The organism is Vreelandella sp. L-25, assembly GCF_056857535.1.
In genome coordinates this window covers 56505-114175 of record NZ_JBSXNH010000063.1, presented here as the reverse complement: position 1 = coordinate 114175, position 57671 = coordinate 56505, and the positions used below count along the sequence as shown (strand labels likewise).

Below are 57671 nucleotides of genomic sequence, written 5' to 3'. Positions count from 1 at the left end.
GGGAACCCGGTATGCGCGTTCTCTTGGTGGGAGCAGGGACGGGGCTGGACCTCCCCTTTTTGCCCCACGAGTTAGAAATACACCTGACCGATCTCACCCCTGCGATGGTCCGGCGCGCCAGCGCCAGGGCCGAGCACTATCAGCGTGATGTGGCTTGTCATGTCATGGACGCCACCCAACTCGTCTATCCTGATGAACACTTCGATGTCGTCATCATGCACCTGATTTTGGCGGTCATGCCTCGCCCTGAGCAGGGTTTGGCAGAGGCCTATCGCGTACTGAAACCCGGCGGACAACTGTGCGTCATGGATAAATTCCAACCCGACACCCAACCTGCCGGGTGGGGGCGCCGCACGTTGAACGTATTCACTTCGATCATTGCGACCGATATCACGCGTCAAGCCAGCCCCATGATCCAACATGCTGGCTTTCGTATTCAGCGAGACGAGCCGGTACTCATGAACGGTCTGTTTCGTGCCCTGCTCGCCGTCAAATAGCGCTGTTTTATTGCTCATCGCTTGCAAAAACCTATGCAATAAAATTAATGTGTATAGCTTACGTTGCACAACCCGTGGGGCACTGGGGTTTGCCTGCTCTCTATTCGAAAACGTCAATGATGAGGACGCGCCATGCCCAAAGCCGCCGTAAAGCGCTTTCGTCGCCTGCCAGAGGACGAACAGTCTCGCGTCATCGAAATGGCCTGGGAAGATCGCACGCCTTTTGAAGCGATCGAACGGCTATTTGGTTTAGGGGAACCCGATGTGATCGAGGTCATGCGCTACCAGATGACCCCAGGCTCATTCCGCCTATGGCGCAAGCGGGTCACGGGCCGCACTACCAAACATCAGTCGCTTCGCTCGCCCGATGTGATGAGAGGCTACTGCCCTACCCAGTACAAACGTTAACGCCACTGTCTTATTGTCCCACTCTCTCTTATCTTACTCACTAGGAAGGAACAGAGAGGCGAAGACCATTTTCAGCGCCCCAATAATGTTATATTATCACATAACATATACTATGAAAGGTCTTGGCAATGTCGTTGCTTTCTCCCTTACCCGTGACCGTGCTTTCCGGCTTTTTAGGTGCCGGCAAAACCACCGTGCTCAACCATATCCTGGCGAACCGTGAAGGCCTCCGGGTGGCGGTGATCGTCAATGACATGAGCGACGTCAATATCGATGGTGCCCTGGTACGCGGCGGCCCAGGCGAGTCAACACTCGACAGTAATGTTGCGCTCAACCGCGCAGACGAGCGCTTGGTCGAAATGAGCAATGGCTGCATCTGCTGCACCCTGCGTGAAGATCTGTTGGTCGAGGTCAGCCAACTGGCCCGTGAAGGTAAGTTTGATTACCTGGTGATCGAGTCGACCGGTATTTCTGAACCGCTGCCTGTCGCCGAAACCTTCACCTTTGAAGATGAGAGTGGTCAAAGCCTTTCCCACGTTGCCCGGCTAGACACCCTCGTGACGGTGGTGGACGGGGCTAACTTCCTCGCCCAATACCAGCAAGCGCAAAGCCTTGAAGAGGTCGGAGAGAGCCTGGGCGAAGAGGACGAACGTAACGTCGCAGACCTGTTGGTCGACCAAATTGAGTTTTGCAATGTCCTACTGATTAGCAAGACCGACCTGATCACTGAGAAAGAGCTGGACGCTTTGAAAGCGATTCTACGCTCGCTCAATCCCGACGCAGACATCGTGCCCATCACCCAAGGTGGCGTGCCGCTAGAAAAAGTGCTAAATACAGGCAAGTTCAACTTTGAACACGCGCAGCAAGCGCCCGGCTGGCTGAAAGAGCTACGTGGCGAACACATCCCCGAAACCGAAGAGTACGGTATTGGCAGCTTCGCCTACCACGCTCGCCGCCCTTTTCACCCTCAAAAGTTTCACGACCTGCTAAACGCCGAATGGTTTGGCAAAGGCCTGCTGCGCTCCAAAGGTTTCTTCTGGCTGGCCACCCGCCCTCGCTATGCGGGCCAGTGGAGCCAGGCAGGTGGCATTGCCCATCACGGCCCGGCAGGCGTGTTTTGGAAAGCCATTCCAGAAACCGACTGGCCAGAGGACCCAGAGTATCGCCAATTCATTATGGAGAAGTGGCAGGAGCCGTTTGGCGATATGCGCCAGGAGCTGGTATTTATCGGCCAAAACCTAGATGAGGCCAGAATGCGTGAAGCACTGGACAGCTGCCTGCTCAGCGAGACGAAGCTTTTGGAAGGTATGAAGGTATGGCAGCAACTGCCCGATCCATTCCCAGCCTGGGAGTGACAAAACCACGTCACACCGACACCACCCCAGCACTGGCCGGATGCGCCAACGCTTGCCAAGCGTCATAGGTGGTAAAGAACACTTGGCCGGTGAGCTCGTGGTAGAACGCCGTGTGCGTTAGGCGATCCATCACCGGCCCTTTCACCTCGGCCAAGTGGAGCATGGCACCGGCGTCTTTCAGCCGACCGTTGATCGCCTCCAGGCTCTCCAGGGCCGAAGCATCGATGACATTCACTGCCTGACAGGTGAGGACAATGTGCTTGATCGACGGCGAGCGGGCGGCCAGCGCCATGACGGTATCTTCAAGATAGCGGGCGTTGGCAAAATAGAGGCTTTCATCAATGCGCAGCATGGCGACATGCTCGTCGGTTTCTACCTGATGGCGCTTCACGTTACGGAAATGCTCGGTGCCCGGCACCCGCCCTACCACCGCACTATGGGGCTGGCTGGTGCGGTAAAGGTGTAGCCCCAGCGAGAGCACCACCCCGCTGATAATGCCCACTTCCACGCTGTGCAGAAGGGTCAGCAGCAAAGTAACGACCATCGCCACCCCATCGCTGCTGGAGTATTGCCAGGTTCGCTTTACCGCAGGCAAATCAATCAACGTCCCCACTGCCACGATAATCGTGGCGGCCAGCGTGGCGGTGGGTAAAAAGGCCAGTAAGTCGGTGAGTAGCAGCGTGGCCAACACAATCCCAAGCGCGGTAAACGCCCCCGCCAGCGGCGTTGCTGCCCCGGCTTCAAAATTGACCACCGAGCGCGAAAAACCGCCCGACACCGGCGAGCCGCCGCTAATGCCAGCGCCAAGATTCGCCATGCCGAGCGCAATCAGCTCTTGGTTGGGGTCGATACGCTGACGACGCTTGGCGGCCAGGGTCTGCGCCACGGACACCGACTCTACAAACCCTACCAAGCTGATAAGCAGCGCCGCTGGAAGCAGGCCGAGCCACAGCGATTGATCCAGACTCGGCAGCGTAATGGCAGGCAGGCCACTAGGCACAAAGCCCACCAAATCGACCCCGCGCTGCTCTAGTTGGAAGCCCCAGGCCAACAGCGTGGTCACTACCACGGCCGAAATAGGCGCGGCTTTGACCATTAACCCTGCCCAACTGGCAGGCATTCCCAGCTTGGTCAGCCAACCATTCAGGCGCTTGCGACACACCCATAGATACGCCCAAACGCCAAGGCCAATCAGCAGCGTGATGACATTCACCTGCTGCCACTGATCCAATAGCGCTCTCAGCAGTTCCACCACGTTATGGCCGGATGCTTCGACCCCAAAAATGTGCTTCAACTGGCTGATCGCGATCAAAATCCCCGAGGCGGTCACAAACCCGGAGATCACCGGATGGCTGAGAAAGTTGACTAAAAAGCCCAGCCGAAGCACGCCCATGGCGATAAGAATCAGCCCAGAGAGCGCGGCCAGCACCAGCGCCGCACCGATATACTCCGGGCTGCCCGGCGCGGCAAAACTGCTCAGCGCTGAGGCCGTCATGAGTGCTGCCACCGCCACCGGCCCTACTGCCAAACTCGCGCTGGTGCCAAAGACGGCGTACAGCACCAGCGGCAGCATGCTGGCATAGAGCCCCATTTCCGGCGGCAACCCTGCCAGCATGGCGTAGGCCAGCGCTTGCGGCACCAGCATCAGCGTGACGATCACCGCGGCAAGTACATCCCGCGTGAGCAAGCCCCGATGATACGTTCGCAGCCAGCCGATTAGCGGCACCCAGCGCTCAATGATCATGATGCAGTCTCATAATAGGTATCTGCTGATACGGGGCCTTCGTACTAGGGTTTCACGCGTCTTCGCTTTTTATTGGGCGCTTCGTTCAAGGCCATGGCGCTGATCTTCCAAGTCAACCCCTGCCGCATGGGCCGCCGCAAACAGCTCCGCCAAATCGCACTGCTCGTGCTGACGCTTGGCGTAGGCCCACAGGTGCGTGGCCCGCTTACCTGAGCGGCAAAATGCCAATAGCGGGCGCGGCAACTGCTGGAGCGCTTCAGCAAAGGCGCGAATGTCAGCTTCGCTGTACTCGCCTGGCTTCACGGCGATATGCACCCAGGCAAGCCCAAGCTGCTCGGCCTTTTCGCGGTAGCGCGCCTCGTCGGGAAAGTCCTCGCTCTCACCCTCGATGCGGTTACACACCACCGCGTGAAAACCACGGGCTTTTACCTCTTCCAACTCATCCACCGCCAGCGCTGAGGTGATCTCAACGCCTGGCTCCAATGGCTTCGTTTGCATGACCACACCTCCTATTGGTTTGGATAACATCAATCCCAGGCCGCACCTTCCAGGGCATCCAGGGGGATTTTTAGATAGCGCTTGCCGTTGGCTTCTGGTTCCGGCAAACGGCCGCCGCGAGTATTCACCTGCAGCGCGTGCAAAATCAGCTTGGGCATGGGCAGCTCGCCATCCCGCTGGTGGCGCAGGGCGATGTACGCCTCCTCGCTTTTGCCAACCAAGTGCGGGTTGTTGGCTCGCTGCTCATCGACGCTGCTCTGCCACTTTGGCTCACGGCCATCGGGCATATAGTCGTGGCCGGTGAACAGCCGCGTATTGCCCGGTAGTGCGAGAATCTGCTGGATGGAGTTCCATAGGGACTTGGCATCCCCACCGGGAAAATCGGCGCGCGCCGTCCCAAAATCAGGCTGGAAAAGGGTGTCATGCACAAAGGCGGCATCACCGATGACGTAGGTGATGGAGGCCAGCGTATGGCCAGGCGAGTGCAGCACGCGGGCGCTGAGTTCTCCAATGGCAAACGTATCGCCCTCCACAAACAGCGTGTCCCACTGGCGGCCATCGGTGGGCATCTCTGGCCAGTGATAAATCTCCTTCCACAGGGCCTGCACTTGCGTGACGTACTGGCCAATCGCCGTCGGTGCGCCAGTTTTCTCTTTTAGGTACTGGGCTGCTGAAAAGTGGTCCGCGTGGGGGTGCGTATCCAGAATCCACGCCACTGTCAGTCCCTCTTCCTCGATATATTTCAACAGCGCGTCAGCGCAAAAGGTGGCCGTTGCGCCGGATTTCTCGTCGAAATCCAGCACCGGGTCAATAATCGCGCACTGTTTGGTAGCGGGGTCGCTGACGATGTACTGAACGCTAAAGGTGCGCGGATCAAAAAAGCCCGCTACGTCGGGTGACCCCGCACCGGTGCTTTGAGATAGGGCAAAGGTCTTCATGCTTATCTCCTAGATACGTGAGTATGTATGCTTGACGCCTACGCGCCAATTATTGTTATAAAGATAGCTGATTATGAAATATAAGCAATCACCACCACAAAAATGCCGCCTCCCTGACAACAGGGGGCGGCAATCCATAAGAGTACTAGTGGCGCAATCGATACGGGCTAAAACGCCTTCTCCAACGCAAAGCGCGGCTGGGTGATCCCCTCTTTCGTCACGCTCTCCGTGAACATCGCTAGCGGGCGCACCCAGAGGCCGTAGTCGCCGTAGAGCGCGCGGTAGACCACCAGCGGCTCTTCGCTTTCGCTGTGCTGGGCGGTGCCCATCACTTCGTACAGGCTGCCTTTGTAGTGGCGGTAAATACCGGGAACGGGAGTCATTCGTTTTCCTCTTAGATGGCTTGTGCGGCGGCGGGCTGATTCGCTTTTTTGGCGAGGCGCTCCAGCACTTTGGAGGCGGCCACGAAGCCAAAGGTGCCGGTGAGAAACGTCGCGGCGCCAAAGCCTGAAGCGCAGTCCAGCCGTGTAGCCTCGTTGCTGCCGGGCTTTTGCAGGCACACTTCGCCGTCGGCACTGGGGTAGATCAACTGCTCGTCGGAGTAGACACACTCCACCGAGAAACGCCGTTTAGGGTTGCGGGAGAAGCCGTAATCCCGGCGCAATCTTGAGCGCACTTTGGAGAGCAGCGGGTCGTGCTCGGTGCGGGTCAAGTCCGCCACTTGAATGCGCGTGGGGTCGGTTTGTCCGCCCGCTGCGCCGGTGACGGTAATCGGGATTTTGCGTCGCTTGCACCAGGCGATTAGCGCCGCTTTGGCGATGACGCTATCAATGGCATCCACCACATGGTCGGCATCCTCAGGAATGCGCTCGGCTAGGTTGGTGGGCGTGACGAAAGCGGTATCCGCGATGATCTCGATCTCTGGGGCAATCAGGCGGCAGCGCTCGGCCAGCACGTCTACTTTGGGCTGACCAATCGTGCCATCCAGCGCGTGGAGTTGGCGGTTGACGTTGGAGACGCACACGTCGTCCAGATCGATCAGCGTGAGTTTGCCGATGCCCGAGCGGGCGAGCGCCTCGACCGCCCAGCTACCCACGCCGCCAACCCCGACCACCACCACATGGGCACGGCGAAATGCCTGCGCCGCACGCTGGCCGTAAAGGCGCCGAATACCGCCAAAGCGGAAGTCATAATCGCTAGAGGAAGTCGTGGATTCATTCAATGACATGGGCAGGCTCACAGTGCTTGCAGGGCAGAAGGCGTGGCAATGGGCGGCGTTCGCACGCTATCTAGCGGTAAATGCCCCTGCCAGCCAAACTGCTCGAACAGATTTTTCATCGTCTCACCCACGGCGCAGCTAAGCTGAATGCGTTTATCCAGCAGCGGGTGATCAAACGCTAAATAGGTCGCGGCCAAGAGTAGCCGTGGTGCGGCCAGCTGCTCGGCAAAAAAGCGGTTGTGGACACTTTTGCCGTGCTTGGCGTCGCCAATGATCGGGTAGCCACGGCGGGATAAGTGGCGGCGTATTTGGTGCCGTCGACCGGTCAGCGGCCGCGCTTCCACCAGCGAGTAGCGCGCCACCGGGTAGCGGTCTACCTGCACGGGTAGCTCGACGCTATCCAAGCGGCGAATATCGGTCATCGCGGGCATGGCAGGCATCTCCGCCTTGGGGCGCGTGCCGTCCTCCTCCCGTAACGGGTAATCCAACCGCTCCTGCTCTGGTGCTTTGCCGCGCACTACCGCGAGGTAGCGCTTCTCTACCTGGCGTTCGCTAAACCCTTCGCTCAGCAGGGCGGCGGCCTCGGAGGAGAGCCCAAACACCATCACGCCGGAGGTAGGCCGGTCCAGCCGGTGCACCGGGTAGACCCGCTTGCCGAGCTGGTCGCGCAGGCGCTGAAGCAGGAACTCGGTTTCCCCACGCGCCAGCGCTGAGCGGTGCACTAACAGGCCTGACGGCTTATGCACCGCTACAAGATGCTCATCCTGATAAAGGATGTTAAGTGGCTGCATGGAACTCCTTGATACATAGGCAGAGCATTTGGACATGAAACAGAAACAGGGGCGTACACAGGCGCATAAAATAGAGGTGCGGAATAGCCAAGCTATTGTCGCGGCTTGGCGCGCTCATGTCATCCGTTGCCAGCACGCTAGGCGGAGATTTCGTCGCCATTGGCAGAGTAGCGGTAGGCCAACTACTGTTAAAGAGTGCCCTTTGTGAGGGCTTCCACGGAAAAGGAAAGGAGCAATTATTATGCGCTATTCACTACCCCTTACCGGTATCGCGGCGGGTGTGCTGCTGGCCACCACGGTACAGGCCAATGAACCGCTTAATGTTGAAATACATAAGGTCAGCGCCGACGGTGTGGAGGAATCTATCGGCACAGTGGCCGTTGAGCATACCGAGCATGGCGTGCTGCTCACCCCTTCGCTCACCGGTTTAGAGCCGGGGGTTTACGGCTTTCATGTCCACCAAAATAGCAGCTGCGAACCCGCCGAAAACGACAGCGGCGAAATGACTGCCGCGCTGTCAGCTGGCGGCCACTACGACCCAGAAGAGGCGGGCGCCCACCAAGGCCCCTACGGTGACGGCCACTTGGGCGACCTACCTGTACTCACCGTCAATGGCGATGGCGAAGCCAATCTGCCGGTACTGGCTCCGCGCCTTAGCATGGAAGACATGCCGGGCCGCAGCCTGATGATTCATGCTGGTGGAGACACCTACGCTGATGAACCCCACCTGGGCGGCGGCGGCGCCCGCATGGCTTGCGGCGTTGTCTCCTCTTAACCCTCAATTTGATGGCATTTTCACTTCGGGCAGCCAAACGGTTGCCCGTTTTTCTTTGTTAATCAGCCACTAAAGTCGCAGACCACTAAAGTCGTAAAGCACTAACCGGTACGTCTCTGTACATTCACCCAGGCTAAATAAGCGCGGCTTGCTGCATGGCTGTCCGCTTGACACCCTCCCTGACCAGTTGAGTGCTTTACATGATCACGTTCATTCTCTCGATAGTGTTATTAGTCGTGGGTTACTTTACCTACGGCAAGTTTGTCGAGCGCGTGTTTGTCGCTGACCGTAAGCGTCAAACACCGGCGTTCAGTATGCGCGACGATATCGACTATGTACCGATGAATACCACGCGCAACTCGCTTATCCAGTTGCTTAACATTGCCGGTGTAGGCCCGATTTTCGGCCCTATCCTGGGTGCTCTCTATGGTCCGGTGGCGTTTGTGTGGATCGTGATTGGCTGTATTTTTGCAGGCGCGGTTCACGACTACCTAACTGGCATGATCTCCATCCGTAACCACGGCGCTCACCTGCCCCAGTTGGCGGGCAAATTCCTGGGCAAAACGATGAAGCACGTGGTGAATGGCTTTGCGATTTTACTGCTGCTATTGGTCGGCACCGTGTTCGTGACCTCTCCGGCGGCCCTGCTCGCTAACATGACATCGCTGTCGCTGACGCTTATCATCCTGGCGATTTTTGCCTACTACCTGATTGCCACGCTGCTGCCGATTGATAAAGTGATTGGGCGTATTTATCCCTACTTCGGCGCGCTGTTGCTGTTTAGCGCCGCTGGCATCGGCATTGGTTTGGTGGTAACCGGCGCGCCTATCCCGGAGCTCTCTTTCCAGAACATGCACCCGGATAATGCACCGATCTTCCCGCTGCTGTTCCTGACCATCTCCTGCGGTGCGCTTTCCGGCTTCCACGCCACACAGACGCCAATCATTTCGCGCACTACTGAAAACGAAACCAGTGGCCGCAAAATCTTCTACGGCATGATGATCGCCGAAGGCGTGATTGCCATGATTTGGGCAGCGGCAGCCATGAGCCTGTTCCAAGGTGAACAGTCGCTTTCCGATGTATTGGCAGCAGGCGGCCCTGCCGCTGTTGTGGGCGAAGTCTCTACCACCATGCTGGGCGCCGTTGGTGGCACCCTGGCCGTGCTGGGTGTCATTGTGCTGCCGATCACCTCCGGCGATACCGCCTTCCGCAGCGCTCGGATGATTATTGCCGACTATTTGAAAGTAGAGCAGAAGCCTATCGTTAAGCGCATCCTGATTGCGCTGCCGCTGTTTGTGGCGTCTTACGCGCTCACCCATATGGACTTCACGCTGCTGTGGCGCTACTTCTCCTGGGCCAACCAAACCACCGCCGTGATTGCGCTCTGGACCGGCACGATGTATCTGGTGCTATCGCGTAAGCCTTACCTGATCACTTCGATTCCGGCGGTATTTATGACCATGGCGACCTTCACCTACCTCGCCTATGCGCCGATTGGCTTTAACCTGCCGCTGCAAACCAGCTATATCGTGGCGGCACTTGGCACGCTGGTCTGCATTGCGCTGTTTATGAAGCGCGTACGCCGCCTGAGCCGCGCCACCTTTAGCGTGGATGAGCCGGTGCCAGGTGCGCTGGATCAAGACGCTACGCTGGCCACTAGCAGTCGGTAAATATCAGGTCAACACTTTGCATTGAAATGCAAAACGGGCAGCCCCAAGGGGCTGCCCGTTTTGTATTAGCTAGCGCTCGGCGCTTAATCGCCTACTGCCAAGCGGACGAAGTCTTATTCTTCGTCAGTGGCCAGTGCCATATGTTTTTGCAGATAGTTCTGGATACCCACTTGCTCGATCAGTTTTAGCTGCGTTTCGATGTGGTCGATATGACCCTCTTCATCGGCCAGCAGGTCACGCAGCAGATCGCGCGTCACGTAATCTTTCACGCTTTCGCAGTAGGTAATGGCTTCGATGTAGTCGTTGCGGCCGTCATGCTCGATCTTCAAATCACACTCGAGCATCTCTTTGACGTTTTCACCGATATGCAGCTTGCCGAGATCCTGAAGGTTAGGAATACCTTCCAAGAACAGGATGCGCTCGATCAGCTTATCGGCGTGCCGCATCTCTTCAATGGACTCATCGTACTCCCACTTAGCCAGTACTTTCAGGCCCCAGTCTTTGTACATCTTGGCATGCAGGAAGTACTGGTTGATAGCGACTAGCTCGTTGCCCAGTGCGATATTGAGATGCTGAATAACCTTCGGATCACCTTTCATGCCATCACCTTTTTTTAGCGTACAAGTCTTATCGGACAGTACTGAAGCGTACTGTTTTTCAAAGGTACCATTACATTAACTAAGGAGTATAGGCCATTAAAAGGCTTACTCCCAACGATGTTGGGAGCATAGACAGGAAAGAAAAAATTTCAAATAAATCAATTATTTGCTAACGATAAGCCTAACAAGAGTGATTCGCGTCATACGGCGTAAGCAAGACTCATATCAGACTCTAAGCGAGCAGCTTGAACGGCCTCACGGGTGAGCGACTTGGCAAAGCAAGCGCACTTGCCGCACTGAGTGCCGCAGCCAGTGGCTTCGCGTACTTCTCGCCAGCTGCGCGCTCCGTCGCTAACCTGTTGGCGAATCTGGTGGTCGGTTACTCCCTTGCACACACATACGTACATGGCAACACCTCATAAAAATCATGAGGTGAATGTAAATGATTCGCATACATCTTTTCAAGTAGAAAACGTTGTTCTTTAGTATCGATTCGCCTTAAGGCAACTAAAGTTTTCGCTAACCTACTGGCTGAACAAATATTTTCTCTCCAGCTGCTGAAAATTATTTTTTCGGGAGCACCACGGTTTCGGTCTTGGAGGCGATGTCTGGCCAGCTTCTACGCTGCCCATCGAACAGCACCCACCAATAGCCGATACCGAAGGCCGCCAAGGACAGCCAGGCCGTCGCGCAGCGAATCAGGCTCTGCTTTAAGGTAATCGCGTGACCATCCAGGGTTTGTACGCGCAGCCGCCAGGCTTGCATGCCGAGCGTCATCCCTCCCCGGCGCCAGGAGTAGACGAAGAACAGCGTCACGAAAAACAGCAGCATGAGCCGCAGGCTCCAGATATCGAAGGCCGTGGTACCGATCTCTTCTGCCGTTTGGCCCAGCACGAAGCGGAAAAAGGCCAAGTGAGCCACGGTGACAGCGATCCAGATGGCCATCACCAAAAAACCGTCGTACAGCATGGCGCCCAATCGGCGACCTATGCCGGCGGGCCAAACGTCATCCAACTGGGTAAAACGTCGCGTCGTCACTGCTCTATTCTCCTGATGTGCGTCTGCGCGGCCTTTAGCCATTTCGGCGCAAGAAATAGATCCCCACCGCGGCACAGGCAAGAGTCGGCACCAGCACCGCCCAGACAGGGGAAAAGCCAAAGATGGTCGACGCCGGGGCGAGCAAATCCTGCACGTACTTGAACACCAGACCGGTCACTACGCCATAAAAAACCCGCGTACCCGCTGCCACCGAGCGCAGTGGCCCAAACACGAACGAGGCGGCAATCAGCACGAGCGACCCCATGGTGAGCGGCATCAATACCTTTTGCCAGAAATAGAGCAGCGGCTGGTCTGCCTGAAGGTTCTGGCTTTGGAGGAAATTGGCGTAGGCCCATAGCTCGCTGGGTGCCTGGCTTTCGATATCGCGCAGTAGCCGCTCCAACTGAGTGGGCGTGAGCGCCGTTTCCCAGGCGGCGGCTGGCTGGTAGTCCGATTCGGTGCGGTCATCGAAAATGCGTGTCGTGGTCACGCCTTCCAACAGCCATGCCCCCTCCTCCCAGTAGGCACGATTGGCATGGGTCGCTTCGATGAGACGGCGCTCGTCGAAGCGGTAGCGGGTTAAATCCAATACCACGTTATCCGCCCGAATGGCCCCAAAGCGGTAAACGCTGTCGCCTTCGAACTGCCAGCCGCTGCGGGTGGTGAGCATGGCTCCCTCGCCTTGGCGCTGCTCTAAGCGCCAGGCTTCGGCGTACTGCTCGGTTCGTGGGCTGACGAACTCTGCCACCAGCAGCACGACCACAACAACCAGCAGCACGGGCTTCATCACGCCCCACACAATCCGCGCCAGCGAACGCCCGGCAGCACGCATCACCGTTAGCTCATTGCTGGAAGCCATACTGCCCAGGCCAATGAGTGCCCCAATCAGCACCGCCACTGGGGCGTATTGATAAAAGCGCCAGGGCAGCCGCATCCCCAAATAGAGCAGCACGTCTAACGCGCTATAATCGCCTTGGGTGTCGCCTAAATCACCAATGTAGGCAATGGTGATATCCAACCCCAGCAGTACAAACTGCACCACCACAATGGCTGCCAGCACGTTGCGGGCGATATAGCGATCCATTTGATCCATAGCGATCAGCATTAGCGCATTCCTTTACGTTGCGAGTGCCACAGCAGCAGCAATCCAAGCCCTAAGAACAGGCCATGCACGGGCCACACACCCACGGCAACCGCTAGAGAGCCGCCGCCAATAGCATCCACCGCTGCCAGCAACAGGCTTAAATAGGCGACGTAAAGAAATACCGCAGGAAGTAGCTTGCCAAAGCGCCCTTGACGCGGATTCACCCGAGAGAGCGGCTGGGCCAATAGCGCCAAAATAAATACCATTACCGGCAAGCCTGCCCGCCACTGAAACTGCGCCTGCGCTCGTGGGTCTGGGTCGTTCCACAGCTCAGTGGTGGTCGCATACTCAAGCGAGTTTAACTCTTGCCGGTCACGGCTTAGCCCCAGCCGCAGCGTATAGCGCTCGAAGGTCAAACGCTCGGCATCCTGGCGTCCGGGCGTTACGCCGTAGCGCTCGCCGTCTTCCAAAATGAGAAAACGGCTGCCGGTATCGACGTTCGTTTCCTGATAGCCCGACCCCGCGCGCGTGATGTAACTATGCGTTTTTTCTGCCCCCGCCATGGGCTGCTCGTGCACCAGCACTTCCTGCATTTCCGTGCCGTCGCTATTGAAGTCAGTGATATAGGCTGTGCGCCCGCCGCCAAAATCTTGGAAACGCCCTGGCGCCAGCACTGAGACATCTAAACGGCTGCGCTGCTCTTCTAATGTGGCCTCAGTTTGCAACGCCCCGGCAGGGGTTAGCCACAGGCTACACAGCCCTACCAATACCGCGACCACTGTTGCGGGCAGCAGGGTTACCCGTAAAAGCCGAGTGGGGCTCATACCGCAGGCCACCATGACGGTGATTTCGCTGTTCATATAAAGCTGCCCATAGGCCAACAAAATGCCTAAAAAAAACGACAGCGGCAGGATCAGCTCCATAAACCCAGGCAAATGAAAAACCATCAGGCTGCCTAGAATCGTGACGGGAAAATCGCCCTCGGCGGCATCTGAAAAGTAGCGGATAAAACGGCTGCCCATGATCACAAGCAGCAAAATGCCCGCCACGGCGGACATCGTCAGTAACACTTCGCGAGTTAAGTACCGAAATAAAATCAATGCACTCTCCGACTAGTGGTGCAGGTTGCCATGCAATGCGCCCATGGCTTGGGTACACTAATCAAACTGGTAGCAAACACTAAATAACGGGGCATTATCCCGAATCACTCGTTGCTTGTCTTGTTGGAGACGTCATGGAATTTTCCGTTCAGACCACGAACCCAGCCAAAGCCGAAACGGCTTGCCTCGTTCTCCCTGTCTATAAAGGTAGCGACTTACTGCCCTCTGTCGCCAAATTAGACGACGCCAGCGAGCGGTTAATCGGCCAACTGCTGGAGCGCGGCGACTTCGATGCCGCGCTGGGCAACACGCAATTGGTGCCTTTCGCACCGGGCCTAGGGGCTGATCGCATCCTATTGGTAGGCTTGGGCGAACGCGCCAAATGTCAGGAAGCGGCCTTTATTAAAGCGCTGGACGCAGCCATGGTTGCGCTCACCAAACTGCCTATCGATGAAGCCAACGCCACCTTTACCGATGTGCCGCTTGAAGGCCGCGACGCCGTCTGGAAAGCACGTAAAACGCTGGAAGCCGCCGAACGCGCGATTTACCGCTTTGATCAATTTAAGTCATCGCCTGCCAAAGCGCCCAGCTTGGCCAAGCTCACCCTGATCGTTAGCGATGCCAGCGACGCCCCCCTCGCCAAGCAGGGGGCTGCTTTAGGCACCGCCATTGGCCAGGGCATTAATTTCACCCGCACGCTCGGCAACCTACCGGGCAATGTGTGCACGCCGCGCTACTTAGCCGAGCAGGCAGAAGCATTAGGTCGCGATTCTCAAGGCGCGCTCGACGTTGAGATTCTAGACGAAGCGGCGCTAGAGGCCCTGGGCGCTTATTCACTGCTGTCAGTAGGCCGTGGCAGCGTCGAGCCAACACGGCTCATCGTGATGAAGTATCAGGGTGCAGAAAACCCAGAGGAAGCGCCCCATGTACTGGTAGGTAAAGGCATCACCTTCGATACCGGCGGTATTTCACTGAAGCCCGGCGAAGGCATGGATGAAATGAAGTTTGATATGGGCGGCGCGGCCAGCGTCTTTGGCACCGTAAAAGCCGTGCTGGCGATCAAACCCAAGCTCAACGCCGTGTTTATCGTTGCCGCTGCCGAGAACATGCCTGATGGCGCCGCCACCAAGCCGGGCGACATTATCAAAACGCTCAAAGGCCTGACGGTTGAAGTCCTCAACACCGATGCCGAAGGCCGTTTGGTGCTGTGCGATGCGCTCACCTATGCCGAGCGCTTTACCCCGGCCAGCGTGGTCGATATCGCCACGTTGACAGGCGCGGCCATTATTGCCCTTGGCCACCACGCCACCGGCCTGCTCTCCAACGACGATGACCTAGCGCTTGATCTGCTGGATGCTGGTGAAACCGCCTGGGACCGCGCGTGGCACCTGCCGCTATGGGATGAGTATCAGGAGCAGCTGGACTCCAACTTCGCCGACTTAGCCAACATTGGCGGTCGCCCGGCGGGTACGATTACCGCCGCCTGCTTCCTATCACGCTTTGCCGACCACTTCCCCTGGGCGCACCTGGATATTGCCGGCACCGCTTGGCATTCGGGCAAACAAAAAGGCGCCACCGGCCGCCCGGTGGGTCTACTGACCCAATACCTGCTCGACCGTGAAGCCGACGCTCAAGTCGAAAATGGCGACGCCTAACCACACAAACAGGCCAACAATGGTTGCCTTTCGTTAACGCAACCGTTAAACCTGAAAGTATGAGCGTGTGCCGCTGCCAAGCAGGCACATGCTATTCAAACGATACGCTTAATAGATGCCCTTCGGGGCTTGGCTCTAGCGGAGAGAACACGCCGTGCCCACAGCTTCAGATGCTCAACTTGAATCGCGTTTTGAAATTTTGCCGTCCAACCAGCCGGCGGCCGATGACATTCGTGACAACATCCTGCAAAACCCAGGATTTGGTAAATACTTCACCGACCACATGGCCCACGTGCGCTGGACCGTCGATGCCGACTGGCACGGCCACCAAGTACGCCCCTACGGCCCGCTCACCCTGGACCCCGCCGCTTCCGTGCTGCACTACGGCCAGGAAATTTTCGAGGGCATCAAGGCGTACCGCCATGCCGATGGCTCTATCTGGACCTTCCGCCCAGAGAAAAACGCCGAGCGTTTCCGCCGTAGCGCCCGCCGCCTAGCGCTGCCCGAGCTTTCCGATGAAGACTTCATCGGCTCGCTGAAAGCGCTGCTGGCCCAAGACCACGCCTGGGTACCCACCCCGGCTAGTGAAGCCGACGAGTGCAGCCTCTACCTTCGCCCGTTTATGATCGCCTCAGAAGCCTTCCTTGGCGTGCGCCCGGCTCACGAAGTCGACTACTACGTGATTGCATCCCCGGCGGCAGCCTACTTCAAAGGCGGTATCGAGCCGGTCTCTATCTGGCTCTCCTCACACTACAAGCGCGCGGCCCCTGGCGGCACCGGTTTTGCCAAGTGCGGTGGCAACTACGCCGCCTCGCTGGCCGCCCAAAAAGAAGCCGCTGCCAACGGTTGCAGCCAGGTCGCCTTCCTGGACGCTGCTGAAAACAAGTGGATCGAAGAGCTGGGTGGCATGAACCTGTTCTTCGTTTACAAAGATGGCCGCATCGTCACACCGCGCCTGACCGACACCATCTTGGAAGGCGTGACCCGCAACTCTGTCCTCACCCTGGCCAAAGACGCGGGCCTCACCCCCGAAGAGCGCGCAATCAGCATCGACGAGTGGCGCGAAGGGGCCGCCTCCGGCGAGATTACCGAGGTGTTCGCCTGCGGTACGGCCGCCGTGATTACCCCGGTTGGCGAACTAGTCACGGAAAACGAGCGTATTCGCCTGCAGGGCGATGGCAATAACGAAGTGGCTAAGCGCATTCGCAAGACACTGCTCGACCTTCAGTATGGCCGCAGCGACGATAAATACGGCTGGCTGACCCGCTTGGTATAACCCTCTAGCGTTACTCAACACCTGGCCGCCACTCACCGTGGCGGCCAGGCTGCCAAGCGCGTTGACCCCGCTGGAGCCACCGATGGCACGCATCGATTTTTATATTCTGCCCGATACCACCCTTGAAGCGCGTTTACAGTTCGCCTGCAAGCTCGCCGAAACGATCCACCGCAAAGGGTATCGACTGCACCTGCACTGCGAAGACAAAGTGCTGGCCGAACAGGCCGACGAAGCGCTGTGGCAGTTCCGCGATGATGCTTACCTGCCCCATGCACTGGAAGATAGCGAGCTAGCCGACAGTGTGCCCATCACACTAGGCTGGCAGCAGCTACCGGTGCCCACTGAAGAGACGGCGCTGCTGAACCTACACCCCGATATTCCCGATGGTATTGAGCACTTCGCCCGAATTGCCGAGATCATCAACCAACACCAACATGTGCTGGTCGCTAAACGCGCCTGCTGGCAGCGCTACAAGGCGCTTGGGCATGAGGTCGTGCCGCATAAATTAGGGTAGTAAAACAACCACTCAATGGATGAGACACCCCATGCTTTCTCATGCCCTGTTAGCCCGCACACCGCTGGCGGTCATCGTTATCGCCCAACTGTTTGGCACGTCACTCTGGTTTAGCGTTAATGGCGTTGGCTTGGCACTACAAGAAGCCGTGGGGCTAAGTGAAAGCGACCTGGGGCTGCTTACCATCGCCGTGCAGGCGGGGTTTATTACCGGCACCCTGCTGATTGCGACCACTGGCTTGGCCGACCGCGTGCGTGCCAGCCACCTGTTTGCGATGTCCGCTGTACTCGGCGCGCTGATTAATGCGGCCTTTATTGGCGTGGCAGAAAGCGTCACGCTGGCGGCAGTGGCACGCTTTTTAGTCGGACTTTGTCTGGCGGGCATTTACCCGCTGGGCATGAAGCTGGTGGTGAGCTGGACACCCACTCATGCAGGCTCGGCCCTGGGCTGGTTAGTCGGCATGCTCACCCTTGGCATTGCTTCGCCGCACCTGCTGCGCGGGCTTACCCTGCAACTACCTTGGCAGTGGCCGCTGCTGTTGGCCTCTGCCCTTGCTCTTCTGGCAGCGCTGATGATTTTCAAGCTAGGCGTGGGGCCACACCTGCCTGCTAAGGCCAACGGCGGGCGCCCCTGGGCGGGGCTTGCCGCGTTTAAAGAGAAAAACTTCCGCGCCGCCGCGCTGGGTTACTTCGGCCACTGCTGGGAGCTTTACGCCCTCTGGGCGCTGGTGCCTTTTTTGGTCGCCAGAGAGCTGGAACGCTTAGGCGCGGCCCCGGGCCTGCAACCGTGGCTAAGCTTTGCGGTCATCGCCTTGGGGCTTCCCGGCTGCGTATGGGCAGGCTGGTGGAGCCGACGTATCGGTAGCGCGCGGGTCGCGTTTATCGCGCTGGCGGTATCTGGCACCCTGTGCCTGATCTACCCGCTGCTAGGCGGCCTCTCCCCCTGGCTGCTGCTGGCGCTGCTTGCCCTATGGGGCGTGAGCGTGATTGCCGACTCGGCCCAATTCTCTGCCCTGGCCTCCGCCAGCGCGCCGCCCGAGCGGCTGGGCGCGGCGCTGGCCATGATGAATGCGATTGGCTTTGGCCTCACGATTCCCTCCATCGCGCTGGGCACGGCGCTATGGGCAAGCCAAGGGCCTTGGGTGATTTGGTGGTTGCTGCCTGGGCCAGTGCTTGGACTGATAGCCATGCGTGGATTGCATCTGCGGACACACCTACGCACAACACAACCCTGACGAGCGCGGGGCGTTCGCGCTATACTTGCTCCCATTTTTTGCAAGCCGTGAGCCGACTCCCCATGGAAAAGACCTACCAACCTGAACAGATCGAAACCCGCTGGTACGAACGCTGGGAAGCCGATAACCGCTTCGCCCCGTCTGGCCGCGGCAAGCCCTTCTCGATCATGATTCCGCCGCCCAACGTGACCGGCAGCCTGCACATGGGCCACGCGTTCCAGGACACCATCATGGACACCCTGACGCGCTGGAAGCGGATGCAGGGCAACAACACCCTGTGGCAGGTAGGCACCGACCACGCCGGTATCGCCACGCAGATGCTGGTGGAGCGTAAAATTGCCGCCGAAGAAGGCAAAACCCGCCACGACCTCGGCCGCGAGGCGTTCATCGATAAAGTGTGGGAGTGGAAAGAAGAGTCCGGTGGCCACATTACCCGCCAGCTGCGCCGCATGGGCGCCAGCGTCGACTGGAGCCGCGAGCGCTTCACCATGGACGACGGCTTCTATAAAGCGGTTCAGGAAGTCTTCGTGCGCCTGCATGAAGAGGGCTTAATCTACCGCGGCAAGCGCTTGGTGAACTGGGACCCCACCCTTCACACCGCCATTTCCGACCTGGAAGTGGAAAACAAGGAGCAGCAGGGCAGCTTCTGGCACTTCCGCTACCCGCTGGCCGACGGCGTCAAAACCGACGACGGTAACGATTACGTGGTGGTCGCCACCACCCGCCCGGAAACCCTGCTAGGCGATACCGGCGTGGCGGTTAATCCGGAAGACCCGCGCTACGCCTCCTTGGTAGGCAAATTCATCGAACTGCCGCTGGTAGGTCGCCGTATTCCTATCGTGGCGGACGAGCACGCCGATATGGAGAAAGGCTCCGGCTGCGTGAAGATTACCCCGGCCCACGACTTTAACGACTACGAAGTCGGCAAGCGCCAGAACCATCTGCTGATCAACGTCTTCACCAAAGATGCGACGATTCTTGAGCAGGCGGAAATTTTTGACCTGAAAGGTCAGCCGCAGCCCGATGAAGACGCCACCCTGCCGGCCAAATACGCGGGCTTGGATCGTTTCGAAGCACGCAAGCAGATCGTCGCCGATATGGAGGCCCTCGGCCTGCTGGTACAGGTAGAGAGCGTCAACAACACCCTGCCCTACGGCGACCGCTCCGGCGATGTCATCGAGCCGCTGCTGACTGATCAGTGGTTCGTGGCCGTGGAGAGCCTCGCCAAGCCCGCCATCGAGGCGGTAGAGAACGGCGACATTCAGTTCGTGCCGAAAAACTACGAGAACATGTACTTCGCCTGGATGCGCGACCTGCAGGACTGGTGTATTTCTCGCCAGCTGTGGTGGGGCCACCGCATTCCGGCTTGGTACGACGCCGACGGCAATGTTTACGTGGCTCGCAGTGAAGAGGAAGCCCGCGAGAAGCATGGTCTTGATGCTGACGTCGCCCTGACCCAGGACGAAGACGTACTGGACACCTGGTTCAGCTCGGGCCTGTGGACATTTGGCACCCTCGGCTGGCCGGAGAAAACGCCGGAGTTGGAAACCTTCCACCCCTCCAGCGTGCTGGTGACGGGTTTTGACATCATCTTCTTCTGGGTCGCCCGGATGATCATGATGACGCTGAAATTTACCGGTGAAGTCCCCTTCAAGACCGTTTACGTCCATGGCCTGGTGCGCGATGGCCAGGGCCAGAAGATGTCCAAGTCCAAGGGCAACGTGCTGGACCCCATCGACTTGATCGACGGCATCAGCCTGGACGCGCTGCTGGAAAAGCGCACCGGTAACATGATGCAGCCTCAAAAAGCCAAGGCGATTGCCAAGGCGACCAAAGAAGAGTTCAAAGACGGTATCGAAGCCCACGGCACCGATGCACTGCGCTTTACCTTCCTTTCCCAGGCCACCACCGGGCGCGATATCAAGTTCGATATGAACCGCCTGGATGGCTACCGCAACTTCTGTAACAAGCTCTGGAACGCCTCGCGCTATGTGCTGATGAATGCCGAAGGCGAAGATTGCGGCACCAGCGGCGAAGACGTTGAGCTGTCGCTAGCCGATCGCTGGATTATCTCCCAGCTACAGAAAACCGAGGCGCAGGTCACCAAGGCGATGGACGAGTACCGCTTCGACCACGCCTCCCAAGCGCTATACGAGTTCGTTTGGAACGAGTACTGTGACTGGTACCTGGAGCTTTCCAAGCCGGTGCTGTGGGAAGATGACGTACAGGGAAGTACTAATGCCGCGGGAGACAGGACGTCGGGAGCGGCAGCGCTAGTGAAACGCAAACGCGGCACGCGCCGCACCCTGGTGCGGGTACTCGAAACCATTCTGCGCCTGGCCCACCCGATGATGCCCTACATCTCGGAAGAGATCTGGCAGCGGGTCGCCCCTCTGGCGGGCACCTATGTGGGCGACGATGCCTCCATCATGCATCAAGCGTGGCCGGAAGCTGACGAGAGCAAGATCGACGAGCAGGCCACCCGCGACATCGAGTGGCTGAAAGGCGTGATCATCGCGGTGCGCAACATCCGCGCCGAGATGAACATCGCCCCCGGTAAGCCGCTGGACGTGCTGCTGACCAAAGGCCAGCCCGAAGACGCTGAACGCCTGGAGCAGAACCGCCGCTTCCTGGCCAAGCTAGCGAAACTGGAAAGCGTGACGTGGCTGGCCAACCCAGAAGACGCCCCGCTTTCAGCCACGCAGCTGGTCGGCGATATGGAAGTGTTGGTACCGATGGCAGACCTGATCGATAAAGACGCGGAGCTTGCCCGCCTCGCCAAAGAGATCGAGAAGCAGGATAAGCTTATCGGTGGCATTGAGAAGAAGCTGGGCAACGAGGGCTTCATTGCCAAGGCCCCCGTGGCGGTGGTGGAAAAGGAGCGGGCAAAACTCGCCGAATTCCAGGCCACTCGGCAGCTGCTGGAAGAGCAGCAGGCCAAGATTGCGGCCATGTAACGCCGCACCGCTGATGCACGACACGACGGCACCCCCAGGGGTGCCGTTTTGGTCAGCGCCCTGAATACGGGCGGCCCACGAGATTCGCACCGCCCATCGGTTTTTCAGGCCGCTGGGTATGGGAATGGAAAAAGCGGATCGATGCGCGCTTCATTGCCCGCTTCAATCCGCCTTTCACACATTAAAATCGCCCATCGCATTCTGGCGTGAATCAATTGGCTTTCCACAGGTGGGCCCGGGGTATTCAGTGTACCAGCGGCGGCTGGGACATGACCTGGTGGGAGGGGGCTTTAGCCCGCGATGATGGCGGCACCTGTGCTTACCCAGGCAGTCGCCCAATGAATTGGCCTCCCACAGGTGAGCTGGGCAATGACCTCGTGAGTGGGGGCTTGCGCTCGCGATGATGGCGGCACCGGGCCTGCCTGGGCAGTCGCCCAATGAGTCCATTACGCGCCGATGTTCATTATTGGTCATGGCTATCTCACATGACTATCCGCCACAAACAAGGTTCATCTCACTTTGCCGGGAATTGCTTCGCTTTCACGCTAGAACGCGATGAACCATTAAAATCGCCCCTACCGCTGCTAGCCGTTGGCTTTGCGCCAGCCGCCCAGCACCCGGCTATCCGGGCCGAAGAACACCAGCCGATCATGGTCGATCAGGTAGCGGTAGGCGGTATCCAGCATATCGGTGACCCGCTTGGCGTCTTCCATATTGGGGCAGGCCATTCGGGTGGAGGCCAGTTCGCTGAACTCAATGCGCTGGCTTTCGCCCAGACTCACCTTGCCGGTGAACTGGTTGCAGCCATCCGAGCCGCTCACCTTACCATCGCGACCAATGCGGAAGAACGGCGCCTCAGGCATGGAGAGCCGCTCATCGGTCCCTACTAACAGTAAGTTCCAGCGCTGCTCAACCACCGGCCCAGAGAGCGTGCCGCTCTGGGGCGCATCGACACGCTCCTGCTGAGGCGTACTGCTGCAAGCACTGACCAGTAGGGCCAAGCCCGCTCCCAGCAGCACATTACGGGTTTGTCCTGTCACCTTTTCTACTCCCGCTGATTCGGTTTACCAACTACCGCTGTTTTCCATGGATGCCCACGGCTCCTGCGGCTCCAGCGCATCGCCTTTTTGCAGTAGCTCAACGGAGATACCGTCCGGCGACTTCACAAACGCCATGTTGCCGTCGCGGGGCGGACGGTTGATGGTGACGCCGTTATCCTGAAGTTTCTGGCAAAGGGCGTAAATGTCGTCGACTCGGTAGGCCAAATGGCCGAAATTACGGCCCCCCGTGTACTCTTCCGGGTCCCAGTTGTAGGTCAACTCGAGCTCGGGGGCCGTGAGGCGCTCGGAGCGCGCTTCATCTTCAGGAGCCGCCAGGAACACCAGCGTAAAACGGCCCTTTTCGTTCTCTTTGCGGCGCACTTCTTTGAGGCCTAGCAGGTCACAATAAAAGTGAAGCGAGGCGTCTAAGTCGCTGACACGTACCATGGTGTGTAAAAACTGCATGTCATTTCCTCTTCATTGAAGAATGGTAATTATATCCCGTGCTACCGCCGAGTGCGGTGCCGAGCTGGTCACGTAGCACCATTAAAACATAGACAATAGTGCGACACTAAAATAGAAAGTAGACACGCTGTATAATGGCGTCACGGCTGTTCATCTAGTGTGTCACTCTTCAGTGACAATCACGATTCGCTATCGGCTCGTCGAGGAGAGGTCTGTGGATTCGATTACGCAAGCGGCGCTTGGCGCAGCGGTAGGTGGTGCCGTGTTAGGTAAGCGACTGGGCCGCAAGGCTATTGTCATAGGTGCGCTACTGGGTACTCTACCCGATTTGGATGTGGCGCTGGATTATGGCGACGCCATTGCCAACGTCACCGAGCACCGTGGCTTCAGCCATTCCCTGTTCGTATTGACGGGCCTTGCCACGCTGCTGGCCGTGCTGTGTGCCCGCTTTGCTCCAGCGCGGGACATCTCGTTGGGTCGCTGGTGGTGCTTTTTTACGTTGATATTAGTGACTCACCCGCTGCTCGACTCGCTGACCACCTACGGCACGCAGTTGCTCTGGCCGCTAGACGCACCGCCCGCCGCGTGGCCTATCGTCTTCATCATCGATCCGTTCTACACGCTACCGCTGCTTATGGCGCTGATCATCGGCAGCGTGTCGGGCAAGGTACGCAGTGCCTGCCGCACGGGGCTGGTGATCTCCTGCGCTTACCTCATGATGGCCGCAGGTGCCAAATGGAGCGTCGAGCAGCGCCTAACGCCAGCCCTAGCCGAAGCGGACTTACAAGCAGCCCCCGTACTCATCCAACCCACGCCGTTCAATATCGCACTATGGCGGGCAACGGTCATCGATGAAGACCGCTATTACGAGAGTTTGATCAGTGTATTTGATCGTGACCGAGTCCCCGCACTGGAACCGCTGCGTCGTAACGTCGAACTGGAGGCCAGCGCTTTGGAGGGACCGCTAGGGCAGCGGCTGACGTGGTTCACCGGGCCGTTTTTGCGCTTTGAGACGCGCTATATTAATGGCCAAGAGACGTTGGTCGCCACCGATATTCGGCTGGGTTTTCCCGGTTTTCATCCTTTCAGCTTTACCCTAGCAACCCGAGAAGGCAATCGCTGGGTACCCGTTGCGATCAGTGAAGAAGTACGCAGCCCCAGAGGAGTGCACTTGGCGACACTGGCACGTCTTGCCGCCCGGGCAGGCGGCGATGTATCGGCCCTGTGCGCCAGCGACTACGTAGAGCCACAGTGGCGCGCAGAGCCGTTCCTCTATCGCTGCTAGTGGCCGTACAAGGCCATGACAGGCTACGGCGCAATGCCTTGTGCACATCCTTTATATTGTTCGCCACCAATGGTGAACGTCACGCGAGCAGGATAGGGTTCGCCACTCATATCGTCGAAACAGGCACCTGATTCAATACGTACGCGGAAAAACTGCTCGGCGTTGGCATTCTCGATCACCACCCGGCCCGCGTCGTTATCCATCACGCTGACCATATAAGGCATGGTGGTGGTGTCGCTGCCGTAGTTGGTAGTCCAGGTCATTACTGGCGCATCGTTCGCCAGCTCGATCGTCCAACCCGGCTCGTTGCCGCGGGCTAATAACATCACGCCTGGGTGGCGTGATCGGGTCGCAACCTCCCGGTCAACCCCTTGCTGGCACTGCAATTGCCCACGAGGCGTTTCAATTTGCGCCTGATCGCCGCGGTTCCAGAAGCTGATATCGCCATTTTGATAGCGGGCACCGCTGGCCACCACGGCTTGAGGCAGTCGCCACGCGCCATGTAGCGACCACAGCCGTAACTCTTCACCATTGACGGCCGTGACTAAGTCTTGATTGGCTGGTTGGCAGTTCCAAGCTTGAAAGCGCTCAGCGCTACCGGGAAACAGCACCGAAGGCAACAGTGGTGCACTGCTCTGCACGGTGGTTTTTACCGGCTGCTCCGGGGCGGGCGCACTGGTCGCGCAGCCCGCTAGCAGTAAACCGGCAGCCACCGCCGTGGCGAATCGTAGTGACGTAACATTAGCACTCATTGAATACGCTCCCTGTTAATCCCTCATCGGTAATACCCTTGCGCGCGACTTACTTTTGTTTGAAAGCGCTCAAGTCATGCGGGTCAAACGTGGTGACTTCTTTGGGTAGGCCCAACGCTTCACGCTTCACTTTAACCTGCATTTTTTCCGCTAAACGTTCGGCATCGTCGTCGGTGGTGCGTCCATTTAGCTCGGCAAGCTGGGCCATGCCCTGGTGGTAAAAGGTCAGGATATCCAGCGCTAGGTGATTATCCTCTTCCACCGCGCGGCGCAGCGGCTGTAGGTAGCTGCTAATACGCGACAGGTGATGCTTGAGCTGCCAAACATAGCGCACCTCAGTCATCCATGGGCGCTCTCTTAACGCAGCGAACATAGCGCTGGTGGCGAGCAGGCCCAACAATACGCCCAGAGCGTTCAGCCAGACGCTGCTGCCAAAGGTAGTGGTGAGGAGCATTGAAAACAGCAGGCCAAAAATAATCAGTTGCCCGGCCATCGCCACGCTGATAATGCGGGCTTTGCGCTGGTAAGACGCGGGGTCGTGCTGTTCAAGGGAAAAGGCCATGGCCAACCTCGTGATCAAAAGGAACTCTTATGATACGGGGCTGGCCGGGGCAGTCAACGCGCTAGGTCAGTCGTTCCGCGGCGGTTTTCAGCAAGCGCTCGGTGGTCTCCCAGCTGACGCAGGCATCAGTGACCGAGACGCCGTAGCGTAGCGCACTGGGCGTCAACGCTTGTTTGCCTTCGTACAAATGGCTCTCTAGCATCAGTGCCACCAAATTTGCGTCACCCGCTTGACGCTGGGCTAATACATCCAGCATCACTTCGCTTTGGCGGCGGTGATCTTTGCGGGCATTGGCGTGGCTGCAGTCCACCATCAAACGCGGATTCTGGCCTGCTTCGCGCAGTGTATTAACTGCGCTGCGTACATGGTGGGCTTGGTAGTTGGGCTCGCCGTGGCCGCCGCGTAGCACCACGTGGGTGTGCGGGTTGCCTGCGGTCTCCTGCATGATAGGGCGACCCTGGCGATCCATGGCAAAACGCTGATGGGAGTGGGCGGCAGCCTGCATAGCATCAATGGCCACCTGCACATCGCCGCTGGTGGCATTTTTGAAGCCTACGGCGGCGCTGAGGTCGCTGGCCAGCTCACGGTGCAGCTGGGATTCCGTCGTGCGCGCCCCAATCGCTACCCAGCTCAGCAGGTCATCCAGGTACGGGGCTAACATGGGCTGTAACAGCTCGGTGGCCACCGGCAGGCCGCGGGAGGCGACGGCGTGCATAAGCTCACGGGAAAGGGCGATACCGCGCGGCATGTCGCCGCTGCCATCAAGATCAGGGTCGTAGGCCAGCCCCTTCCAACCGACCGTGGTGCGCGGCTTTTCAACGTACACTCGCATCACTGGCAAAATCTGCTCGCTGACCTCATCGCTAAGCGCTGCTAGCCGATCCGCATACTCCAAGGCAGCATCCGGGTCGTGGATGGAGCACGGACCCACTACGACCAGCAGACGGTTATCTTGACCACTGAGAATGCGCTGTACCGCTTGGCGCTGCTGGTCGATTTGTGCACTCAGCGTGCTATTCACCACCACACGCTGGCGTAGCTCAGCGGGTAGCGGCAGCGCCGTCGCAGACATAAGCGTGGAAGCCTGGGCAGTAGAGGAACAAGCGGTGTTGATTGGGGCATTCATAGGGTTAACTCTCCGAATTCGTATGACATAACGCGTGACATCGCATCATCAACTTGCCACCCAGGTGGGCACGATCGGAGGTGGCAGCTAGCACCGACCGCGCGTCGCTAAATCGCCAGCCATAGCCATAACCGAGATAACGGATGGCGTTGGGGCTAGCAATTGAGTGGGCGCGATAAGACATGGTGCAGCTCCTTAATAATCTACCTATGAAAAATGAGGGTTAATAAAACGAAAGAAGCCTCGGTGGAGTTACCCACCGAGGCTTCTTTGTGCGGCAGGCAACCGGGGCGGTGTGCCTGTTGGCGCGACGCTAGGCGTCGGCCAGGGGCACACCGTGGCTAAACCAATACGCTGCATAGTTAAAGCTATAGGAAGTACCCACCTTCGCCCAGGCCTCAACCACCGTTTCCGGTTTGGTGTGAGTGTGCTGTGAAGGGTTGCCATGTGGCATGGTTACTTCCTCAGTATGACGTGTGTACTACATGACGTGTGTACTACGTAATGACCTAATCCTGCCTGCCTGCGCGCTAAATGGCAACAAGCAATTACCGCGAGCGTTCAATTTCCTAGCGACGAGTATTAGCTGCTAAACGCCTGAATCCAGCCAATAGTGGCAGGCAGTGCACTCATGCCTACCAATACTACGATACCGAGAATAATCGGCAGAATGCCGGAATCGTCTTTAAAGTTATCGTCGTGATGGCCCATGAAAGCCTCCTAGTGATCAGTAGTCTTACGGTGTGTGCCGTACGCCAGAAAGTGACCCGCTATTTTAGTGAGGGCGGGGTGCGTAGGCAAATACATCCGAGAACATACGTTCATTGCCCACGCCCAAACGCTCCAGCACGTCCACACAGGCATATACCATGCCCGGTGAGCCTGAGAGGTAAATATCGCAGTCGCTAGGCGTGACCGGTGCATTCGACAGCTCGCTTTCTAACACCAAATCAACGCGCCCCTGATGGTGGGCAATGCGCTCGCCCGACGCCAGCGGCTCGGTCAGCGGGAATTCAGTGACCGCATGAAACGCAACGTTTTCATACTGCTGCGCCCATTCGCAGGCAAGGTCTTCCGCATACAAATCGCGGTGCTCACGGTTCGCCCACCATAATGAAATGGGTCGTGTGGGCTGGTCACGAAGCGCGGCTTCGACGATGGCCTTCATTTGGGCAAACCCCGTGCCAGCGGCAATCAGCAGCAGCGGGCGCTCACTTTGCGTATCCAGCACGCAATCACCGCTGGGCAGGCGCACCGTTAGCTGGTTGGCGACCTGCAACAGTTGGCGCAGCCGCTGAGAGTTATCACGCTCGGGCCAGTGCTGAATTTGCAGCTCCAGCGTGCCATCGCCACGGTCGGCGCTGGCAATCGAGAAAGGCACCCAAGTGGCCTCGTCTAGCATTAGTTCAAGGTACTGACCAGGGGCGTGCTGCATTGCTTCAGCGCGACCGGCAAGCGTGACTTTAAATACGTCAGGATTAAGATCCTCGACGGCGGTGACTTGGCAGGTTAGCGTTTTACACGTTAACGTCCTAGCGCTCATGAAAGCCTCTTTATGGAAAATCGTTCGACCCATACGGCCGATTAACCGTGGCGCGGTGTGGGTAGCGGAATATCAATGCCCAGCTCATCCCAACGCTCGTCAACGCGGGCTTTCACCATCTCATCCATCACGATGGGAGTGCCCCACTCCCGGTCGGTTTCGCCGGGCCACTTGTTCGTTGCATCCAGCCCCATCTTGGAGCCAAGTCCGGATACCGGTGAGGCGAAGTCGAGGTAGTCGATAGGCGTGTTTTCCACCATCACCGTGTCGCGGGCAGGATCCATGCGCGTGGTAATCGCCCACATCACGTCTTCCCAGTTACGCGCATCCACGTCATCATCCAGCACGATGACGAACTTGGTGTACATAAACTGGCGCAGGAAGCTCCAAACCCCCATCATCACGCGCTTCGCGTGGCCGGGGTACTGCTTCTTCATCGTCACAACCGCCATACGATAGGAGCAGCCTTCCGGCGGTAAATAGAAGTCGACAATCTCGGGAAACTGCTTGCATAGAATGGGCACGAACACTTCGTTAAGCGCTACGCCTAAAATGGCGGGCTCATCGGGTGGACGACCGGTATAGGTAGAGTGATAAATGGCATCGCGGCGCATGGTCATCCGCGTCACGGTAAACACAGGGAAATGATCCACTTCGTTATAGTAACCGGTATGGTCACCAAACGGCCCTTCCGGTGCCATATCGTCCGGATAAATAAAGCCTTCCAGAATAATTTCGCTGGAGGCGGGGACTTCCAGGTCTGCGTGACCGCACTTCACCAGCTCGGTACGCGAACCGCGCAGCAGGCCAGCAAAGGCGTATTCTGAGAGCGAATCAGGCACCGGCGTGACCGCGCCTAATATAGTCGCCGGGTCAGCGCCTAGCGCCACGGCGACAGGAAAGGGCTCACCGGGATGGGCTTTTTGAAACTCAAGAAAGTCCAGCGCCCCGCCACGGTGGGAGAGCCAGCGCATAATCAGGCGATTCTTGGCGATTTTCTGCTGGCGATAAATCCCCAGGTTCTGGCGCTTTTTATGCGGGCCTTTGGTGATAACCAGCGGCCAAGTGACAAGCGGTGCCGCATCGCCGGGCCAGCAGTGCTGAATCGGCAGGCGGCCGAGGTCCACTTCATCGCCTTCGTAAACGACTTCCTGCACAGGAGCTCGCTTAACGCTTTTAGGCCCCATGCTGAGCACCTGCTTAAAGATCGGCAGCTTATCCCAGGCATCTTTCAGGCCTTTGGGCGGATCTGGCTCTTTCAGAAATGCCAGCAGCTTCCCCACTTCACGCAACGCTTCTACTGAATCCTGGCCCATACCCAGCGCTACCCGCTTCGGGGTGCCGAACAGGTTGCCCAGTAGCGGCATATCGTGGCCCTTTACATTTTCAAACAGCAGTGCAGGGCCACCGGCGCGCAGCGTACGGTCGCAGATTTCAGTAATTTCTAGGTAAGGATCAACTTCCGCTTTAACTCGCTTTAGCTCACCCTGGGCTTCAAGCGCCGCAATAAAATCGCGCAAGTCGTTATACTTCAAAACACTCTCCTCAACCCGGCTGTCAGACGCTGCTCTTGCAAACGCATGGCAGTAGATGCAGCGCCTTAACGGCGCTTCATCGCTTCAAAGAATTCCAGATTGGTCTTGGTATCTTTCAGACGATCAATCAGGAACTCGGTCGCTGCGGTATCTTCCATCGGGTTAAGCAGCTTGCGTAGAATCCACATGCGCTGCATTTCTTCTTCAGAGGCCAGCAGGTCTTCACGACGAGTGCCGCTGCGACGAATGTTGATCGCGGGGAAGACGCGTTTTTCAGCCAGCTTGCGGTCAAGGTGCGCTTCCATGTTACCGGTGCCCTTGAACTCTTCGAAGATGACTTCGTCCATCTTGGAGCCGGTGTCGACCAGCGCCGTGGCGATGATCGTCAGGCTGCCGCCCTCTTCGATATTACGCGCGGCACCAAAGAAGCGTTTCGGCTTCTCCAGCGCGTGGGCATCCACACCACCGGTGAGCACTTTGCCGGAGCTAGGCACCACGGTGTTGTAGGCCCGCGCCAGACGGGTAATGGAGTCGAGCAGAATCACCACGTCTTTTTTGTGCTCAACCAAGCGCTTGGCTTTCTCGATGACCATTTCGGCCACCTGAACGTGGCGGGCGGGCGGCTCGTCGAAGGTAGAGGCGACCACTTCACCGCGTACGGTGCGGGACATCTCGGTGACTTCCTCCGGGCGCTCATCGATCAGCAGTACGATCAGATGACACTCGGGGTTGTTCCGCGTGATCGACGTCGCGATGTTCTGCAGCATCAGCGTCTTACCCGCTTTCGGCGGAGACACCAGCAGTCCACGCTGGCCTTTACCGATCGGTGAAGTCAGATCAATGATCCGAGCAGTGAGGTCTTCAGTAGACCCGTTGCCGATCTCCATGCGCAGACGCTCGGTGGGAAACAGCGGCGTCAGGTTCTCGAAGAGAATCTTATGCTTGGCGTTTTCCGGGCGGTCAAAGTTGATCTGGCTAACTTTGAGCAGGGCAAAGTAGCGCTCGCCCTCTTTGGGCGGGCGGATTTTGCCGGAAATGGAGTCGCCTTTGCGCAGATTGAAACGACGAATCTGTGAGGGCGATACGTAGATATCGTCCGGCCCAGCGAGGTACGAGCTGTCGGCGCTACGCAGGAAGCCGAAGCCATCCTGAAGAATTTCCAGCACACCGTCGCCATAGATATCCTCGCCGCTTTTGGCGTGTTTCTTGAGGATGGCGAAAATGATGTCCTGCTTGCGCGAACGGGCTAAGTTGTCGATACCCATTTCGCGGGCGATATCGAGCAGCTCGGGAACGGTTTTTTGCTTGAGTTCAGTGAGATTCATCGGTGTGTTAGAAAATTGCTCATGAAAGCTAGGCGCTAGGCGCCGGGAATAAGACAGGAGGCTTGGCCTAAATATAGGGCTAAGCGCCGAGTGATGCGTTCAGAACCCCATCTAGGCACACGCTCGAGTGGTGAAAGCTGGGCAGTCGCTGTAACAATGCCTAAAGCATAACAATGACATCAATGACTGCTTGGCGTGAGGGTGCAAACAAACTAGTTAATCTGATTGGCACAGAAAAATGCTGTTTCAGCGGGTTATCTGACGACTTGGACATCTGGCTGATGCCATCTGGATACGTACTGCTCGGGGTGCCCGAGTCAGTGCGCTTGTTAGACGAACAAGCCAACTCGGATCAAGCCAGTAGCTCGATGGTAGTCAAGGCCCGCGACAAACGCAAGCCTTTGGCAATTGACAATAGTTAGAGGTCACCGCAACCTTGGCATAGCCAATTTGAAGGATAGCTCATGCCCAAGGACATTTCGCTCCCCATCGCCGCGCCCACTGCCGAATTTGAGAGCGGTGAACCGCAGCGCCTAGCCGCCATTGACCTTGGCTCCAATAGCTTTCACCTACTGGTTGCCAACTACCAAAATGAACGTTTACAAGTAGTGGCACGACTAGGTGAAAAGGTCCAACTGGCGGCAGGACTTGACGAGAACGGTTACCTCAGTGAAGCCGCTATGCAGCGCGCCCTGGATTGCCTAGGCCGTTTTGCGCCGTTTTTAACCGATATCGAAGGCCCTAACCTTCGTATTGTGGGCACCAATGCTCTGCGTGACGCCCACAACAGCCAAACCTTTATCGAGCGCGCCGAAGCCCAGCTTGGCCACGCCATCGAGATTATTGCCGGGCGCGAAGAAGCCCGCCTAATTTATTTGGGTGCCGCCCACGCCCTGGCCGAAAGCGGCCGCCGCTTGATTGTCGATATTGGCGGCGGCTCTACCGAGTTTATTATCGGTGAAGCCTTTGAGCCAAAAGCGCTGGAAAGCCTGCGCATGGGTTGTGTCACGTTTACCGGACGCTTTTTTGCCGATGGCGAACTTACCGAAAAGCGCATGCGCCGCGCCGAGCTGGCAGCGCTTTCAGAGCTGGCCAACATCCAGCGCCCTTACCAGCGCTTAGGATGGGATGATCCGGTAGGCTCCAGCGGCACGATTAAGGCTGCTGCCAGCGTGCTGCACGCTTACGGCGACACGCCCCAAGAGGGGGTGATTACCCGCAGCGGCTTGAAAAAACTGCGCGAGCGCCTGTTGAAATGCAAACATCTGGAAAAGGTCGAGCTGGACGGCCTCAAACCCGATAGGGCTCGGGTATTTCCGGCGGGCATTGCCATTTTGAGCGCCATTTTTGAAGCCTTCGACCTTCACCAAATGCGCTTTGCCGACGGCGCACTGCGTGAAGGCGTGCTCTATGACATGGCGGGGCGTAACAGCGCCGAAGATACCCGCTCCAAAACCCTCGACATGCTCAAGCGAGTGTATGACGTAGATACCCGGCAAGCAGAAAATGTGGCGGAAACCGCCAAGCACTTGTTTGCCGTAGCGAAGCAGCCGTGGGGCTTAACCGCCGAACAGGGCCACTATTTGAGCTGGGCAAGCCATGTGCATGAAATTGGGCTAGCCATCTCCCATAGCCAGTTCCACCGCCACGGCGCGTATCTATTAGAGCATTCGGACCTAGCCGGGTTTTCTCGCCCCGAGCAGCGCTTGTTGGCGTTTTTAGTGCGTGCTCACCGGCGTAAATTCCCGCTTAAGGAGTGGCAAGCGCTGCCTGCCTCACAGCAGCCAAGCGCGGCTAAGCTTGCCCGCTTGCTACGCCTCGCCGTGCTGATTAATCATTCGCGGCCTGAAGGCGCGCCCATACCACCCAAAATTGCTGCTGACAGCAATGGCGACGCGCTCACCATTACGCTGCCCCCCAGCGATGAACCCACGCTGCTCAGCACCGATTTAGAGCAGGAACAGACGTTCATGGCCAACGCCGGGTTTTCGTTCAACCTGAATACGCCCTCCTAACCCTCGCGATGAAACGTCGCCCCTTCCGCCTGCCACAGAACGTAGGCAGGCGGTTGGAGCACGCCCAGACAGCGCTCTCCGGCCATCACAACAATCAGCCGCTCCCGCTCCCAGGGCGGAAGCGCCCGTTCTTGCAGCAAGCGTTTGAGGTCGCGTCGGCCACGCCCAGGCAATACGAGCACTTCCCCGCCCTGCCGCCAGCGCAGCATGAACGATTCTGCTAAGTAGGCGTCGCATTCCAGACGAAGCTGTAGCGGCCCAAGAGGAGTACTCACCCCTGGCTCTCCGTTCCAAGGCGCTTGCCAATCCGGCAACGCAGCCAACGGCGTCATAAGATAAAGCCTGCGCCGCCACACCCGGGCCTGGGCTCCGGGCCACTCTACTAGCACCTGGGCATCCTGGGCGGCGGTAAGCTGGCCGAGCAGGCTGGCCAGACGCGCCTGTGGAGGCGTGGGCAGCCTTAGCTGCTGACACAGCGTACGAACGAGCAGCCGCTGACGGGGTAACGGCAATGCGGCCAATGCTGACGCATCGAGACAGCCCGTTCCCAACGTAAGCACGGCCAACTCCTCGGCGGCGTAGCTGGCAAGGAGCGTGTCGGCCTCACCGGCCAAGCCAGCGCTCTTGGCCAACGAACGTACCGCACCAGGCCAGCGCTGAGTCAGCATTGGCAGCACTTCGTGGCGCAAACGGTTGCGATCAAATTCAATATCGCGATTGGTGGGGTCTTCACACCAAGTCAGCGCCATAGCGTGGGCCGTATCGGCCAGAGTTTGGCGGCTGATGCTGAGCCAAGGGCGCACAAGCGTAATGCCTTGCCACTCCCGTTGATATGGCATGCCCGCCAACCCACGAATACCGCTCCCCCGCAGCGCTGCCAGTAAGAGGGTTTCCGCTTGATCATCCTGATGCTGACCAAGCCATAGCGCGTCACCCGGCTTCACATGCTGCGCAAAGGCCGCGTAGCGAGCGCGCCTAGCAGCGCCCTCTACCCCTTCGCCTCGCGATTCAATCGCCACACGCTCAACCGTTAGCGGCACGCCAAGGCGCTGACACAGCTGTCGGCAGTGGGTTTCAAAGTCGGCCGCCGCCGCCTGTAGGCCGTGATTAACATGTAGGGCGCGTAGCACTTGGCCGCTGTCTTGGCAGGCCTCCGCGGCTAGCATCAGCAGCAGCGACGAGTCCAAGCCACCGGAGAGCGCGACCCAAACGCAACGCCCCGGCGGGGTTTCCGCCAGGGCGTCGTGAAGCAAGCGTAAAAGCCGTTTAGGCGGCTGGGGCGCCATAGCTCATCAGGCGCTCATAGCGGCGCTCAAGCAGGGCATCAATATCCAGCGCTTGCAGGCGCTCAAGGCTGGCAGAGAGCGCGTCTTTAACCCGCGCTGCGGTGTCTATCGGGTGACGATGGGCGCCGCCCAACGGCTCTTTGATCAGCGAATCTACAAATCCCAGCTCTTTTAAGCGCTCGGCGGTGATTCCCATGGCCTGGGCCGCATCGGGGGCTTTTTCGGCGCTCTTCCACAGAATGGAGGCGCAGCCTTCTGGGGAGATGACCGAGTAGGTAGAGTACTGCAGCATGTGCAGCTCATCGCACACGCCAATCGCCAGGGCTCCGCCGGAGCCGCCTTCGCCCACCACGGTGGAAATAATCGGCGTCTTCAGGCGCGACATGACGGCCAGGTTATAGGCAATCGCTTCCGACTGACCACGCTCTTCCGCGTCGATACCGGGATACGCGCCGGGAGTATCGATAAACGTCAGAATGGGCATTTTAAAGCGCTCAGCCATTTCCATTAAGCGGCACGCTTTGCGGTAGCCTTCCGGGCGCGGCATACCAAAGTTACGGCGCACCTTCTCTTTAACATCACGGCCTTTTTGATGGCCAATGACCATCACCGGCGCATCGTTTAAGCGGGCAATGCCGCCGACGAGGGCAGCGTCATCCGCAAATTTTCGGTCACCGTGCAGCTCATCGAAATCGGTAAAAATATGTTCTAAATAATCCAGCGTATAGGGGCGCTGGGGGTGCCGCGATAGCTGGGAAACCTGCCAAGGGGTCAAATCTTTGAAGATTGATTCCGTTAACTTGCGGCTCTTCTCCTCCAGCCGTGAAATCTCATCTGAGAGGTTCACCTGGCTGTCGGAGCTCACCAAACGCAGCTCCTCAATTTTTGCCTGGAGTTCGGCAACGGGCTGTTCAAAATCGAGATAGTTAGGATTCATCGGCTCTGCCTGTAAGCTGCCTATAAAAAAATAAGCCTTGTCGAAACGAGCATATTGGGCGCCATTATCGCACCCTGACCCTGCCACGCAAGGCAATGCCCGCTCAATTCCGTACGAGCGCCCTGGGGCGCTCGTACGCTAGGTGATTAACGGTAGCGTAACTGGACGCCCACCTGCCCTTGCACATCGCGCAGGGCGAGCAGCAGATCATCACTAGGCGCGACTTTCCACTCCTCGGCCAGCTCCAGCCAAGCGACAGCATCGGGGTGGCGATATTGAAGTCGCACGGGTAGGCCGGTGTTATCCCGGTAGGGTGTCAAGCTATCCCGCAAGCTTTCGACCAGCCGGCCGTTAATCTGCCCGGCGTCCAATGCCAGCTCAACGGCTTGGCCGTAGCGCACGCGGGCCGTGACCATCGGCGTCACATCTTTGCCGCGCAGCCGTAGGCCACCGGAAAAGTCGTCGCTGGAGACTTCGCCCTCCACGATGATCACTTGATCCGACTCGATTTGGCCGCGTAGCTGCTCGAAAAGTTCGCCAAACAGAGACGCTTCGATACGTCCGGTGCGGTCGTCCAAGGTGATGAATGCCATGGTATCGCCACGTTTGGACTTCATGGTGCGCATGGCGACCACCAAACCCGCTACCCGCTGCGGTTCCCGAGAGGGTTTCAAATCGCTGATACGCGTCGACACAAAGCGCTTGAGTTCGCGTTCGTACTCGTCGATGGGGTGCCCGGTCAGATAGAGCCCCAGGGTGTCCTTTTCACCAGAGAGCCGCTCACGGTCCGTCCATTCGCGCACATGACGATACTCGGCGTAAACATCGCTGGCCTCTTCTTCGGCGACGAAGGCATCACCAAACATGTCCATCATGCCCAGGTTCTGGTTGGCGTGATTTTGTGCAGCGGCCTTCAGCGCATCTTCCATCGCCGCGAACAGCACCGCCCGATTGGGCCCCAGGTTATCCAACGCGCCAGAGCGTATCAGCGCTTCCAGGGTACGTTTGTTCATCCGTTTCGGATCGATGCGGCGGCAGAAGTCGAACAGATCGTTGAACGGCCCGCCCGCGTTTCGCGCTTCCACAATCGCGCCAATCGGGCCTTCCCCGACGCCACGTATCGCGCCCAAGCCGTACACCACCCGCCCTTCGGTATCCACGGTGAACTTGTAGCCACCGACGTTGACATCCGGTGGCGTCACCGTCAGTTTCAAGTGACGACACTCTTCGATCAGCGGCACCACCTTGTCCAGGTTGTCCATCTCGGTGGACATCACCGCCGCCATGAACGGGCCTGGGTAGTGGGCCTTCAGCCATGCGGTTTGGTAAGACACCAGCGCGTAGGCCGCCGAGTGCGACTTGTTGAAACCGTAACCGGCAAACTTCTCCACCAGGTCGAAGATATTGCCCGCCAAGTCTTTGTCGATGCCGTTGGCGGCACACCCTTCCATGAAACCGGAGCGCTGCTTGGCCATCTCTTCGGGCTTTTTCTTACCCATGGCACGGCGCAGCATGTCGGCCTGCCCTAGGGTGTACCCCGCCATCACCTGGGCGATCTGCATGACCTGCTCTTGGTAGAGAATGATGCCGTAGGTAGGCGTCAACACCGGTTTCAACAGGTCGTGCTGATAATCCGGGTGTGGATAAGAGACTTCCGCCCGGCCATGTTTGCGGTTGATGAAGTCATCCACCATGCCCGACTGCAATGGACCGGGGCGGAACAGTGCTACCAAGGCGATCATATCGTCCAGGGAGTCGGGCAGCAGGCGCTTGATTAGCTCCTTCATGCCGCGGGATTCGAGCTGGAACACCGCCGTGGTTTCTGCCCGCTTGAGCATCTCGAAGGTTTTGCCGTCGTCCAGGGGGATGGCGTCGATATTGAGCGGGCCCTGGCCGGCGGCGTCGCGCACCTTATCCACCATCTCAAGTGCCCAATCGATGATGGTCAGCGTCCGCAGGCCCAGGAAGTCGAACTTCACCAGCCCGGCGTCCTCGATGTCGTTTTTATCGAACTGCACCACCAAGCCCGAGCCATCTTCGTCGCACAGCAGTGGCGAAAAATCGGTGAGCTTGGTAGGAGCGATCACCACCCCCCCTGCGTGTTTACCGGTACCCCGCGTGGTGCCCTCGAGTTTCAGGGCCATTTCCCAGATCTCTTCGGCCTCTTCGTCGTTCTCGATGAACTCTTTGAGCGCGGGCTCCTGCTCGATGGCCTTGGCCAGCGTCATGCCCACTTCGAATGGGATCAGCTTGGAGAGCTTGTCACCCAGCGAGTAGGGCTTGCCCTGGGCACGGGCCACGTCTCGCACCACCGCTTTGGCGGCCATGGTGCCGAAGGTGACGATCTGGGACACCGCGTTGCGGCCATAGCGGTCGGCTACGTACTCGATGACCTTGTCACGCTTCTCCATGCAGAAATCGACGTCAAAGTCGGGCATCGAGACACGCTCAGGGTTAAGAAAGCGCTCGAACAGCAGATCGTAGCCGATGGGGTCGAGGTCGGTGATCTTCTGCGCGTAGGCCACTAGTGAACCGGCACCGGAGCCACGCCCCGGCCCCACCGGTACGTTGTTGTCCTTGGCCCACTGGATAAAGTCCATCACGATCAGGAAGTAGCCGGGGAAGCCCATCTGAATGATGACGTTGAGCTCAAACTCCAGCCGGTCGCGGTAGCGCTGATCAATCTCGCGGAACGCCTCGCTATCGCGCGGATACTGCTCGGCGGGAAACAGAAAATCGAGCCTCTCCGTTAGGCCATCGTGGGAGACCTTGCGGAAGAATTCATCCTGGGTCATGCCCTCGGGGATGCCGAACTCCGGCAGGAATATCTCTCCCAGGCGCACATCGACGCTGCAGCGCTCGGCGATCATCACGCTGTTTTCCAGCGCCTCGGGGATATCGGCAAACAGCGCCGCCATCTCGTCGGGGCTTTTGAGGTACTGCTCTTCGGTATAGCGGCGTTCGCGGCGCGGGTCGTCCAGGGCTTTACCCTCACCAATGGCGACGCGGGTTTCGTGGGCCCAGAAGTCTTCCCGTTCCAGAAAGCGCACATCGTTGGTGGCGACAACCGGCGTGCCGGTCTCGATCGCCAACTGAACGCTAGCGTGTACGCAGGCCTCTTCCAGCGGGCGGCCGGTGCGGATGAGCTCCAGGTAGAAGCGGTCGGGAAACGCCTGCTGCCACTCTTCCAGCAGCTGGCGCGCTTCCCGCTCGTGCTCGGAGAGCAAGTGGCGGCCAATCTCGCCTTCGCGCCCGCCCGACAGGGCAATCAGACCTTCGCTCTGCGCCAATACCCACTGTTTATCGAGAATCGCCCGTCCCTGGCGCTGACCGTCGGTCCAGCCTTTGGAGATCAGCTCGGTCAGGTTACGGTAGCCCACGTCGTTCATCGCCAACAGCGTGATGCGATAGGGGTGCGCTTCATCGTGGGGATTCGAGAGCCAGAGATCGCTACCGATGATCGGCTTCAGCCCGGCGCCCTGGGCGGCTTTGTAGAATTTGACCAAGCCAAACAGGTTGGCTTCATCGGTGAGCGCCAGCGCCGGCATCCTGCGCTCAGCGGTCGTGCTGACCAGTGACTTGAGTTTGACCAAGCCATCGACCAGAGAGTATTCACTGTGCAAACGAAGATGAACGAACGGAACCGTCATGGGACTCTCAGCATAAAACGCTAAATAAAATAAATAGAACGGCTACAGCAGCGCTAACTGGCGCTGTACCGGCGCGAAGCTTTTGCGGTGCTCTGCCAGCGGCCCGTGGGCTTCCAGCGCTGCCAGGTGCTCTTTGGTGGGGTAGCCCTTGTGCCGCGCAAACCCGTATTCAGGATAGCGCAGATCCAGCTCGGCCATTTGCGCATCCCGCGCTACTTTGGCCAAAATAGACGCAGCGGCAATGGCCGGATGGCGGGCATCGCCCTTCACTACGGCCTGACCCGGCAGCGCGTGCCCCGGCAGCCGGTTACCATCCACCAGCAGATACTCCGCCTGGGGAGCTAACGCATCCACTGCACGACGCATGGCCAGATGCGTCGCGTGATAGATATTGAGCGAGTCGACCTCTTCAGCGCTCGCCTCTGCCACTGCAAACGACAGCGCACGCTCGCGAATGAGCACATCCAACGACTCACGCCTGCGGGCAGTGAGCTTCTTGGAGTCGGTTAAGCCGTCGATAGGTGCCTTGGGGTCCAGAATCACGGCGGCGGCTACTACGCTCCCCACCAGCGGCCCGCGGCCGACCTCATCGACCCCCGCCAAGAAGTCACCGGTATACTCCACGACTAGCGGTGGAAAGTCCGCTGGTTTAACCGCCATCAGGTTTAGCCTCCAGCAGCTCGCCTGCTACCAGGGCGGTAATGGCCTGCGCGGCACGCTCGCTGGCATTACGCTGCAGCGTTGCATGCATTGCGGCAAAGCGCGCCTCCAGGCCGTGACGCATCTCGGCATCGCTAAGTAGCTGGCCTATTTGCTCGGCAATCGCCTCCGGCGTGGCCGCGTGCTGAATCAGCTCAGGCACCACGCTCTCCTGGGCAATCAAATTGGGTAGTGAGATCCACTGGGTTTTCACCAGCCGTTTGGCGAGCCAATGGGTCGCGGGCGCCATTTTGTACGCCACCAGCATGGCGCGATGGCAGAGCATGGCCTCTAGCGCTGCCGTACCGGAGGTCAGCAGTACCGCATCGCTGGCGACCATCGCCTCGCGGGCTTGGCCCTCCAGCAGCGTGACCCGCTGGGCCAACGTGGGATAGCCTGCCAGCAGCTCGCGCAGCTCTTGATGGCGCTGAGCGGTTGCCGCGGGTACCACCACCTGTAAGCCCACGTGGCGCTGGCACAGCAGCGTGACTGCGTCCAAAAAAGTGGTGCCCATAAAGCGAATTTCGTTACCCCGGGAACCGGGTAGCAGCGCTAGTACCGGCGCGTTTGAGGCTAAGCCCAGCTCACGGCGAGCCGCGTTACGATCATTCTCCAGCGGCAGTTCGTCGGCCAACGGATGACCAACGAAAGCTACGGGAACGTGGTGGCGATGGTAGAAATCCGCCTCGAAAGGCAGCAGCGTGAGCATGGCATCCACGGCGTTGGCGATCTTCTTCACCCGCCCCTGCCGCCACGCCCATACCGAGGGGCTCACGTAGTGGGCCGTCGTGACGCCAGCGGCACGCAGCTGCTTCTCCAGCCCAATGTTGAAGTCCGGGGCATCGATACCGATCATGACGTCCGGCTGCCAAGCCAGCGCCTCTTCACGCAGGGTACGGCGCACACGGATCAGTTCAGGCAGGTGCTTAAGCACCTCGACCAACCCCATCACTGAGAGGGTTTCGAGAGGAAAGCGGCTCTTCAAGCCTTGGGCCTCCATACGAGGGCCGCCCATACCGCGAAACTCCACCTGGGGATGCCGGGCGCGCAGCGCCTGCATCAGTCCCGCACCGAGGATATCGCCGGAGAGTTCGCCTGCCACAAGGTATACGCGCTGCAGTGTCATAGTGACGGGAGAGCCGGTTAGATGAGTATTAGCGAACGATACCGCGTGTTGAACGCTCGATGGAGTCAGCGAACAGGGCCACTTCAGGCAAATCAAAGCGATTACGCATTTCGCTCACTGCCTGCTCGACGGTTAAGCCTTGACGATAAACCAGCTTGTAGGCTGTGCTGAGTGCAGCAATCGCTTCGCGGCTAAACCCTCGGCGCTTCAACCCCACGAGGTTCAGTCCGCGCGCTTCTGCCGGGTTGCCGTTAATCATCACATAGGCAGGAGTGTCTTTAGTGATAATCGAACCGCCGCCCGCCATGGCGTGATCGCCAAAGTGACAGAACTGATGCACTGCCGCCAGGCCGCCCAAAATAGCGTGATCACCGAGGGTGACATGGCCTGCCAGCGTGACTTGGTTCGCTAAAATGCAGTCATTGCCAATCACACAGTCATGCCCTACATGCACGTAGGCCATAAACAGATTACGTGAACCGATGGTGGTTTCGCTGCGATCCTGAACAGTGCCGCGATGGAGGGTCACCCCTTCACGAATGACGTTATCGTCACCCATCACCAGCCGCGTTGGCTCGCCCGCGTACTTTTTGTCCTGGCAATCTTCGCCCACCGAGGCAAACTGAAAAATACGCGTGCGCTCGCCTAGCACCGTGGGGCCTTTCACCACCACATGGGGGCCAATGACCGAGCCTGCGCCAATCGTGACGTCAGGCCCAATCACGCTGAACGGGCCAACCTCAACGTCATCAGCAAGCCGTGCCGCTGGGTCGACCAATGCAGTAGGATGTATCAAGCCACCTTCCTCTCGGCACAAATGATTTCCGCTTCGCAGGCCAGCTCGCCGTCTACCGTGGCACGGCAGGCAAACTTCCAAATACCGCGTTTACCGCGAATCACATTCGCTTCAAGCGTTAATTGATCGCCAGGCATGACCGGGCGCTTAAAACGCACGTTGTCGCTGCCAACGAGATAATACACATAGCCATCAGCGGGCAACTTATTGACCGTTTTAAAGCCTAGAATACCGCATACCTGAGCCAGCGCTTCAACAACCAGTACCCCGGGCATAATCGGGTGATGAGGAAAGTGGCCATTGAAAAACGGCTCGTTGATGCTAACGTTTTTATACGCAACGATGGTTTCGCCCACGGTTAACTGCGTGACTCGATCCACCAGCAAGAACGGATAGCGGTGGGGCAAGTATTCGCGAATTTCGTTGATATCCATAACCATCGTAACGACCTCTAAAATGACAAAAGGCCTGAGCAGTATCAGGCGCGCACCAGTAATCCTACTGGTAAAAGGCAGTGGATTATAACCTGCTGCTATTAAGCCTCAAGCTACTCCCTCAGGAAACCCTTCTTTCTTCACGATTCTCGCTGGCTTTTTTCCACCCGCGCCAAGCGCTTGGCAATATCGTCGAGCTGCTTGAAGCGCACAGCATTTTTACGCCATTGGGTGTTGCTCATGGCCCCGGTCCCCGAAGAATAAACCCCCGGCTCATGAATTGAGTTGGTCACTAGGCTCATGCCGGTGACCTGAACGCCATCACAAATGGTGAGATGACCAGATAGGCCCACACCACCGCCCAACATGCAGTGTTTGCCCACTTTGGTGGAGCCTGCAATCCCTACACAGCCTGCTAACGCGCTGTGGTCCCCAATGGTAACGTTGTGGGCAATCTGCACTTGGCTGTCGATTTTGACATCGTTGCCAATGACGGTGTCACCTAACGCACCTCGGTCAATACTGGAGCAGCTGCCCACTTCAACATCATCACCTAGCACCACGCCGCCAAGCTGAGCAATTTTGTGCCAGCCCGCACCATCATGGGCAAACCCAAAGCCATCACCACCAATCACACAGCCGCTGTGTAAAATCACTCGCTTGCCCACGACCACACCGTGGCAAACGGTGACATTGGCATGCAGCCGCGTGTCGTCACCGATGACACAGTCAGCGCCAATCACGCTACCCGCGCCAACCACTACACGGTCGCCCAGGACAACGCCTGACTCAATCACCGCATTGGCTTGGACGCAAACCTCGGCCCCAAGCGTCACGCCCTCTGCGACTACTGCAGAGGGATGAATACCCGGCACATCCCGCGCTGGCAGCGGATCAAATAGCTGGGAGAGCTTGGCGTAGCCCAAGTAGGGGTTATCCATCTCTAGGCGCGGCACAGGGCAGTTCTTGCCGTGCTCCGGGTGCAGCAGTACCCCTGCCGCTTTGGTGGTAGCGAGATCTTTTAAGTACGCACGGTTGGCTAAAAATGCGACTTGGTCTGGCGCTGCTTCCTTGAGCGTTGCCAAACCACGAATTGGCTGGTCGGCGTCGCCCTCGAAATCAACGTCCAGGTGACGTGCGATATCCGCAAGGGTGAGGTGATGAGAAGCGTGCGTCATGAGAGCCCAAGGAAGCAGTGGTGCGGCTAAGCCGCACCAGTAATCATTAAATTAGTTCAGCGAATCAAAAATCTGAGTGACTTCGTTCGTCACGTTGGGCAGGTCCGTCGAGGAGTGCAGCACGCCCTGAGGCTCAACCAACACGTCGATATTATGACGTTCTAACACCTGCTCTACCGCCTGTTCCAGCTTAGCTTCTGCCCCCTGCAGGAACTGCTGCTCGGAAGCCTGCTGGGCCTGCAGCACTTCACGGCGCAGCTGCTCAAAGCGGCCGCCTTTCTGCTGCAGCTCGGCAATCAGCGATTCACGTTCGGACTGGGACATAGTCTCCCCTTCCTGCTGTAGGCGGGTTTGCAGTTGCTGCAGCTCGCCGCCCAACGCTTCGGCTTCGCGTTGCTGGCTACCGATTTGTCCTTCCAGCTGGCTCAGTGATGACTGAGCCGACTGGGTATTCATCAACGCAGCGCGCCAATCCAACACGGCCACTTCGGCAGCATAGGCAGGTAGAGCCATCGCCCCAAACAGGCACACGGCAGCGGTCAGTTTACGCATCATTGTGATACTCCTTAAATTAGAACGTTTGACCCAGCGAGAACTGGAAGAACTGCGTATCGTCACCACTTTCGTCGTTCAGTGGCTCAGCCACGCTGAAGGTTAGCGGGCCGACAGGGGTTAGCCAGGAGAGGCCAATACCAACACTGTAGCGCAGCTCACCCAGATCAACGCCAGAGCTGCACTGCTGACGTCCTGCGTCTGCCTCCAGCACATCGTAGCACGAGCTTAAGAAGGTATTACCCGCATCCAGGAACAGCGTAGGCTGTACCGAGCGCTGGTTCTCGACGAACGGCATGGGGAAGAGCACTTCCGCAGAACCTTCTACCAGAACGTTACCGCCCATCGTCCGGTCACGACCACCCTCGCGGGCAGGGGTGGTTCGCTCGCCCAAAGTGTTATAGGTAAAGCCACGCACCGAGCCTAAACCACCCGCGTAGAAGTTCTCATAGAACGGATAAGGGTCATTACTGCCTAGGGTGTCGGCATAGCCTAAGTTACCGCTAAACTTCAGCGCCCAGGTTTCGTCATCGTTAATCGGGAATAGCTGCTGAGCACGGGCCCGAAGCTTGTAGTACTCTGCATCGCTGCCTGGCACGCCGGTTTCAAGCGATACGCGCTGGTAGTTACCGGCGGTGGGCATAATCCCACGGTTAAGGTTATTACGCGTCCAGCTTGCCGTTAGCTTGAGACTTTGGGCATTCTCACCTTGGTCTTCTACATAGCGGCGAATCTCAGAGGCGGTGTCAAAGTAGGTTTTCACCGTCACATCTTCAACGCTGGCATCAAAATTCAGGCGAGACAGCTCGCTGATGGGGTAGCCGAAGTTGATACCGGCACCGTAAGCATTGGTCGAGAACGTCGAGATATTCGAGATATTCGAGTTGGCATAGTCGGTTTTCCGGTAAAACAGGTTATATCCGCGGGAAATACCATCTAGCGTCCAGTAAGGGTCGGTAAAGGCAAAGTTGACACTGGTAAAGATGTCACTGCGCTGGGCACCAACGTTGACACGATTACCAGTACCCAGGAAGTTATTCTGGGCTAGACTTACCCCATAAATCACCCCGGCACTTTGAGAAAAACCGACACTGGCCGAGATGGAGCCGGAAGGCTGCTCTTCCACGTTGTAGGTGACATCCAGCAGGTCGGGCTGCCCCGGTACGGGCTGAGTGTCGACTTCCACCTGGCTGAAGAAGCCAAGCCGCTCCAGGCGCTGACGCGACTGGGTAATAGACTCGGTGGAGGCAGGCGCGCCCTCTAGCTGAATCATTTCCCGACGCAGTACTTCATCCTGTGTCGTGGTATTGCCGTAGAACTCGATGCGGCGAACATAGGCCCGCTGGCCGGGATTAACGGCAATGACCAAATCGACGGTTTCACCGTCATCGGCCATTTCAGGGACACCCTGCACATCGGCAAAGGCAAAGCCCTCGGCGCCTAAACGCTGGCGCAATGCTTCTGTGGAGGCGTTCACCTCTCCGCGAGAGAAAATATCACCACTGCTGATTTCCAGCAGATTACGAGCTTCGTTCTCGCTGATTTGAAGGTCGCCAGCGAAACGAATATCGCCCACGCGATACTGGTTGCCTTCATCAATATTCAGGGTGATAAAGATTTCTGACTTTTCAGGGCCGATAGAGACTTGCGTAGAAGTAACATCAAAGTTGACGTAGCCACGGTCAAGATAGAACGAGCGTAGGCGTTCGATATCACCAGAGAGCGCTTCTCGGGAGTACTCATCTTTCGAGAACCAGCCGAAGATACGGCCAGGGCGGTCGTTTAGCTCGAACACTTCACGCAGGGTTTCATCGTCGAAATCCTGGTTACCGACGATATTGATCTGGCGGATCTTGGCGACTTCACCTTCATTGATATCGATGTTGACCTGGACCCGGCCCTCATCAATCTCTTCCACCTCAACATTAATGCCAGCGCTGTAGCGACCCTGAGCCTGATACACGCCCTCAAGCTCGCGCTCAATCTCGTCAAGGGTAGAGAGTTGCAGTACCTGACCTTCCGACAGGCCAGACTGACGCAGACCATTACGCAGGTCGTCATCGGAAATCTGCCGATTGCCGGTAATGTTCAGACGCGCAATGGCGGGCCTTTCGACGACCTGAATGACCAGAACATCGCCTTCCCGGGCTAGCGAGACGTCTTCGAACAGGCCAGTGGCAAACAGGTCACGTGCGGCAGCGGCCAGCTGCTGCTCACTGACGCGGTCGTTGGCACTGACAGGAAACGCATTAAAGACCGAGGCGGCGGATACCCGCTGTAGTCCTTCCACACGAATGTCCGAAACATCAAAGGATTGTGCCTGGGCGCCGCTGGCGCCTACCAGCAAGAGTGCCGCCATTCCAAGGGTCTTGATTTTCATGCAGTCAATTCGCTCGCGTTGGTCTGCCCGTCGGTTAAGACAGGCACCATATACATTTGTGCAGGCAGATGACAAGGCATCCTGCGCGCTACACGCGTTATTACCACAGGCGCATCAAATCAAAATAGAGCGCCATCAGCATCAGGGTGCCAACCATGGCAAGTCCGATGCGCAGCCCTATCGCTTGTGTCTGCTCAGATACCGGCCGCCCACGTACGACCTCGACAAAATAGTAAAGCAAATGACCGCCGTCGAGCACGGGAATGGGCAGCAAATTCAGTACACCTAAACTAATCGAAAGATACGCTAAAAAACCAACGAAGGCTTCTACCCCAGCACGCGCAGAGTCTCCGGAAATTTGCGCAATCGTGATCGGCCCCGATAGGTTAGAGGGCGAAATTAACCCCACTAACATTTTGCGAATGGCGTCGACCGTCAGCAGCACCATTTCACCGGTGCGCGACAGCGCTTGTCCAACCGCTTCAATCGGCCCATAGCGAATTTCGCGCTGCAGCGACTCAGGCCAGCTAAACGGCTCTGCACCGGCACCAATGTACCCAACCTCGGCACCACTCTCCAGCGTATTACGTCTTGGCGTGAGCGAAAGCGTTCCTGCTTCGCCATTACGCTGATAACCAACGCTCAGTGTCTCGCCTGCGCTATCGCGGATCACCGCGACAAACTGCATCCAGTCATTAATGGGCTCACCGTTAAGGGCGACGATGCGATCCCCTGCTTGAAGCCCGGCTTCAGCGGCGGCTTGCCCATCCACCACTTGGCCAAGCACGGCGGGCACATCGGGTCGCCAGGGCGAGAAGCCAAGGCTCTGCAGCGGCTGTGGCGGATCCTGGCGAACCATGTAGTTGTTAAGCGGCAGTTGATAGCTGCGGGTGGCGCTAGCGCCTTCCGGCACTGCCTCAATAGTTAAATCACCGCTGAAGCCAATCATGGAGACCAGCTTTAAATTAATCTCTTCCCAGGAGCGCATTGCATCGCCCTGAATCGCGGTAATTTCACTCCCCTGCTCCAACCCCGCCTCTGCGGCTGGGGAGTTAGGCGTAATATCGCCAACTATTGGCGCTACGGTGGTTGTACCCGCCACAAACAGCGCCCAGTAGGCCACAATAGCCAGCAGGAAATTGGCGATGGGGCCCGCGGCCACAATAGCAATACGTTGCCAAACGGTTTTACGATTAAACGCTTGGTCTAGCTGCTCTTCCGGTACCGGCGCTTCACGCTCGTCGAGCATTTTGACGTAGCCGCCCAATGGAATGGCCGCCACCGCAAACTCGGTGCCATGGCGATCAATTGTTGACCACAGCGGCTTGCCAAACCCTACGGAGAAGCGCAACACCTTGACGCCGCAGCGGCGTGCAACCCAAAAGTGACCAAACTCGTGAAAGGTCACCAGCAGCCCCAGCACCACGATGACGGCTAAGATATTCTGTATCAGGCCCACTTTTTGCTCCTTTGCACGACACGCTGCTCAACAATAGCTGAGGCTAAGCGGTTAACTGGCGTATGGTGTGCGCGGCTTGTTCTCGCGCCCAGCGGTCCGCAGCAAGCACGCGTTCAAGTGAATCCGCCTGACCGGAATACGGCAGAGCCATCACCTTCGCGACAACGTCCGGAATCGCACCAAACGCGATGTTCCCCGCTAAAAATGCCTCAACAGCAACTTCATTAGCAGCGTTAAGCACCGCCGGAGCGGCCCCACCTGCCTGCATCGCCTCCCGAGCCAGGCGCAGGCAGGGAAAGCGTGTTTCATCCGGGGCTTCAAAATCGAGCCGCGCAACTTGGAACAGATCTAGCGTTTCCACGCCGGCATCAATGCGCTCTGGCCAAGCAAGCCCATAGGCAATCGGTGTGCGCATATCGGGATTACCCAACTGAGCAATCACAGAGCCGTCGTTATAGGCTGCCATAGAGTGGATAACGCTTTGCGGGTGAACAACGACCTGAATCTGCTCGGGTGTGGCATCAAACAGCCAGCACGCTTCGATTAATTCGAGTCCTTTATTCATCAGCGTGGCGCTATCTACGGAGATTTTACGTCCCATGGACCAGTTAGGATGAGTACAGGCCTGCTCTGGTGTTACGTTAGCAATATCGGCAGCCGACCAGCCGCGAAACGGCCCGCCCGATGCGGTTAGAAGCAGCTGACGCACGCCGTGTTTGGCTAATCCGCCGCGATGCTCGCTGGGTAGACACTGGTAGATGGCATTATGTTCAGAATCGATCGGCAACAGCGTCGCCCCGGAGCGTGCCACGGCATCCATAAACAGCGCCCCGCTCATCACCAGGGCCTCCTTATTGGCCAATAGCACGCGCTTACCGGCTTCGGCTGCCGCCAGCGACGGCAACAGGCCTGCCGCCCCGACAATCGCCGCCATCACGGTGTCGACCTCAGGCGCTTGGGCGACCTCGCACAGCGCATCCTCCCCCGCCAGCGCCACAGTGTTGGAGCCTGCTTGGCGGAGCGCTTGCTGCAACCATTGGGCATCGGCGACGTCATCCAACACGGCAAACCGGGGAGAGTGCGCTTTACACTGGTCAAGCAGCGCCTCTTTTGAGGTATGCGCCGTTAGGGCATAGACGCGGTAACGCTCCGGATGGCGCGCGATGACATCCAAGGTGCTTTTACCGATGGAACCGGTGGCACCGAGCACAGTGACCGACTGAACCGAGACGTGACTCATAGCGCGCTCACCTGAAGTGATAGTACCTGCAGATACAACAGCGCAAAGATGGGGATGGCTGCGGTGAGACTATCGATACGGTCCAGCACACCACCATGACCCGGCAGCAGCTGGCTGGAGTCTTTAATATTACGGTAGCGTTTCAACATACTTTCAAACAGGTCGCCAAGCACTGAAGTCAGCGTCACCACTGCGGTAATCACGATCAGCGCCACGCCCCCCATCACTCCAAGGGGCTGCCAAAGGGCAAACAGTAGGGCTAGCAGCATCGTGGCAGCAAGCCCCCCATACACGCCCTCCCAGGACTTGCCTGGACTAACCCGCGGGGCTAATTTGCGCTTACCCCAGCGGCGACCAGCAAAGTAGGCGCCAATGTCTGCCGTCCATACCAGCAGCATCACAAACAGAAGCCACACCGCCCCGCTATCACGCAGCACGTTAAAACCTACCCAGCACGGCAACAGTACCCAAACGCCCATGAGTAGACGGCGTGAAGTGGCTTGCCACTGCTGACTGCTTTCCGGGTAGTGCGTCACCCAGTAGAGGTTCAGCAACCAGCCAGCTGCGGCCAGCCACAACGGCCAAACTGCAAAGGCAGCGCCGCTCAGCCACAGCAGGGCCATGAGCACCGCCATACCGGCCACCAGCACCAGGCGCGTGCGCGAGACGATAACCCCCGCCAAGTTGGTCCATTCCCAGGTACCTAACAGCACGATCAGCGCTGTAAACAGCGCAAAGGCACCTCCCTGTAATCCAAACAGACCAATTAGCGTGACAGGAGCTAACCAGGCTGCGGTGATCATCCGCTGTTTAAGCACCTTGCGCCTCTATTTGTTCGTCGGTCATGCCAAAACGGCGACGTCGTAAGCAGAAATCATCGAGCGCTTTGTCGAAGGCCGCCCCATCAAAATCTGGCCATAACAAGGGCGAAAAGTGCAGCTCGGCATAGGCCAGCTGCCATAACATAAAGTTCGAGAGCCGCTGCTCGCCGCTGGTACGGATGCACAGATCCACCGGCGGTACTTGATCGGTGTTCATGGCCGCATCCAAACGCGCTTCGTCGATGGCCTCGGGCGCCAGCTTTCCGGTAGCCACCTGCTCGGCGAGCTGGCGGGCGGCGCGGGCGATGTCCCACTGGCCGCCGTAGTTCGCGGCAATCACCAGATGCATGCCCGTGTTCTCGGCGGTCAGCGCTTCGGCGCGCTGAATATGCTTTTGAATCGCGGGGGAAAAGCCACGCTGTTCGCCAATAATCGACAGACGGATATTGCGCTCATTAAGTTTTTTGACTTCGCGTTTAAGCGCCATCAAAAACAGCTCCATCAGCGCATTCACCTCAGCGGCAGGACGTTTCCAGTTCTCACTGGAGAAGGCGAACAGGCTCAGCGTTTGCACGCCTCGCTCGACCGCACGCTCGATCACCGCGCGCACGGATTCAACACCGGCGCGGTGGCCGCGCACTCCCGACAGCCCCCGTGCCCGCGCCCAGCGGTTGTTACCATCCATAATGATAGCAACATGAGACGGCAGTGCTTCCTCGGATAGAGAAAGCGTCGTGCCGCCCGGCTGCTCTTGGGGAAGCTGCGGAGACATCATGGGTTCTCGCACCAAAGATCAGTCATAAGTAAGCCAAGCGATGGCCCACGGGCAGCTGAGCTACCCGTGGCTAAGTGAACGCAGGCAGTGATGTTCACAACAATCACTAAACCTGCATGAGATCCTGTTCTTTTGCGGCAAGTGCCTTATCGATCTCAGCGATATATTTATCGGTCAGCTTCTGGATTTCGTCTTCGCCCTGGCGCTGATCGTCCTCGGTAATTTCTTTATCCTTAAGCAAGGATTTGAAATCACCGTTAGCATCACGACGAACGTTACGCACAGCCACGCGCGCGTTTTCTGCCTCGCTACGTGCCTGCTTAATGTAACCCTTGCGCGTCTCTTCGGTCAGCATCGGCATCGGTACACGAATCACGTTGCCTGCGCTTGAGGGGTTGAGGCCCAAGTCAGAGGTCATGATCGCTTTTTCGATTTTAGCCACCATGGACTGCTCCCAAGGAGCCACCGCCAGGGTACGGGCGTCTTCAACGTTGACAGAAGCCACTTGGTTCAGCGGCACTTGGCCACCGTAATACTCAACGGTCACGGCATCCAGGATGCTGGGGTGAGCGCGACCCGTGCGGATCTTGTTGAAGTTGCTGTGCAGCGCCTCAACGCTCTTCTTCATGCGAGACTCTGCATCTTTCTTGATGTCGTTGATCACGTTGTTACCCTCTGTCTATCAGCGTGCCTTCCTTGCCCCCAACCACGAGGTTGAGCAGGGCACCAGGCTTGTTCATATCAAATACCCGCACCGGCATATCATGGTCACGTACCAGGCAGATTGCGGTCAAATCCATTACGCCCAGTTTCTGATCCAGAGCGTCGTCATAGGAGAGCTGGTCGTATTTTACGGCGTCGGGGTGCTTCACCGGGTCCTTATTGTACACGCCGTCCACCTTGGTGGCCTTGATGACAACGTCTACATCCACTTCAATGCCGCGCAAACAAGCAGCAGAGTCGGTGGTAAAGAAAGGGTTACCGGTGCCAGCAGAGAACAGCACCACGTCGCCAGACGTTAAATAACGGATGGCAGTGCGGCGGTCATAGTGCTCCACCACACCGCTCATGGGAATCGCTGACATCACCCGCGAGCGAATATTAGAGCGCTCCAGAGCATCACGCATGGCGAGGGCATTCATCACCGTTGCCAGCATTCCCATGTGATCACCCGTGACCCGATCCATGCCGGCTTCGTTCAACGCCGCACCACGGAACAGGTTACCACCACCAATCACAATACCGACCTGTACGCCAATACCGACCAGCTGGCCGATCTCGAGCGCCATACGATCCAGCACTTTTGGATCAATACCAAAATCGTGCTCACCCATCAGCGCTTCGCCCGATAGCTTCAGCAAAATACGCTTGTATTTTGACTTTGACTTATCGATTTTGGGGGCCGCAGTGGGGGTAGACTCTTGAACATCACGTGACATGGCATCTCTCCTGAGGCAGACCTGGGCACAGGTGGGCGAGGCGGCACCTGTATTTCACAGGGGCCGGATACACGAAGGCGTGCGCTCGCGCGCACGCCATCTTCTTACTGGAACCTCTGACCTTAGCGACGGCCAGCCTGTTCCATGACTTCTTTAGCGAAGTCGACTTCTTCTTTCTCGATGCCTTCGCCCACTTCAAAGCGAGTGAAGCTAACCACTTCACCACCAGCTGCTTTGACGAATTCAGCAACGGACTGGTTCGGGTCTTTAACAAACGGCTGCTCGGTCAGGCTGTTCTCGGCCAGGTACTTCTTCAGGCGGCCTTGAACCATCTTCTCAGCGATTTGCTCAGGCTTACCGGCCATGTCCGGCTGGGCCAGGATGATTGCCTTCTCTTTGTCCAGCTGCTCTTGCGGCATCTCTTCAGGATGCGCAACCGCCGGGTTGATCGCCGCTACGTGCATCGCAACATCTTTGGCTGCTTCGCTGGTGCCGCCTTTCAGAACGGTCAGAACGCCAATACGGCCACCGTGAACGTATTCGCCCACCAGACCACCTTCAACGGCATTCACGACCACGGCACGACGCACGCCGATGTTTTCGCCGATTTTCTGAACCAGCTGCTCACGAGCGGACTCAAGGTCACCCGCCATCACCGCTGCAACGTCTTCGTTTTTCGCCGCAAAGAACGCATCAGCAATCTTGTTGGCGAAGTCGATGAAGTTGTCGTCACGGGCAACGAAATCGGTTTCAGAGTTGATTTCGACCATTACGCCGTAGCTGCCATCTTCTGCTACACGAGTAACAACCGCACCTTCTGCAGCGGTACGACCCGCTTTTTTCGCGGCTTTAAGACCAGAGCTTTTACGCAGGTTTTCGATCGCGACTTCGATGTCACCGTCGGCTTCGGTGAGTGCTTTTTTACACTCCATCATGCCAAGACCGGTACGTTCGCGCAGTTCCTTAACCTGAGAGGCGCTGATAGCTGCCATGAGATTTCACCTCGGAAATGGTTCTAACTGAGAGTTAAACGCGCTACAGAGTATAAGCACGATAGATGACCGTTGCGTATCACTGTGCAGAGCGCTTGCCGGCATTCATCCGGCATGATCGGCCCGCCTGAGCGAACTCAAAGCGGGAAAAAGGGGGCATAAGGCCCCCTCTTAACACGATGCGGCTCAACCTGCCCGCCGCACCACTGCAGCCTTACTCGGCAGCTGCGCTTGTGTCGGCGGAAGCGGCTTCTTCAGTCACTTCGACGAACTCGTCCGGACGACCTTCTTTCGCGCGGCCACACGCGTCGGCAATCGCCTTCACGTAGATCTGGATAGCGCGGATGGAGTCATCGTTACCCGGGATCACGTAATCAACGCCATCTGGGTTAGAGTTGGTATCTACCACGCCAATAACCGGGATACCCAGCTTGTTGGCTTCGTTAATCGCGATGCGCTCGTGGTCAACGTCGATCACAAACAGTGCGTCCGGCAGGCCGCCCATGTTCTTGATACCACCGATAGAACGCTCAAGCTTCTCTTGCTCACGCGTGGCCATCAAGACTTCTTTCTTGGTCAGCTTCTCGAAGGTGCCGTCTTCGCGCATCACTTCCAGATCACGCAGCCGTTTGATGGACTGACGAATGGTCTTGAAGTTGGTCAGCATGCCGCCCAACCAGCGATGGTTGACGAACGGCTGGCCAACGCGATTCGCTTCTTCTTTGATGATCTTGCTAGCGCTGCGCTTGGTGCCAACAAACAGAATTTTGTTGTTGGATGCCGCCATCTTCTCGACCACGTCGATCGCTTCGTTCAGCGCCGGCAGGGTGTGCTCGAGGTTGATGATGTGAATCTTGTTGCGCGCGCCGAAGATGTATTTGCCCATCTTCGGATTCCAGTACTTGGTTTGGTGACCGAAGTGAGCACCTGCTTTCAGCAGGTCACGCATATTAACGTGAGACATGGTAAAACTCCTGAAACTCGGGTTAGGCCTCCACGCACCCCATGGATCCGACCAGTAGCGTCGTTAAACGTCGCTAAAGGCACCCGGGACCATGTGCCGGTGCATGTGTGTTTTCAAGGCTTGCTGTTGTGCAACCCAGCGGTGCTGCGTTGCGATCTCGTTGCCCTTTCGCGTAGCGCCAGCCAGTATAGAAGCATTGGATGGCGATTGCAGGAAAGCGCGCGGCTTTATACCATAGATCATTGCCAAGATGAAGTCGCAGCCGCGTTTCGGCATTTTCATTTGCGACCCATCACTTACCCAGAAGCCACATCGAGAATTCATGAACGTTCCTATTAAGACGCCTTCTGAAATCGAGAAAATGCGCGAAGCCGGTCGCCAGGCGGCCAGCGTTATCGAAATGATCACTCCCCACGTTAAAGCGGGCATTAGCACTGGCGAGATCGACCGTCTGTGCCACGAGTACATTGTTAACGAGCTGGGCTCGACACCGGCACCGCTGAACTACCACGGCTTTCCCAAAGCAACCTGTACCTCCATCAACCACGTGGTGTGCCACGGCATCCCCGATGACGCCAAAAAGCTCAAAAACGGCGACATCATGAACCTGGATATCACCGTGCGCACACCGGATGGCTACCACGGCGACTCCAGCGTGATGTTCGTGGTGGGCGACACCATTCAGGGCGAACGGCTGTGCCGCATCACCCAAGAGTGCCTATATAAAAGCATTGCGCTGGTGAAACCCGGCGTGCGTCTTTCTGAGCTTGCCCGTGTGATTCAGCAGCACGCCGAAGCCCATGGTTACTCGGTGGTACGTGATTTCTGCGGCCACGGCATTGGCGCGGACTTCCACGAAGACCCGCAGTTCCTGCACTACGACGGCTATGCACCGGATGCCGACATCCGCCTAGAAGCGGGCATGTGCTTCACCATCGAGCCGATGATTAACGTGGGCGGCTACAAAACCAAAGTGCTGCGCGACGGCTGGACCGCCGTCACCAAAGACCGCAGTCTTTCGGCCCAGTGGGAACACACCCTGCTAGTGACCGACACCGGCGTTGACGTGCTCACTGCGCGCAGCGACGAAGACTTTAGCTTTCTGAACGCCTGATGCTTCTTCACCACTACCGGTTCGAGCCGGACACGTCGCTTTTCGATCTCGACCTGTTTCGCACCGAGCTTGCCGGGTCGCGCTCTCCTATCGCCCCGTTTAAAGCCGCGCTGCGGGAAATCCAAGCACGCCTGGATGAACGCTTTCGCGCCGGCAGCGATATTCGCGACTTGGTACGCGGCAGGGCTTGGTATCTTGACCAGCTCCTCGCCATTGCCTGGGCGCAGCATGCTTGGCCCGACGACGGCGTTGCACTGGTGGCCGTGGGCGGCTACGGGCGTGGTGAACTGCATCCCCATTCGGATATTGATCTGCTCTTGCTGCTTGAGCACGACGACGATACCCCCTACCGGGAGCCGCTGAGCGCTTTTATCACCTTCCTCTGGGATATCGGCCTGGAGATTGGCCACAGCGTTCGCTCGCTCAACGACTGCGAGCGGGAAGCCGAAGCAGACGTCACAGTGATTACCAACCTGCTGGAGTCGCGCCTCATTGCCGGGCCGGAAAGTCTGCGTGAGAAGATGCGCGAGCGCCTGAGCACCCCGAACCTGTGGCCCGCCGACCGCTTTTTTGAAGCCAAGTGGCAAGAGCAAATTGCTCGCCACTACCGCTACAACAACTCCGAGTACCACCTGGAGCCCAACCTCAAAAGCTCCCCCGGTGGCCTGCGGGATATCCAGATGATTGGCTGGGTGGCTAAGCGTCACTTCGGCACCGAGCAGTACACCGATATTGTCGCCAACGGCTTTATGAATGACGCGGAGCTGCGCATTCTCAGCCAGGGCCAGGCGTTTCTTTGGCAGGTGCGCTACGCCCTGCATATGCTCACAGGCCGTGCCGAAGACCGCCTGCTGTTTGATCACCAGCGCACCATTGCCGAGATGTTTGGCTTTAGGGATACCCCCGAGCGGCTCGCGGTCGAGCAGTTCATGAAACGCTACTACCGCCACGTGACGGCCCTCGCCGGGCTCAACGATATGTTGCTACAGCACTTCGACGAAGTGATTTTGCGCGGCAAGGAGTCGTTGGAAACCGTTAAGCTGAACGAACGCTTTGAAACCAAGGGCGGCTACATCCAGGCGCGCTCCCGCAACCTGTTCCGCGAGCGCCCGGCGGCCATGCTAGAACTCTTTCTGCTGATGGCCAAGCATCCGGAAATCGAAGGGGTACGCGCCGATACTATTCGGCTGATTCGTGACCACCGCCACCAAATTGACGACCACTACCGGGAAGACCCACGCCACCAGCGGCTGTTTATGGCCATTATGCGCGCGCCGGGTAACGTCCCTCGCCAGCTGCGGCGTATGAACCGCTACGGCATTCTCGGCAAGTACCTGCCGGAGTTCGGCCGCGCGGTGGGGCTGATGCAGCACGATCTGTTCCATATCTATACGGTGGACGCCCACACCCTGCGCCTGCTGAAATTCCTGCACGGCTTCCGCAAGCCCGAGGCAAAAGACGACTTCCCGGTGGCCGCCAACCTGATCCATCTGCTGCCCAAGCTGGACCTGCTGTGGATCGCTGGCCTGTTCCACGACATCGGCAAAGGGCGCGGCGGAGACCACTCTGAAATCGGCGCCCGTGACGTCGAACAATTCTGCCATCGCCACCATATTTCCCAGCACGACACCAACCTGGTCAGCTGGTTGGTGGAGCATCACCTGCTGATGTCGATGACCGCCCAAAAGCGCGACATCAGCGACCCGGATGTAATCCGCGACTTTGCGCTGATCGTGCGCGACGAAACCCGCCTGGACTACCTCTATGTGCTCACCGTTGCCGATATCAACGCCACCAACCCCACGCTGTGGAACGGCTGGCGGGCATCGCTTTTGCGCCAGCTCCACGCGGAAACCAAACGTGCTCTGCGCCGTGGGCTGAAAAATCCACCGGATCGAGACGACTGGGTGCGCGAAACCCGTACTGAGGCGCGCTCGCTGCTGCAAACAGTCGGCGTCGATAGTGGCCAAATAGACCAGCTCTGGGAGTCGCTGGGGGAAGATTACTTCCTGCAGTACGCACCCAGCGAAATTGTCTGGCAGACTCAAGGCATTCTGGCCCACCAGCCGTCACCGCTGCCGTTGGTGCTGATCAGCGCCCCCACCGCCGACATGGCCGAAGGCGGCACCAAAGTGTTCATTCACACCCGCTCGGTGGATGACTTGTTCGCCGCCACCGCCGCCGCCATGGAACAGCTCGGGCTCTCGATTCACGATGCGCGCATTGCTACTTCCCACAACGACTGGACGCTCAACACCTTCATCGTGCTGGATAGCCACGGCCAGCCGATTCGCGACCCGGAGCGCATTGAAGAGATGCGCCAGCACTTGGTAGAAGAGCTGGATGACCCGGATGACTATCCAGAAATCGTCACTCGACACACGCCGCGCCAGCTCAAGCACTTCAAAGTGCCTACCGAAGTGGTGATCGAGCAGGATCCGGCCAATGAACGCACCCTACTGGAACTGACCGCCCCCGACCGCCCCGGTCTGCTGGCTCGGGTAGGGCGCATTTTCATGGAGCAGGATATCTCGCTCTCAGCCGCTAAAATTGCCACGCTAGGCGAACGGGTTGAAGATGTTTTCTTCATCACCACCAAAGCAGGCGAGCCGCTCACCGACCCCGAACGCCAGCAGCAGCTCCGCGAACGACTGATTGAGGTATTGGGGGTTTAACCTAGAAAGCAGGCACACCCTGGTGGTTAGGTTTGAGCCTGCCCCAGGGCTTGCCTATAATCGGCGGTTCGATAAATGGTTTTGCCCACAGTTCCCGCCCTTACGCTCTCAACGGACGCGCCATGAACCCTGATCTCAACGCCCTACACCCCTA

The 57671-nt window shown here is 58.1% G+C and carries 54 protein-coding genes (2 of these 54 cut by a window edge); 15 read left to right on the top strand and 39 right to left on the bottom strand.

The annotated features are described in order from the left end of the window. The 3 genes from AC13CN_RS08775 to zigA all read left to right on the top strand — a co-directional run. A protein-coding gene (locus AC13CN_RS08775; protein ID WP_054640790.1) for a class I SAM-dependent methyltransferase crosses the window boundary here: on the top strand, positions 1-497 show its 3' portion. Its footprint begins 118 nt before the window's first position; 497 of the gene's 615 nt are visible here — the last part of the coding sequence; the start codon falls outside the window, past its left edge; its stop codon occupies positions 495-497. Positions 498-629: 132 nt separating this feature from the next. After that, on the top strand, positions 630-905 hold the full coding sequence (locus tag AC13CN_RS08770) for a TIGR03643 family protein (RefSeq protein WP_044630516.1): 276 nt from the start codon (positions 630-632) through the stop codon (positions 903-905). Between the two features lie 128 nt (positions 906-1033). Further along, positions 1034-2260: a zinc metallochaperone GTPase ZigA gene (zigA, locus tag AC13CN_RS08765; protein ID WP_253556984.1), complete on the top strand. Its 1227-nt coding sequence runs from the start codon at positions 1034-1036 to the stop codon at positions 2258-2260. Between the two features lie 10 nt (positions 2261-2270). Here the strand turns inward: zigA and AC13CN_RS08760 are convergent, their stop codons facing one another. From AC13CN_RS08760 to AC13CN_RS08735, 6 genes are all read right to left on the bottom strand, one after another. Then, entirely contained in the window at positions 2271-4004 is a 1734-nt protein-coding gene (locus AC13CN_RS08760; RefSeq protein ID WP_253556985.1) for a SulP family inorganic anion transporter, read from the bottom strand. Positions 4005-4073: 69 nt separating this feature from the next. Further along, the gene (locus tag AC13CN_RS08755; protein WP_062359959.1) at positions 4074-4502 is read right to left on the bottom strand and encodes a protein tyrosine phosphatase family protein; all 429 of its coding nucleotides are present in this window, start codon (positions 4500-4502) and stop codon (positions 4074-4076) included. A 29-nt stretch (positions 4503-4531) separates the two neighbouring features. Next, positions 4532-5440: an MBL fold metallo-hydrolase gene (locus AC13CN_RS08750; RefSeq protein WP_062373251.1), complete on the bottom strand. Its 909-nt coding sequence runs from the start codon at positions 5438-5440 to the stop codon at positions 4532-4534. Positions 5441-5607: 167 nt separating this feature from the next. Beyond that, on the bottom strand, positions 5608-5823 hold the full coding sequence (locus tag AC13CN_RS08745; RefSeq protein WP_062373253.1) for a DUF1653 domain-containing protein: 216 nt from the start codon (positions 5821-5823) through the stop codon (positions 5608-5610). Positions 5824-5834: 11 nt separating this feature from the next. After that, a complete protein-coding gene (tcdA, locus tag AC13CN_RS08740) occupies positions 5835-6668 on the bottom strand; it encodes a tRNA cyclic N6-threonylcarbamoyladenosine(37) synthase TcdA (RefSeq protein ID WP_062373256.1) in 834 nt (277 codons plus the stop codon). Positions 6669-6676: 8 nt separating this feature from the next. Next, positions 6677-7450: a pseudouridine synthase gene (locus tag AC13CN_RS08735; protein WP_062359968.1), complete on the bottom strand. Its 774-nt coding sequence runs from the start codon at positions 7448-7450 to the stop codon at positions 6677-6679. A 241-nt stretch (positions 7451-7691) separates the two neighbouring features. Here AC13CN_RS08735 and sodC point away from each other — a divergent pair, with 241 nt between their 5' ends. Then, a complete protein-coding gene (gene sodC / locus AC13CN_RS08730) occupies positions 7692-8225 on the top strand; it encodes a superoxide dismutase family protein (protein WP_172515381.1) in 534 nt (177 codons plus the stop codon). A gap of 200 nt (positions 8226-8425) precedes the next feature. Then, positions 8426-9895 (top strand): carbon starvation CstA family protein, encoded by a 1470-nt coding sequence (locus tag AC13CN_RS08725; protein WP_172515380.1) that lies wholly within the window; start codon positions 8426-8428, stop codon positions 9893-9895. A 113-nt stretch (positions 9896-10008) separates the two neighbouring features. On the opposite strand, the gene bfr is transcribed toward AC13CN_RS08725, so the two are convergent. The 5 genes from bfr to lptF all read right to left on the bottom strand — a co-directional run bounded on the left by bfr (position 10009) and on the right by lptF (position 13716). Beyond that, complete coding sequence (bfr, locus tag AC13CN_RS08720; protein ID WP_172515379.1) at positions 10009-10494, bottom strand: bacterioferritin; 486 nt, start codon at positions 10492-10494, stop codon at positions 10009-10011. Positions 10495-10694: 200 nt separating this feature from the next. Continuing rightward, positions 10695-10901, bottom strand: a complete 207-nt coding sequence (locus AC13CN_RS08715) for a bacterioferritin-associated ferredoxin (protein ID WP_044630650.1) — start codon at positions 10899-10901, stop codon at positions 10695-10697. A 157-nt stretch (positions 10902-11058) separates the two neighbouring features. Further along, the gene (locus AC13CN_RS08710; protein WP_228168624.1) at positions 11059-11532 is read right to left on the bottom strand and encodes an RDD family protein; all 474 of its coding nucleotides are present in this window, start codon (positions 11530-11532) and stop codon (positions 11059-11061) included. Positions 11533-11566: 34 nt separating this feature from the next. Next, the gene (gene lptG / locus AC13CN_RS08705) at positions 11567-12637 is read right to left on the bottom strand and encodes an LPS export ABC transporter permease LptG (protein ID WP_301272725.1); all 1071 of its coding nucleotides are present in this window, start codon (positions 12635-12637) and stop codon (positions 11567-11569) included. Beyond that, entirely contained in the window at positions 12637-13716 is a 1080-nt protein-coding gene (gene lptF, locus AC13CN_RS08700) for an LPS export ABC transporter permease LptF (RefSeq protein WP_172515378.1), read from the bottom strand. Before lptF ends, lptG begins: the two co-directional genes overlap by 1 nt. Before the next feature lie 134 nt (positions 13717-13850). Here lptF and AC13CN_RS08695 point away from each other — a divergent pair, with 134 nt between their 5' ends. The 5 genes from AC13CN_RS08695 to AC13CN_RS08675 all read left to right on the top strand — a co-directional run bounded on the left by AC13CN_RS08695 (position 13851) and on the right by AC13CN_RS08675 (position 21352). Continuing rightward, positions 13851-15371, top strand: coding sequence for a leucyl aminopeptidase (locus tag AC13CN_RS08695; RefSeq protein ID WP_172515377.1), 1521 nt, complete (start codon positions 13851-13853; stop codon positions 15369-15371). Positions 15372-15525: 154 nt separating this feature from the next. Further along, positions 15526-16647 (top strand): branched-chain amino acid aminotransferase, encoded by a 1122-nt coding sequence (locus tag AC13CN_RS08690; protein ID WP_172515376.1) that lies wholly within the window; start codon positions 15526-15528, stop codon positions 16645-16647. 82 nt (positions 16648-16729) lie between these two features. Continuing rightward, positions 16730-17161, top strand: a complete 432-nt coding sequence (locus AC13CN_RS08685; protein ID WP_172415879.1) for a DNA polymerase III subunit chi — start codon at positions 16730-16732, stop codon at positions 17159-17161. Positions 17162-17192: 31 nt separating this feature from the next. Continuing rightward, positions 17193-18395: an MFS transporter gene (locus tag AC13CN_RS08680; protein ID WP_253556986.1), complete on the top strand. Its 1203-nt coding sequence runs from the start codon at positions 17193-17195 to the stop codon at positions 18393-18395. Between the two features lie 62 nt (positions 18396-18457). Then, the gene (locus AC13CN_RS08675; RefSeq protein WP_253556987.1) at positions 18458-21352 is read left to right on the top strand and encodes a valine--tRNA ligase; all 2895 of its coding nucleotides are present in this window, start codon (positions 18458-18460) and stop codon (positions 21350-21352) included. Positions 21353-21936: 584 nt separating this feature from the next. Here the strand turns inward: AC13CN_RS08675 and AC13CN_RS08670 are convergent. Beyond that, entirely contained in the window at positions 21937-22392 is a 456-nt protein-coding gene (locus AC13CN_RS08670) for an META domain-containing protein (RefSeq protein ID WP_253556989.1), read from the bottom strand. Between the two features lie 24 nt (positions 22393-22416). Next, complete coding sequence (gloA, locus tag AC13CN_RS08665) at positions 22417-22857, bottom strand: lactoylglutathione lyase (RefSeq protein WP_172515374.1); 441 nt, start codon at positions 22855-22857, stop codon at positions 22417-22419. 214 nt (positions 22858-23071) lie between these two features. Between gloA and AC13CN_RS08660 the strand changes: the two genes are divergently transcribed. Next, entirely contained in the window at positions 23072-24142 is a 1071-nt protein-coding gene (locus AC13CN_RS08660; RefSeq protein ID WP_172415877.1) for a metal-dependent hydrolase, read from the top strand. 23 nt (positions 24143-24165) lie between these two features. On the opposite strand, the gene AC13CN_RS08655 is transcribed toward AC13CN_RS08660, so the two are convergent. The 8 genes from AC13CN_RS08655 to rho form a co-directional block, all read right to left on the bottom strand. Then, a complete protein-coding gene (locus tag AC13CN_RS08655) occupies positions 24166-24894 on the bottom strand; it encodes an MliC family protein (RefSeq protein WP_074211048.1) in 729 nt (242 codons plus the stop codon). Between the two features lie 49 nt (positions 24895-24943). After that, positions 24944-25456, bottom strand: a complete 513-nt coding sequence (locus AC13CN_RS08650) for a DUF3087 family protein (RefSeq protein WP_172515373.1) — start codon at positions 25454-25456, stop codon at positions 24944-24946. A 61-nt stretch (positions 25457-25517) separates the two neighbouring features. Further along, complete coding sequence (locus AC13CN_RS08645) at positions 25518-26582, bottom strand: 3-deoxy-7-phosphoheptulonate synthase (protein WP_253556990.1); 1065 nt, start codon at positions 26580-26582, stop codon at positions 25518-25520. Between the two features lie 313 nt (positions 26583-26895). Continuing rightward, positions 26896-27036: a hypothetical protein gene (locus AC13CN_RS08640; RefSeq protein WP_170223897.1), complete on the bottom strand. Its 141-nt coding sequence runs from the start codon at positions 27034-27036 to the stop codon at positions 26896-26898. 128 nt (positions 27037-27164) lie between these two features. Next, complete coding sequence (locus AC13CN_RS08635) at positions 27165-27293, bottom strand: hypothetical protein (protein ID WP_255319104.1); 129 nt, start codon at positions 27291-27293, stop codon at positions 27165-27167. Between the two features lie 64 nt (positions 27294-27357). Then, positions 27358-28125: an NAD(P)H-flavin reductase gene (locus AC13CN_RS08630; RefSeq protein WP_044629701.1), complete on the bottom strand. Its 768-nt coding sequence runs from the start codon at positions 28123-28125 to the stop codon at positions 27358-27360. 41 nt (positions 28126-28166) lie between these two features. Continuing rightward, a complete protein-coding gene (gene ubiD / locus AC13CN_RS08625) occupies positions 28167-29660 on the bottom strand; it encodes a 4-hydroxy-3-polyprenylbenzoate decarboxylase (protein WP_213262800.1) in 1494 nt (497 codons plus the stop codon). Positions 29661-29725: 65 nt separating this feature from the next. Continuing rightward, positions 29726-30985, bottom strand: coding sequence for a transcription termination factor Rho (gene rho, locus AC13CN_RS08620; RefSeq protein WP_044629703.1), 1260 nt, complete (start codon positions 30983-30985; stop codon positions 29726-29728). Between the two features lie 464 nt (positions 30986-31449). Here rho and ppx point away from each other — a divergent pair, with 464 nt between their 5' ends. Further along, entirely contained in the window at positions 31450-33000 is a 1551-nt protein-coding gene (gene ppx, locus AC13CN_RS08615) for an exopolyphosphatase (protein WP_253556991.1), read from the top strand. On the opposite strand, the gene tilS is transcribed toward ppx, so the two are convergent. The 18 genes from tilS to rpsB all read right to left on the bottom strand — a co-directional run bounded on the left by tilS (position 32997) and on the right by rpsB (position 53728). After that, positions 32997-34286: a tRNA lysidine(34) synthetase TilS gene (tilS, locus tag AC13CN_RS08610; RefSeq protein WP_062359988.1), complete on the bottom strand. Its 1290-nt coding sequence runs from the start codon at positions 34284-34286 to the stop codon at positions 32997-32999. The two genes, ppx and tilS, sit on opposite strands and share 4 nt — an antisense overlap. Beyond that, positions 34267-35223 carry an acetyl-CoA carboxylase carboxyl transferase subunit alpha gene (gene accA / locus AC13CN_RS08605; RefSeq protein WP_058579682.1) on the bottom strand — a complete coding sequence of 319 codons (957 nt, stop codon included), beginning with the start codon at positions 35221-35223 and terminating at the stop codon, positions 34267-34269. Before accA ends, tilS begins: the two co-directional genes overlap by 20 nt. Positions 35224-35369: 146 nt before the next feature. Continuing rightward, on the bottom strand, positions 35370-38873 hold the full coding sequence (gene dnaE / locus AC13CN_RS08600; protein ID WP_044629708.1) for a DNA polymerase III subunit alpha: 3504 nt from the start codon (positions 38871-38873) through the stop codon (positions 35370-35372). A gap of 42 nt (positions 38874-38915) precedes the next feature. Continuing rightward, complete coding sequence (rnhB, locus tag AC13CN_RS08595; RefSeq protein ID WP_058579684.1) at positions 38916-39533, bottom strand: ribonuclease HII; 618 nt, start codon at positions 39531-39533, stop codon at positions 38916-38918. Continuing rightward, positions 39523-40698 (bottom strand): lipid-A-disaccharide synthase, encoded by a 1176-nt coding sequence (gene lpxB / locus AC13CN_RS08590; protein ID WP_172515371.1) that lies wholly within the window; start codon positions 40696-40698, stop codon positions 39523-39525. The genes rnhB and lpxB overlap by 11 nt, the downstream gene beginning before the upstream one ends. Positions 40699-40726: 28 nt before the next feature. Next, complete coding sequence (gene lpxA, locus AC13CN_RS08585) at positions 40727-41494, bottom strand: acyl-ACP--UDP-N-acetylglucosamine O-acyltransferase (RefSeq protein ID WP_044629711.1); 768 nt, start codon at positions 41492-41494, stop codon at positions 40727-40729. Continuing rightward, positions 41491-41934, bottom strand: a complete 444-nt coding sequence (gene fabZ, locus AC13CN_RS08580) for a 3-hydroxyacyl-ACP dehydratase FabZ (RefSeq protein WP_044629712.1) — start codon at positions 41932-41934, stop codon at positions 41491-41493. The genes lpxA and fabZ overlap by 4 nt, the downstream gene beginning before the upstream one ends. A gap of 134 nt (positions 41935-42068) precedes the next feature. Beyond that, positions 42069-43106, bottom strand: a complete 1038-nt coding sequence (lpxD, locus tag AC13CN_RS08575) for a UDP-3-O-(3-hydroxymyristoyl)glucosamine N-acyltransferase (RefSeq protein WP_089675581.1) — start codon at positions 43104-43106, stop codon at positions 42069-42071. 51 nt (positions 43107-43157) lie between these two features. After that, positions 43158-43658, bottom strand: a complete 501-nt coding sequence (locus AC13CN_RS08570) for an OmpH/Skp family outer membrane protein (protein WP_058579694.1) — start codon at positions 43656-43658, stop codon at positions 43158-43160. A 19-nt stretch (positions 43659-43677) separates the two neighbouring features. Next, positions 43678-46038, bottom strand: coding sequence for an outer membrane protein assembly factor BamA (bamA, locus tag AC13CN_RS08565; RefSeq protein ID WP_367399281.1), 2361 nt, complete (start codon positions 46036-46038; stop codon positions 43678-43680). Between the two features lie 100 nt (positions 46039-46138). Further along, positions 46139-47497 carry an RIP metalloprotease RseP gene (rseP, locus tag AC13CN_RS08560; RefSeq protein ID WP_062359994.1) on the bottom strand — a complete coding sequence of 453 codons (1359 nt, stop codon included), beginning with the start codon at positions 47495-47497 and terminating at the stop codon, positions 46139-46141. Positions 47498-47540: 43 nt separating this feature from the next. Next, positions 47541-48737, bottom strand: a complete 1197-nt coding sequence (gene ispC, locus AC13CN_RS08555; protein WP_253556992.1) for a 1-deoxy-D-xylulose-5-phosphate reductoisomerase — start codon at positions 48735-48737, stop codon at positions 47541-47543. Then, positions 48734-49555, bottom strand: a complete 822-nt coding sequence (locus tag AC13CN_RS08550; RefSeq protein ID WP_058579690.1) for a phosphatidate cytidylyltransferase — start codon at positions 49553-49555, stop codon at positions 48734-48736. Before AC13CN_RS08550 ends, ispC begins: the two co-directional genes overlap by 4 nt. After that, positions 49548-50333, bottom strand: coding sequence for a polyprenyl diphosphate synthase (uppS, locus tag AC13CN_RS08545; protein WP_044629719.1), 786 nt, complete (start codon positions 50331-50333; stop codon positions 49548-49550). The genes AC13CN_RS08550 and uppS overlap by 8 nt, the downstream gene beginning before the upstream one ends. 106 nt (positions 50334-50439) lie before the next feature. After that, positions 50440-50997, bottom strand: coding sequence for a ribosome recycling factor (gene frr / locus AC13CN_RS08540; protein ID WP_044629720.1), 558 nt, complete (start codon positions 50995-50997; stop codon positions 50440-50442). A gap of 4 nt (positions 50998-51001) precedes the next feature. Continuing rightward, a complete protein-coding gene (pyrH, locus tag AC13CN_RS08535) occupies positions 51002-51772 on the bottom strand; it encodes a UMP kinase (protein ID WP_044629721.1) in 771 nt (256 codons plus the stop codon). A gap of 122 nt (positions 51773-51894) precedes the next feature. Continuing rightward, positions 51895-52764: a translation elongation factor Ts gene (gene tsf, locus AC13CN_RS08530; protein WP_054644934.1), complete on the bottom strand. Its 870-nt coding sequence runs from the start codon at positions 52762-52764 to the stop codon at positions 51895-51897. Positions 52765-52978: 214 nt separating this feature from the next. Then, positions 52979-53728: a 30S ribosomal protein S2 gene (rpsB, locus tag AC13CN_RS08525; protein ID WP_044629723.1), complete on the bottom strand. Its 750-nt coding sequence runs from the start codon at positions 53726-53728 to the stop codon at positions 52979-52981. 322 nt (positions 53729-54050) lie between these two features. Here rpsB and map point away from each other — a divergent pair, with 322 nt between their 5' ends. The 3 genes from map to dapC form a co-directional block, all read left to right on the top strand. After that, positions 54051-54842 carry a type I methionyl aminopeptidase gene (gene map / locus AC13CN_RS08520; protein ID WP_062360004.1) on the top strand — a complete coding sequence of 264 codons (792 nt, stop codon included), beginning with the start codon at positions 54051-54053 and terminating at the stop codon, positions 54840-54842. After that, positions 54842-57517 carry a [protein-PII] uridylyltransferase gene (locus AC13CN_RS08515; protein WP_253556993.1) on the top strand — a complete coding sequence of 892 codons (2676 nt, stop codon included), beginning with the start codon at positions 54842-54844 and terminating at the stop codon, positions 57515-57517. Before map ends, AC13CN_RS08515 begins: the two co-directional genes overlap by 1 nt. Positions 57518-57639: 122 nt before the next feature. Then, on the top strand, positions 57640-57671 hold the start of the coding sequence (gene dapC / locus AC13CN_RS08510) for a succinyldiaminopimelate transaminase (RefSeq protein WP_253561251.1). The gene runs 1165 nt beyond the window's last position; 32 of the gene's 1197 nt are visible here — the first part of the coding sequence; the start codon lies at positions 57640-57642; its stop codon lies off the right edge, out of view.

Coding starts and splice junctions, on each gene's coding strand:
- AC13CN_RS08770 (WP_044630516.1), top strand. CDS start 630: ATGCCCAAAGCCGCCGTAAAGCGCTTTCGTCGCCTGCCAGAGGACGAA.
- AC13CN_RS08735 (WP_062359968.1), bottom strand. CDS start 7,450: ATGCAGCCACTTAACATCCTTTATCAGGATGAGCATCTTGTAGCGGTG.
- rho (WP_044629703.1), bottom strand. CDS start 30,985: ATGAATCTCACTGAACTCAAGCAAAAAACCGTTCCCGAGCTGCTCGAT.
- AC13CN_RS08570 (WP_058579694.1), bottom strand. CDS start 43,658: ATGCGTAAACTGACCGCTGCCGTGTGCCTGTTTGGGGCGATGGCTCTA.
- AC13CN_RS08760 (WP_253556985.1), bottom strand. CDS start 4,004: ATGATCATTGAGCGCTGGGTGCCGCTAATCGGCTGGCTGCGAACGTAT.
- AC13CN_RS08685 (WP_172415879.1), top strand. CDS start 16,730: ATGGCACGCATCGATTTTTATATTCTGCCCGATACCACCCTTGAAGCG.
- AC13CN_RS08640 (WP_170223897.1), bottom strand. CDS start 27,036: ATGCCACATGGCAACCCTTCACAGCACACTCACACCAAACCGGAAACG.
- tilS (WP_062359988.1), bottom strand. CDS start 34,286: ATGGCGCCCCAGCCGCCTAAACGGCTTTTACGCTTGCTTCACGACGCC.
- lpxB (WP_172515371.1), bottom strand. CDS start 40,698: ATGACACTGCAGCGCGTATACCTTGTGGCAGGCGAACTCTCCGGCGAT.
- AC13CN_RS08635 (WP_255319104.1), bottom strand. CDS start 27,293: ATGGGCCATCACGACGATAACTTTAAAGACGATTCCGGCATTCTGCCG.
- accA (WP_058579682.1), bottom strand. CDS start 35,223: ATGAATCCTAACTATCTCGATTTTGAACAGCCCGTTGCCGAACTCCAG.
- AC13CN_RS08650 (WP_172515373.1), bottom strand. CDS start 25,456: ATGGCCTTTTCCCTTGAACAGCACGACCCCGCGTCTTACCAGCGCAAA.
- AC13CN_RS08755 (WP_062359959.1), bottom strand. CDS start 4,502: ATGCAAACGAAGCCATTGGAGCCAGGCGTTGAGATCACCTCAGCGCTG.
- bamA (WP_367399281.1), bottom strand. CDS start 46,038: ATGAAAATCAAGACCCTTGGAATGGCGGCACTCTTGCTGGTAGGCGCC.
- ppx (WP_253556991.1), top strand. CDS start 31,450: ATGCCCAAGGACATTTCGCTCCCCATCGCCGCGCCCACTGCCGAATTT.
- AC13CN_RS08515 (WP_253556993.1), top strand. CDS start 54,842: ATGCTTCTTCACCACTACCGGTTCGAGCCGGACACGTCGCTTTTCGAT.
- rnhB (WP_058579684.1), bottom strand. CDS start 39,533: ATGGCGGTTAAACCAGCGGACTTTCCACCGCTAGTCGTGGAGTATACC.
- AC13CN_RS08630 (WP_044629701.1), bottom strand. CDS start 28,125: ATGAGCGCTAGGACGTTAACGTGTAAAACGCTAACCTGCCAAGTCACC.
- rpsB (WP_044629723.1), bottom strand. CDS start 53,728: ATGTCTCACGTTAATATGCGTGACCTGCTGAAAGCAGGTGCTCACTTC.
- dnaE (WP_044629708.1), bottom strand. CDS start 38,873: ATGACGGTTCCGTTCGTTCATCTTCGTTTGCACAGTGAATACTCTCTG.
- AC13CN_RS08745 (WP_062373253.1), bottom strand. CDS start 5,823: ATGACTCCCGTTCCCGGTATTTACCGCCACTACAAAGGCAGCCTGTAC.
- lptG (WP_301272725.1), bottom strand. CDS start 12,637: ATGCTGATCGCTATGGATCAAATGGATCGCTATATCGCCCGCAACGTG.
- uppS (WP_044629719.1), bottom strand. CDS start 50,333: ATGATGTCTCCGCAGCTTCCCCAAGAGCAGCCGGGCGGCACGACGCTT.
- map (WP_062360004.1), top strand. CDS start 54,051: ATGAACGTTCCTATTAAGACGCCTTCTGAAATCGAGAAAATGCGCGAA.
- ispC (WP_253556992.1), bottom strand. CDS start 48,737: ATGAGTCACGTCTCGGTTCAGTCGGTCACTGTGCTCGGTGCCACCGGT.
- AC13CN_RS08680 (WP_253556986.1), top strand. CDS start 17,193: ATGCTTTCTCATGCCCTGTTAGCCCGCACACCGCTGGCGGTCATCGTT.
- bfr (WP_172515379.1), bottom strand. CDS start 10,494: ATGAAAGGTGATCCGAAGGTTATTCAGCATCTCAATATCGCACTGGGC.
- tsf (WP_054644934.1), bottom strand. CDS start 52,764: ATGGCAGCTATCAGCGCCTCTCAGGTTAAGGAACTGCGCGAACGTACC.
- AC13CN_RS08725 (WP_172515380.1), top strand. CDS start 8,426: ATGATCACGTTCATTCTCTCGATAGTGTTATTAGTCGTGGGTTACTTT.
- AC13CN_RS08695 (WP_172515377.1), top strand. CDS start 13,851: ATGGAATTTTCCGTTCAGACCACGAACCCAGCCAAAGCCGAAACGGCT.
- AC13CN_RS08750 (WP_062373251.1), bottom strand. CDS start 5,440: ATGAAGACCTTTGCCCTATCTCAAAGCACCGGTGCGGGGTCACCCGAC.
- sodC (WP_172515381.1), top strand. CDS start 7,692: ATGCGCTATTCACTACCCCTTACCGGTATCGCGGCGGGTGTGCTGCTG.
- AC13CN_RS08715 (WP_044630650.1), bottom strand. CDS start 10,901: ATGTACGTATGTGTGTGCAAGGGAGTAACCGACCACCAGATTCGCCAA.
- zigA (WP_253556984.1), top strand. CDS start 1,034: ATGTCGTTGCTTTCTCCCTTACCCGTGACCGTGCTTTCCGGCTTTTTA.
- pyrH (WP_044629721.1), bottom strand. CDS start 51,772: ATGTCACGTGATGTTCAAGAGTCTACCCCCACTGCGGCCCCCAAAATC.
- lpxD (WP_089675581.1), bottom strand. CDS start 43,106: ATGACGCACGCTTCTCATCACCTCACCCTTGCGGATATCGCACGTCAC.
- AC13CN_RS08655 (WP_074211048.1), bottom strand. CDS start 24,894: ATGAGTGCTAATGTTACGTCACTACGATTCGCCACGGCGGTGGCTGCC.
- fabZ (WP_044629712.1), bottom strand. CDS start 41,934: ATGGTTATGGATATCAACGAAATTCGCGAATACTTGCCCCACCGCTAT.
- AC13CN_RS08675 (WP_253556987.1), top strand. CDS start 18,458: ATGGAAAAGACCTACCAACCTGAACAGATCGAAACCCGCTGGTACGAA.
- AC13CN_RS08645 (WP_253556990.1), bottom strand. CDS start 26,582: ATGAATGCCCCAATCAACACCGCTTGTTCCTCTACTGCCCAGGCTTCC.
- gloA (WP_172515374.1), bottom strand. CDS start 22,857: ATGCAGTTTTTACACACCATGGTACGTGTCAGCGACTTAGACGCCTCG.
- tcdA (WP_062373256.1), bottom strand. CDS start 6,668: ATGTCATTGAATGAATCCACGACTTCCTCTAGCGATTATGACTTCCGC.